Source organism: Streptomyces chlorus, assembly GCF_042655885.1.
GTDB lineage: Bacteria > Actinomycetota > Actinomycetes > Streptomycetales > Streptomycetaceae > Streptomyces > Streptomyces chlorus.
Genome location: NZ_JBHSOA010000100.1, coordinates 1 through 57,488, shown reverse-complemented (window position 1 = coordinate 57,488; position 57,488 = coordinate 1). Strand labels below are relative to the sequence as shown.

Sequence of the window (57,488 nt, the reverse complement as noted above, 5' to 3'; positions counted from 1 at the left end):
GGCACCGATGTGGTACCGCGAAAAAACTTTCGCGAACCCGCGTAATGCTCCCGGACCTTCCCTCTCTCTCCTGTGACGACCCCTTGCTGGCCCCTGTACGAGAGTTCACGAGAGAGAGGACCTGCGCCATGGGCATCGTGGTGGAGCGCGAAGTGGAACTGCGGCTCATCCTGTCGCCGGAGCGGGACGTCCCGGTGTCGGCCCGGCTCGGCTACCGCGCCGACGACCCCTACGCCGTGCACCTCACCTTTCACATCGACTCCGGGCAGCCGGTGCACTGGACGTTCGCCCGCGAACTGCTGATCGAAGGTGTGTTCCGGCCGTGCGGGCACGGCGATGTGCGGGTGTGGCCGTCGAAGGCGGAGGGGCGCGGCGTCGTCCTGGTGGCGCTGCGCTCGCCCGAGGGGGACGCCCTGCTGGAGGCACCGGCGGCGCAGGTGTCGTCGTGGCTGGAGCGGACGCTGCGGGTGGTGCCGCCGGGCAGCGAGAGCGAGCGGCTCGGGCTGGACGACGGACTGACCGAGCTGCTCGCCCCGTGACGGCGCGGGGTGCGCGGGAGGGCGTCGGGTCAGAAGAGCTTGCCCGGGTTCAGGAGGTTCAGCGGGTCGAAGACCTGTTTGACGGCCCGCTGCATCTCCACGCCCACCGGGCCGATCTCGCGGGCCAGCCATTCCTTCTTCAGTACGCCGACGCCGTGCTCGCCGGTGATGGTGCCGCCGAGTTCCAGGCCGAGGGCCATGATCTCGTCGAAGGACTCGCGGGCCCGGCGCGACTCGTCGGGGTCCTGGGCGTCGAAGCAGACGGTCGGGTGGGTGTTGCCGTCGCCCGCGTGGGCGACGACACCGATGGTGAGCCGGTACTTCTCGGCGATCCGCTCGACGCCGTCGATGAGTTCGCCGAGCCGGGAGCGGGGCACGCACACGTCGTCGATCATCGTGGTGCCCTTGACCGCCTCCAGGGCGACCAGGGACAGGCGCCTGGCCTGGAGCAGCAGTTCGGACTCGGCGGCGTCCTCGGCCGGTACGACCTGGGTGGCGCCGGCCGCCTCGCACAGCGCGCCGAGGGCGGTGAGGTCGGCGGCGGGGTCGGTGGTGTCGAACGCGGCGAGCAGCAGGGCCTCGGTGCTCTCCGGGAGTCCCATCCGGGCCATGTCGTTGACGGCCTTGACCGTCGTACGGTCCATCAGCTCGAGGAGTGAGGGGACGTGCCCGCCGGCCATGATGCGGCACACGGCGTCGCAGGCGGCGGCGCCGGAGGCGAACTCGGCGGCCAGCACCAGCTGCTCGGGCGGTTGGGGCCGCAGGGCGAGGATCGCGCGCACGACGACGCCGAGGGATCCCTCGGAGCCGACGAACAGGCGGGTCAGGTCGTATCCGGCGACGCCCTTGGCGGTGCGGCGGCCGGTGGACATCAGGCGGCCGTCGGCGAGGACCACGTCGAGGCCGAGCACGTACTCGGCGGTGACGCCGTACTTCACGCAGCACAGCCCGCCGGAGGCGGTGCCGATGTTGCCGCCGATGGTGCAGGTCTCCCAGCTGGAGGGGTCGGGCGGGTAGGAGAGGCCGTGTTCGCCGACGGCGTGGGAGAGGGTGGCGTTGACGACGCCGGGTTCGACGACGGCGACCCGGTCGACGGGGTTGATCTCCAGGATGGCGTCCATCCTGGTCAGGGAGAGCACGATGCATCCGTCGGTCGCGTTGGCGGCACCGGACAGGCCGGTGCGGGCGCCCTGCGGGACGACGGGGACGCGCAGGGCGGTGGCGGTGCGCATGACGTGCTGCACCTGTTCGACCGTGCGGGGCAGGACGACCACCGCCGGGGTGCCGGCCGGGCAGAAGCTCGCCATGTCGTTGGCGTAGGAGGCCGTGATGTCGGAGTCGGTGAGCACGGCCTCGGGGGGCAGGCCGTCGAGCAGCCGGCCGACGAGGGGGCCGACCGCCACCGTGTCTTCATCGCGTCGCGCTTCGATACGGCTCACGATCACAGCGTGACACCCGGGGCCATCGGTGTGAACCCCCCGTACGTCACCTGGTCGTAAGCCGTCGTGAACCGGGGTGTGGTTCGTCGTATCGGCGGATGATGTGACGCACAGTGTGCGCCATGGACGACAAGCCACAGGAGACCGGGGGCGGGGACGAGACCCGTCGGCAGGACGAGATCCGCGGGCGGGTGGGCCGCGGGCGCCGGATGCGGTTCGGTTCGGCCGCCGCCGGGTGTGCCGTGCTCGGCGGGGTGCTGGTGCTGCTGCCGTGGGGGCACCGGGCGGACGGGCCACCGGAGCCGGCACCCGGGGCGCGGGCGCAGGCAGTGGTGGCCGGGGCGCGGGCGCAGGCGGCGGTGGCCGGTGGGGTGCCGGCGTCGCTGCCCGATCTGGAAGTGCTGGTCGAGGAGCGGGAGCGGCATCTGAAGGAGCATCCGAAGGACGCGGAGTCCTGGGCGGTGCTCGGGGCGGCCCGGCTGGAGCAGGGGCGGCGGCTGGCGGACCCCGCGCGGTACTCGCGGGCCGAGCAGGCGCTGCGCACCTCGCTGAAGGTGCGGCCACGGGGCAATGCCGAGGCGCTGCGCGGGCTGGCGGCGCTGGCGAACGCGCGCCGCGACCATCCCGCCGCCCTCGAGTGGGGCGAGCGGGCACTGAAGCTGGAGCCGAAGCGGTGGACGACGTACCCCCCGCTGGTCGAGGCGTACGCCGGACTCGGTGACGGCGAGGCGGCGGGGAAGATGCTGGACCGGCTGAAGGCGTTGCGGTCGGATCCGGCCGTGATGGCGCGGGCGGCGGCCGTGTACCGGGACAAGGGCAGGCAGGAGGACGCGGCGGCCCAGCTCGCCGACGCCGCCGCGGCGGCCGGGGAACCGGCCGAGCGGGCGTCGTACCTGGAACAGGCCGGGCAGCTGGCCTGGGAGCGCGGCGACCGGGAGGACGCCCTGCGGCACTTCCAGGAGGCGGTGCGCATCGACCCGGACCAGCGAGCGGCGCAGGTGGGGCAGGGCAGGGCGCTGGTCGCGCTCGGCCGGACCACGGAGGCGCTCAGCGCCTACCGGGCGGCGCTGGCCCGGCAGCCGCTGCCGGAGTACGCGCTGGAATTGGGCGAGCTGTACGAGTCCCTGGGGCTGCGGCAGGCCGCCCGGGTCCACTACGACCTGCTGCGCTCCCTGGTACGCGAGGCCGCCGCCCACGGGGTCGGCGGGGATCTGGTGCTCGGCCGGTTCGAGGCGGACCACGGGGACCCTCGGGCCGCGGTGCGGCGGCTGCGGACGGAGTGGGAGCGGCAGCCGTCGACGGCGGTGGCCGACGCGCTGGGCTGGGCGCTGCACCGGTCGGGGCGGTCCGAGGAGGCGCTGGAGTTCGCGGTGCGGGCGACGGAGGAGACGCACGGCGGCGGGGTGCGCAGCGCGCTGCACGCCTTTCACCGGGGCATGATCGAGCTCGAGCTGGGGCGAGGGGGGTCCCCCCTGCTCGTGGGGGTCCCCCCTGTTCGAGCGGAGCCGGGAACTCGGGGGAGAAGCCGAGAGCTTGGGGGAGGGCCCGCGCGGCGGCATCTGCGGGAGGCCCTGCGGATCAACCCGTACTTCTCCCCGCTGCGGGTGCCTCAGGCGAAGGCGGCACTGGAACGGCTGGGCGAGCCACCGGTCGGGGACGGGCCGCCGGACTGGTCATGAGGAGAGCCGGAGGGGGCCGGATACAGGACGGCCACAGCGAGAACCGGACGCGGGACAGCCGCGGCGAGAACCGGACGCGGGGTGGTGCCCGCGTCCGGACCTAGCCGGCATCGGTCTCGCCGTCACCCGGTCACAGGTTGCCGCGGCGTTCCTGCTCCCGTTCGATGGCCTCGAAGAGGGCCTTGAAGTTGCCCTTGCCGAAGCCCATGGAGCCGTGCCGCTCGATGATCTCGAAGAACACGGTCGGCCGGTCCTGGACCGGCTTGGTGAAGATCTGCAGCAGGTAGCCGTCCTCGTCCCGGTCGACGAGGATCTTCAGCTCGCGCAGGGTGTCGACCGGCACCCGGGTGTCGCCGGCCCACTCGCCGAGGGTGTCGTAGTACGAGTCCGGGGTGTCCAGGAACCGCACACCGGCCGCGCGCATCTGGCGGACCGTCTGCACGATGTCGTTGGTGTTGAGCGCGATGTGCTGGACGCCGGCGCCGCCGTAGAACTCCAGGTACTCGTCGATCTGGGACTTCTTCTTGGCGACGGCGGGCTCGTTGATCGGGAACTTGACCTTGAGGGTGCCGTCGGCGACCACCTTCGACATCAGCGCGCTGTACTCGGTGGCGATGTCATCGCCCACGAACTCCTTCATGTTCGTGAAGCCCATGACCTTGTTGTAGAACGCGACCCACTCGTTCATCCGGCCGAGCTCGACGTTGCCGACGCAGTGGTCGATGGCCTGGAAGAACCGCTGGGAGGGTGGTTCCACGATCGGCTCGGCGGCGACGAAGCCGGGCAGGTAGGGCCCGTCGTAGCCGGTGCGCTCGACGAGGGTGTGCCGGGTCTCGCCGTACGTGGCGATCGCGGCGAGGACGACGGTGCCGTGCTCGTCCTTCAGCTCGTACGGCTGGGCGAGCGGGCGGGCGCCGTGCTCGACGGCGTAGGCGAACGCGGCGCGCGCGTCCGGGACCTCGAGGGCGAGGTCGACGACGCCGTCGCCGTGGGCGGCCACGTGCTCGGCGAGGAAGGCGCCCTGTTCGGTGGACTGCTTGATCACCGAGGTGAGGACGAACCGGGCGGAGCCGCTCTCCAGGACGTAGCTCGCGGTCTCACGGCTGCCGTTCTCCGGTCCGGAGTAGGCGACCAGCTTCATGCCGAAGGCGGTGGAGTAGTAGTGCGCCGCCTGCTTGGCGTTGCCCACGGCGAAGACGACCGCGTCCATTCCCTTGACCGGGAAGGGATCGGCCTGCCGGGCGGTCGTGTCGGGAGTGTGGTGTGTGGTCTGCGTCATAGGTGCAGGGTGATCCAGCTCTGCAAGGTGCGCAATAGTTCGCTCGTTCACTGGGCATGGTGTCCAGTGACCTGCCGTGATCAGCGGACTGTCTGTACAGGATGACCAGAAGCGGAGGCCGGCATGGCGATCGATCGGCTGGACGGCCGGATCATCCTGCTCCTCGCACGGGAGCCGCGGATCGGGGTACTGGAGATGTCCCGGCGGCTGGGAGTGGCGCGGGGGACGGTGCAGGCGCGGCTGGACCGGCTTCAGTCGAACGGAGTCATCCGCGGCTTCGGCCCCCAGGTGGATCCGGCGGCCCTCGGCTACCCGGTCACGGCGTTCGCGACGCTGGAGATCCGGCAGGGTCAAGGGGCGGATGTCCGGGCGCACTTGGCGACCGTTCCGGAGGTCCTGGAACTGCACACCACGACCGGCAGCGGGGACATGCTGTGCCGGCTCGTGGCCCGCTCCAACGCCGATCTCCAACGGGTGATCGACCGTGTCGTCGGTTTTGATGGCATCGTCCGGGCCGCCACGGCGATCGTGATGGAGAACCCCGTTCCGCTGCGGATCATCCCGCTGGTGGAGCAGGCCGCGCTCCTCGAACCGCCGGGCAGGGACCCGGACGGACCGGACTGAGCCGGACCGACCGGACGGGCGTGGCCGAGCTGGGGTGAGCGGACGTGAACTTCTGGGAGTACCTGGGCAACCGCCACCAGCAGCTGCTCATCGACACGTACCAGCACGCGAGCGTGGTCTTCCAGTGCATGGTGGCGGCGACCGCGATCGGCGTGCTGATCGGGGTGGCGACGTACCGCAGCGACTGGGCGGGCAGCTTGGCCACGACCACCACCTCGACCCTGCTGACCATCCCGTCGCTGGCCATGATCGGTCTGCTGATCCCGATCGTGGGGCTCGGGGTGCCGCCGACGGTGATCGCGCTGACGCTGTACGGGCTGCTGCCGATCGTGCGGAACTCGATCGTCGGCCTGCGCGGGGTCGACCCCGCGCTGGTGGACGCGGCCACCGGCATCGGCATGTCGCGGGTGGCCCGGCTGGCCCGGGTGGAGCTGCCGCTGGCCTGGCCACCGATCCTCACCGGGATCCGGGTCTCCACGCAGATGCTGATGGGCATCGCCGCCATCGCCGCGTACGCCTCCGGCCCCGGCCTCGGCAACCTGATCTTCCGCGGGATCGCCTCGCTGGGCAGCAGCAACGCGCTCAACCAGGTGCTCGCGGGCACCCTCCTGATCATCCTCCTCGCGCTGTTGTTCGACGCCGGGTACGTCCTGATCGGGCGGCTGACCATCTCCAGGGGGATCCGTGCCTGAGTCACCCGCTTCGGGGACGCCCGGCGCACTCGCCGCACCCGACGACGCCACCGAATCCGCCGGAACCACCGGCGCGACCATCGAGCTGGAGAGCCTCACCAAGCGGTATCCGGGCAGTCCGCAGCCGGCCGTCGACAACGTCAGCATGGAGATCAGGGCGGGCGAGACGGTCATCCTCGTCGGCCCGTCCGGCTGCGGGAAGTCGACCACACTGAAGATGATCAACCGGTTGATCGAGCCGAGCGGCGGCCGGATCCGCATCGGCGACGAGGACGTCACCGACATGGACCCGGTGAAGCTGCGCCGCCAGGTCGGGTACGCGATCCAGTCCAGCGGGCTGTTCCCGCACATGACGGTGGCCCAGAACATCGCGCTGGTGCCGAAGATGCTGCGCTGGCCGGCGGCCCGGGTGCGGGCGCGGGTGGAGGAGATGCTGGACCTGGTCGGCCTGGACCCGGGCGAGTTCCACGGCCGCTATCCGCGCCGCCTCTCCGGCGGGCAGCAGCAGCGGGTGGGCGTGGCGCGGGCGCTGGCGGCGGACCCGCCGGTGCTGCTGATGGACGAGCCGTTCGGGGCGGTGGACCCCATCACCCGCGACCATCTCCAGGACGAGCTGATCCGGCTGCAGCACGAACTGCACAAGACGATCGTCTTCGTCACCCACGACTTCGACGAGGCGATCAAGCTCGGCGACCGGATCGCGGTACTGCGCGAGCGCTCGCACATCGCCCAGTTCGACACCCCGGAGGCGATCCTCACCAACCCGGCGGACGACTTCGTCTCGGGTTTCGTCGGCGCCGGGGCCGCGCTGAAGCGGCTGAACCTCACCCGCGTACGGGACGTGGGGATCACCGACTATCCGACGGTGACCGTCGACGACCCGCTCCAGGAGATCTTCAACCTGCTCCGCTCCAGCGGCTCCAACGAGATCCTGCTGCTCGACCGGCGCCGCCGCCCCTACAAGTGGCTCCGGCGCGGCGACCTGATGCGGGCCAAGGGCTCGCTGGCCCGCGCGGGCACCCTCGTGCACGACACGGTGACCCGGGACGCCACCCTGCGGGACGCGCTGGAGGCGGTGCTCACCGACAGCGCGGGACGGGTCGCGGTCACCGGCGGGCGCGGCGCGTACGAGGGCGTCGTCGACGTGGAGACGCTGATGAACTCCGTGCACGAACTGCTGGAGGCCGACCGGCTGGAGGCGATGGAGGCCCAGCACGAACTGGAGGGGCAGCGGGCCGGCCTGACGCACGCCGAACAGGAGGGCGTGGGCGAGGAGGGGGACCGGTGAGCTCCTCCCCGCAGCGGCGGCCCCCCGGCGAGCACGAGGCCAAAGGGCTCGCCTTCCGCGACGACGGCGAGGGCCGGGACAAGGACGACGGCGGGGACGGGCCCACGAGCGGACCGGCCGGGTCCGCGTCCCCGGTGGCGAACGCGTCCCGGGTGACGTGGCAGAAGCTGACGTTCCTGCCCGTGGTACTGATCGCCCTGCTGCTCGCGACCTGGCTGTGGTTCACCCAGGCCGACCTGGACGCGCTGTCCCGGAACGCGCTCTCCGACGGGCAGGTGTCCAAGGCGCTGTGGCAGCACATCGAACTGACCGTGATCTCGACCTTCTTCGTGCTGATCATCGCGATCCCGCTGGGGATCCTGCTGACCAGACCGGCCTTGCGCAGGGCCGCCCCGGTCGTGATGGCGTTCGCCAACATGGGCCAGGCGACGCCCGCGATCGGTCTGCTCGCGCTGCTGGTGATCTGGCTCGGCATCGGCCGCAGGGCCGCCCTCATCGGCATCATCGCCTACGCCGTGCTGCCGGTGCTCTCCAACACCATCGCGGGCCTGCGGGCCAACGACCCGACCCTGCTGGAGGCGGCGCGCGGCATCGGCATGTCCCCGCTGGGCGTACTGGCCCGCGTGGAACTGCCCCTGGCCGTCCCGCTCATCCTCGCCGGGGTGCGTACGGCCCTGGTCCTGAACGTCGGCACGGCCACCCTGGCGACCTTCGGCGGGGGCGGCGGTCTGGGCGTCCTGATCACCACCGGGATCACCAGCCAGCGGATGCCGGTGCTGGTGCTGGGCGCGATCCTCACGGTCGCCCTGGCCCTGCTGGTGGACTGGCTGGCCTCGCTGGCCGAACTGCTGCTGCGGCCGCGGGGGCTGGAGGCGGGCACATGAGGCGGCGCGGGTGTCTGCTGCTCGCCGGCGTGCTGCTGACGGGGGTCTCCTCCTGCGGGCTGACCAGCGGCTCCCCCATGGTCGACGCCGTGGAACCGGGTTCGATCGGGCGGGGGAAGCCGCTCGAGGGCGCGAACCTCACTGTCACCTCCAAGGAGTTCACCGAGCAGCTGATCCTGGGCGCGATCATGGGCATCGCCTTCCAGGCGGCCGGCGCCCAGGTGATCGACCGCACCGGCATCCAGGGCTCCATCGGCGCCCGGGAGGCGGTCGTCAAGGGGAACGCGGACGCCTCGTACGAGTACACCGGCACGGCGTGGATCACGTACCAGGGCAACAGCAAGCCCCTCCCCGACCCGCGCAAGCAGTGGGAGGCGGTGCGCGAGGCCGACCTGAGGAACGGGGTGACCTGGCTGGAGCCGTCGGCGCTGAACAACACCTACGCCCTGGCCATGAACCAGGCGAACTACAGGAAGTACGGCACGCGGACGCTGTCGGAGGTGGCCGCGCTGGCGAAGTCCGACCCGTCGGCGGTGACCCTGTGCGTGGAGGGCGAGTTCGCCAACCGGACGGACGGGCTGCGGGGCATGGAGAAGGCGTACGGCATGAACGTGGCCGCGGGGAACATCACGCAGATGGACACCGGGATCATCTACACCCAGACGGCCAAGGGCGCCTGCACCTACGGCGAGGTCTTCACCACCGACGGCCGGATCAAGTCCATGAACCTGGTGGTGATGAAGGACGACAGGAAGTTCTTCCCCAACTACAACGCGGCGCCGATGGTCAACACCGGTGCCCTGAAGAAGTGGCCGGCGATTCCCGAGGTCCTCGACCCGGTCACCGCGAAGCTGGACAACGAGGTGGCGCGGACCCTGAACGCCAAGGTGGACGTGGACGGCGAGGACCCCCACCAGGTGGCGCTGGACTGGATGGTGAACGAGGGGTTCGTCAGGAAACGCTGAGCCGGCGGACCGCGGTCAGCAGCTCGGGACCTTGCCCGCGCCCTTCTCCAGATCGACCAGGGCGTCGACGGTGCCCTCGAGGGTGGTGACCGGGATCAGGCGCAGGCCGTCGGGGAGTTCCGCCCGCGCCTCGGCGCACTCGGCCTCGGGGACCAGGAAGACGGTGGCGCCGTCCCGCCGGGCGGCCTGCGTCTTCAGCGGCACTCCGCCCACGGCGCCGACCCTGCCTTCGGCGTCGATCGTCCCCGTACCGGCGATGATCCGGCCGCCGGTGAGGTCGCCGCCGCTGTCGTCGCCGTTCAGCTTGTCGACGATGCCGAGGGAGAAGAGCAGGCCGGCGCTGGGGCCGCCGACGTCGGCGAGCTTCAGCTCGACCTTGACGCCCTTGCCGTCCAGGTCCAGGTAGCCCAGTGCGGCCCGGGTCGCCTCGTCCTGCGACTGGCGCATCTGCTTCTCGTTGTACCGCTCGATCTCCTTGACGTCGCCCCCGCTGGGGTAGACCGAGTCGCGGGGCATGACCGCCTGATCGGTGCCGAACCAGGCGTCGAGAACGTCCGGGAGGCTCACCCGGGTGTCGGGGGAGGTCGCCTCGATCGTCGTCATCCGCAGCTGACCGGTGGTCTCGCGGGTCTTCGCGCCGGAAATGGTGATGACCTGCGTGCCCCGGTTCTTGCCGAGCACGTCGGCCGTCAGCCCCGGCTGCGCCACCGAGAACGGCAGCGGCGCGAACACCGCCGTGGCCAGCAGGGCGACGACGGGAGCGGCACAGACGGCGAGGACCCGGGGGCGCGTGAGGCGAGAGAGCACGGGATCAATCTAACGTGAACCCTCCCCCCAGTTGGAGCAGGGGGATTCCTGGCTCAGGAAGCCCCACAGGTCAGCGACCTGCGAGGCCTTACTCCCTCAACACCAGCCGGGACGGAACCTGCCCGGTTCGTCGAGCAAAGCTCGGGTGTGCCGTCCTGGTTCTCGATCGACACGGTGTGCGCGCTTGGTTCTCGCAACGCACGGTATGCGCTTCACCCGATCACGTGGGCACCTTCGGCGCGATGTCTCCGCGACCGCCGGCTCAGCGCCCCCGGCCGTCAGCGCAGCGCCTCCGCGACCTCGCGGGCCGCGTCCATGACGCGGGGGCCGACCCGTTCGGGGACCACGTCGGCCAGCATCACCACGCCGACGCTGCCCTCGACGCCGGTGACCCCGATCAGGGGCGCCGCCGCTCCGCACGCGCCGGCTTCCAGTTCGCCGTGGGTGAGGGTGTATCCGGGGTCGCGCGGCCGCTGCCGGGCCGAGATGATCGCCCTGCCGGCGGCGCCCCGTTCCAGCGGATGCCGGAACCCGGCCCGGTAGGCCACGTGGTAGTCCGTCCACGACGGTTCCACCACGGCGACGGCCAGCGCTTCGGCCCCGTCCACCAGCGTCAGGTGCGCGGTCGCGCCGATGTCCTCCGCCAGCGACCGCAGGGCCGGCATCGCGGCCTCGCGTACGAGCGGGTGCACCTGGCGGCCCAGCCGCAGCACCCCGAGTCCGACCCGAGCCCGTCCGCCGAGGTCACGGCGTACGAGCGCGTGCTGTTCCAGTGTGGCGAGCAACCGGTACACAACGGTCCGGTTCACGCCCAGTCTGTGGGAAAGCTCGGTGACGGTCAGACCGTGGTCCGTGTCGGCCAGCAGTTTGAGGACCCGTAGTCCCCGGTCGAGCGTCTGAGAGGTCTCCGCGGTCACGACGCCCACTCCTTCGTGGTCAGGTCGGCGGCCCTCTCACGGCGTATGCGTCACCGAGTCCCGTCGGCGACGCGCTTCAGAGGCCGCCGATCGGCCGGCGGCCCGGCTGTGTCCCGGGCGCAGTCGCTTCACGGCTGCGCTCCGCGGCGGCGCTGCCACGGGGCGTGTGCGTAGCGGGACAGTAGCGAGCCGGTCCGGTCAGCGGAAGGCTCCGTCCAGAATCCGGGCACCTCTGCCCACAAAGTGACACTGTTTGCCCATACATGAACGGATCCTGGCGTCTTTCGTTTGGATCAAGCCGGACCAGGGAGCGGGGCTCGGGTGCAGGGCTCGGGTGCAGGTCGGGCTCACCGCATGCGGGTGGCCCACTCCTGCACCTTGGCGATCCGCTGGCGCAGCTGGCCCGGTGTCGCCTCGGCGGCGGGCGGGCCGCCGCAGACGCGGCGCAGCTCGGTGTGGATGACGCCGTGCGGTTTGCCGCTCTGGTGGACGTAGGCGCCGACCATGTTGTTGAGCTGCCGGCGCAGTTCCATCATCTCCTTGTGGGAGACCACGGGGCGCCGCTCGGCGGGCAGTTCGAGCAGGTCGGCCTCGGTGTCCGGCTTCTTGCGGCTGTGCGCGATCTGCCGGGCCTGCCGCTTCTGCAGCAGCAGCTCCACCTGGTCGGGTTCGAGGAGCCCCGGGATGCCCAGGTAGTCCTGCTCCTCCTCGCTGCCGGGGTGGGCCTGCATGCCGAAGTCGGCGCCGTTGTAGGTGACCCGGTCGAAGACGGCGTCGGACTCCAGCGCCTCGAAGGGCAGCATCTCCTCGCCGGTGTCCTCGTCCTGCTCCCGGTTCGCCTCGTCCATCTCCTGCTCGGACTCGGCGTACGGGTCCTCCTCGCCCTCCTTCTTGGGCTTGTCGAGGACGTGGTCGCGCTCGCGCTCCATCTCGCCCGCGAAGGTGAGCAGGTCGGGCACGGTCGGCAGGAACACGGAGGCGGTCTCGCCGCGCCGCCTCGACCGTACGAAACGGCCGACGGCCTGGGCGAAGAACAGCGGGGTGGAGATGGTGGTGGCGTACACGCCGACGGCGAGGCGCGGGACGTCGACGCCCTCGGACACCATGCGGACGGCGACCATCCACCGGTCGTCACTCCCGCTGAACTCGTCGATGCGTTTCGAGGCGCCGGTGTCGTCGGACAGGACGACGGTGGCCTTGCTGCCGGTGATCTCGCGGATCAGCTTGGCGTAGGCGCGGGCGGAGTCCTGGTCGGTGGCGATGACGAGGGCCCCGGCGTCCGGGACGGACTTCCTGACCTCGGTCAGCCGCTGGTCCGCGGCGCGCAGCACGGACGGCATCCACTCGCCGCGCGGGTCGAGGGCGGTGCGCCAGGCCTGGCTGATCGCGTCCTTGGTCATGGGTTCGCCGAGGCGGGCCGCGATCTCGTCGCCGGCCTTGGTGCGCCAGCGCATGTTGCCGCTGTAGGCGAGGAAGATGACGGGGCGGACGACGCCGTCGGCGAGCGCGGAGCCGTACCCGTAGGTGTAGTCGGCGGCCGACCGGCGGATGCCGTCGTTGCCCTCCTCGTACGTCACGAACGGGATGGGGTTGGTGTCGGACCGGAACGGCGTACCGGTCAGCGTGAGCCTGCGGGTGGCCGGCTCGAACGCCTCCAGGCAGGCCTCGCCCCAGGACTTGCTGTCACCGGCGTGGTGGATCTCGTCGAGGATGACGAGGGTCTTGCGCTGCTCGGACCGGTTGCGGTGCAGCATGGGGCGCACGCCGACACCGGCGTAGGTGACGGCGACCCCGTGGTAGTCCTTGCCGACCGGGCCCGCGCTGTACTCGGGGTCCAGCTTGATCCCGACCCGCGCGGCGGCCTCGGCCCACTGCTTCTTCAGATGCTCGGTGGGCGCGACGACGGTCACCTGCTGCACGACGTGGTGGTGCAGCAGCCAGGAGGCCAGCGTCAGCGCGAAGGTGGTCTTGCCGGCGCCGGGGGTGGCGACCGCCAGGAAGTCGCGCGGCTGCGTCTGGAGGTACCTCTCCATCGCCCCCTGCTGCCAGGCCCGGAGCTTGCCGGCGGTGCCCCAGGGGGCACGGCCGGGAAAGGCCGGGGACAGGTGGTGCGAGGCGGAAGCGGCGGTGGTAGTCACGGTCTCCGTTGTGGGGACGGGGGCGGGTTCGGGCGGCTCGGCCGCGCCGGGAACCCGGCCGCAGGGGCGGCCGGCCGCACCCGGCGGTCGGCGTACGGCAACCGGGCCACCCTATCCGCGCCCCGGTCCGGACGGTGCCCGGGCCGGACGGCGGCACTCGGGGGTGGGACCGACGTCACAGCCTCCGCAACTGCCCCGCGATGCTTCCCACAGCCGCCTCGTCACCCACACCCCCGCCAGTGCCACCGCCGCCATCGGCAGGAACACCGCGACGAAGGCGGCCGGGTGGGAGCCGGTGGCGTCCGTGGTCCCGTGGGTGACCGTGCCGCCGCCGAGGGCGGCGAAGGCCGCTCCCCCGGCGGCCAGCAGGAGGACGTTGGAGAGGCCGTCGGAGATCTGGAGGGCGGCGGAGTTGGTGCCCGCCTCCTCGGGTGCGGAGAGCTGGAGCAGCAGGACGCTGGTGGAGGAGATCACCAGGCCCATCCCGAGGCAGCCGAACGCCCAGGCGACGGCCAGGGTCCAGGCGGGGACCGTCTCGATCAGCACGCTCGGGGCCGCCGCGATGGCCCCCGCCACCAGGAGCATCCCGAGGGTCGTCAGCCGCTCCCGGTGCGGTTCCAGGTGGGGCCGCGACTGGATCCAGGAGCCCAGCGCCCAGGTGACGCCGCCCGCCGCGAGGGAGAACCCGGCGAGAGTCGGGCTGAGACCGCGCTGGGTGACCAGCATCAGCGGGACGAAGGACTCGGCGGCGATGAAGGATCCCGCGGCGACGCCGCGCAGCAACACCACCGAGGGCAGACCGCGCGCCGCCCGCCAGGTGCCGCGCGGGAGCAGCCCCAGCACCGCGGGCACCAGCAGCGCCACGCCCGCCGCGCCGGGCAGCAGGGAGATCCAGCGCAGGTCCTGGGCGGCGTACTGGAGCAGCGCGGCGCCGAAGGAGATCGCGAGGGCGAGGCGGATGCGGCGGCCGCCGAAGGAGGCCGGTGCGTCCGCGCCGTCACCCGCCGGGCCGGACGCCCGGCGGCGTATCTGCGGGAGGGCGAGGGCGAGGGGGAACGCGACGAGGACCGGGATGCCGAGGAACACCCACCGCCAGCCGATGTGTTCGGTCACCGCTCCGGAAGCGAGCGGGCCGACGATCGACGGCACCACCCAGCTCGCCGCGAACGCGGCCATGATCGCCGGACGCAGCCGCTCCGGGTAGGCCCGGCCGACGACGACGTACAGCGCGACGATCACCATCCCGCCGCCGAGGCCCTGCACGGCCCGTCCCAGGATGAACAGCCACATCGAGCCCGCCGTCCCGCCCAGCAGCAGCCCCGCGGCGAAGGCGGCGATGCCCGTGGTCAGCGGCGCGAGCGGCCCGCGCCGGTCCGACCACTGGCCGGAGAGCACCATCGCGAACAGGCTGGTCGTGAAGAACGCCGAGAACGCGAACGCGTACAGCGACACCCCGTCCAGCTCGCGCGCCGCGACCGGCATGGCCGTGCCCACCGCCGTCGCCTCGAAGGCGATCAGCAGCACCACGGAGACGATGCCGATGCTCAGCGCCCGGTAGGGGCCGCTCAGCACGCCCTCGTCCCGCTCGCCGCCGGGGGCGGGCGGCATGGTCACAGCGGTGGGCCCGGGTGGGGCGCCGGAGGTCTTGGCGACAGCCGTGTCGCGCGGGTTCGGGGCGGCCATGGGCGCCAGAGTAAGGGCCACAGGACGCTTTGACGCCTGTCGGGGGTCGGACCGGCACCGGGACCTTGGTCGTACTCCCCCGGCCGCCCGCCCCGGCGTTCATGAACGGCGTGTGGCAGTCCCGTTGCACCGCACCGGAATACCTTGAGCGCCACGCCGCCCCGCCGTACGGTCGGCGTACCGAGTTCGCGGCGGCGGGGTGGCGAAGACCACACCTCGCCCCCGGTCTTGGCCGTGTGCCCGAGTGGCTCAGGGATTCGCCTGCAAAGCGAATTACGCGGGTTCGATTCCCGCCACGGCCTCCCCTGCGGGCGGGGTGCTCTCAGAGCACCCCGCCCGCCTCGTCCTGGAACAGCTCCGTCCAGTAGTGCCAGTCGGCGTCGGTCGTGGCGCCCGTCGGGTCGACGGAGGACAGGACCTGGATCATCGTCATGGCCAGCTGGTCGTACGTCTCGCTGGTCAGGGCGTGGCCCGACTCCTCGTCGATGGCGTGCTCGCGGTGCAGCAGCCAGAGGGTGAAGGCGAGGGTCGAGATGTCAGTGTTCAGCGGGTACAGAACGGATTCCGGCTCGCTGAAGTTCAGGACCGCGCCGGTGGCGCCGTCGACGACCAGGCTGTTGTCCTCGACCAGATGGCCGAGGCGGATGAGCCGGTCGGCGTGGGCGGGAAGACGGCCGGCCGGGAACGCGCCGGGGTCGTCGCCGCAGTCGTCGTCGTGGTACTCGGCGAGGGTCCGCAGCGGCAGGTCGGTGTCCAGCTGGAACAGGAAGCCGTCCTCGGGCAGGCCCGTCTCGCGCAGGAAGCGGCGAGTCGGCTCGTGCGTCAGCGTCGCGGGGAAGTCGAACTCCTCGAAACGGACCACGCCCCGCCGGCCGAACTCCTGGTCGAGCAGGCGGACCGGGAGGTCCAGGGCGAGCCCCGAGGCCGTACCCGGACCAGCCACCAGGGTCAGCGGGCGGATCAGCGCGGCCATCCGCCACAGCGGTGCCGGCTCGCCGTCCGCCCCCTCCTCGAACACGGCGAGCAGCTGCCGCGAGGCCTCCGCCACCGCCTTCGTGCCCCAGCGGCCCGCGTAGGCGGCGAACTGGCCGCGCAATCCCGCCAGTTCATCCGTCGCGGCGGCGAACCGCACCAGGGTCGGCAGCGACGGGGCGAGCGGACGACGGTCCATCAGGTCGGGCCGGTCGTGGAAGAAGTACGTCGTCGACACCTCGCCGGTGGCGCCGTCGAGCAGGACCGACTCCGACTTTGGGCCCGCAGGGCCGAGCAGTCCGCCGATGACCACCTGCTCCCGCAGCTCCGCGGAGAGCCCCTCGCCCGGGTCACCGGTCGAGCCGGCGACCGTGCGCAGGCCCTCGCCCCGCAACTGCGCGAAGCTGAACAGGCCGCTGTCGCAGGGCAGTCCGGGGCCGGTCAGCCAGCGGCGCGTGGGCGCGTGCGTGATGAACGGATCGAGGTCGTCCTCGGTCAGGGTGATCGCTGCCGCAATAACCGTGGCATTCATGGCATCCGTGGCAGCGGTGTCGGTCGTGCTCATGGCTCCCCCGTGCATACGTGTGCTCAGTCCCGTGTCCCGTGCTTCGCCGCTCCGGACTGCACCGCCCCGCCCGGACAGGACGGACCCCGGCCCTCCGAACCCGGCAGCCGTCCCCACCACTCGGAACACTACGCGCCGCCACTGACAACGCCCCGGATCAGGAGCGGGCGGGCGACCGGCCGGGATACGGATACGGACGCCCCCAGCGCATAAGACGCTCAAGTACCCCCCGTGCGTTGCCTTCACACGAGAATCAACGTGAACATTCTCCGGCCGCCCGGCCTCGCCGGCCGGTGCCGGCCACTGACGTCGGCCCCACGTCACAGCGGGTCCTGACCCGACGTCGGCCACCGGACGTCAGGCCCACGTCAGCAGCAGGCACGTCCCGACCGGACGTCAACCGGCGGACGACACGGCGGATGCCGGCCGACGGACGACAGCCGACGGATGCCAGTCGGCGGACGACAGCCGACGGATGCCAGTCGGCGAATGTCAGTCGGCGGATCTGACCAGCCGGTCCCGGCCGCTGGTCACCACCGCGGCCTGCGGGCGGATCGGCAGACGGTTGACCGGGCGGCCGGTGGCCGCGCGGACGGCGGCGGCGATGGCCGCCGGCGAGGTCACCACCGGCACCGCGCTGACCGCCTTCGCGCCGAACGGCGCGACCACGTCCCGCTCCTCGACCAGCTTCACGATCTCGATGTCGGGCGCGTCCAGGGCGGTCGGCAGGGCGTAGCCGGTGAGGTCGGGGTGCCGGACCAGACCGCGCGGCGTGCGCAGGTTCTCGGTGAGCGCGGCGCCCACGCCCTGGGTCACGCCCGCCTCGATCCGGGCGGCCAGCTGGGCCGGGTTCAGCACCCGCCCCACGTCCTGGGCGACGGCCAGTTCCACGACCCGTACGGAGCCGATCTCGATGTCGACGTCGACCACCGCGCGGATCGCGCAGAAGGACATTCCGACGTAGGCGTCGCCCTGGCCGGCTTCGTCCAGGGGCTCCGTGGGATGCGGACGGCACTGGGCGGTGGCCCACAGTTCCTTGCCCTCCAGGGCCTCGGCGACGGGCGTCGACAGCACGCCGTCGTACGAGGTGATCCGGCCGTCGGTGATCTGGAGCAGCTCGGTGGACATGCCGAACTTGTGGGCCAGGGGCGCCAGGAGCTGGGTGCGGACCATCTTCGCCGCGCGTTCCACCGCACCGCCCGACACCCAGGTGTGCCGGCCGCGGCAGCCGGCGCCCGCGGCGGGCTGGTCGGTGTCCACGGGTGCCACGCGCACCTCGTCGACGCCGAGGACCTCCTGGACGATCTGCCGGGCCAGCGTGGTGAAGCCCTGGCCGGTCTCGACGGCCGCGCACAGTACCGTCGCCACCCCGTCCTGGACCTTCACGGTGGCCGTGGACACCTCGTCCGCGCCCTCGCCGCCGAGCATGTGCACCATGCCCAGGCCGTAGCCCACCCCACGGCGTACCGCGCCTGGTTCGCCCGCGCCCTCGGGGCCGCCGGGCAGCAGCCACTCGTCCTCGGGGGTGTCCTTGGGCAGCGGCGGCAGCGGGTGGTCCCGCACCGCCTCGAGGAGTTCGGCGACCGGGGCGGGGCAGGTCACGGTCTGGCCGGTGGGCAGGATGTCGCCGGTCGCCATGACGTTACGCATGCGCAGGTCGGCCGGGTCGAGGCCGAGCTTCTTGGCGAGCTTGTCCATCTGCGCCTCGTAGGCGGCGCACACCTGCAGGGCGCCCTCGCCGCGCACATGGCCGGAGGGCGGGTTGTTGGTGCGGACCGCCCAGCCCTCGATGAAGGCGTTCGGGACGACGTAGGGGCCGCAGGCGAAGGCGACGGCGGCGGCCAGCGCGTCCGACGACGTGTTGGCGTAGGCGCCCGCGTCGAGCAGGATCTGCGCCTCGACCTTCACCAGCTTGCCCTCGGCGTCGGCGTGGTGGCGGTAGCGCAGCAGGGTGGGGTGCCGGTGGACGTGGCCGAGGAAGGACTCCTCGCGCGTGGCGGTGAGTTTGACCGGGCAGCCGGTCTTCAGCGCCAGCAGGCCGAGCGGCAACTGGAAGCTCTGGTCCTCGCGGTCGGCGGTCGCGCCGGGCACCCCGGTGACGACGATCTTCACACGGTCGGGTTCCAGGCCGAACGCGGCGGCGGCCGCGTCCCGGTCGCCGTGCGGGTCGGTGGAGGCCAGGTACAGCTCGACCCCGCCGTCCGGACGGGGGACGGCGAGTCCGGCCTCGGCGCCGATGGGGGCGGGGTCCTGGCGGCCGATGCGGTACAGGCCCTCGACGACGAGGTCACCGGCCGCGTCCGGGTCACCGTGCCGCAGCGGGATGTGCCGGATCAGGTTGCCGTCGGGGTGCAGCGGCTCGGCCTCGAAGGCCTGTTCGGGGTCGATCACCGGGTCGAGCACCTCGTACTCGACGATGACGGCGGCGGCGGCCATCCGCGCGGTGTCCGGGTGGTCGGCGGCGACGGCGGCGATGGCCTCGCCGTGGTGGCGTACGACGTCGGAGGCGAAGACCGGGCGGTCGGACCGGCCGCGCTCGTACACCGGGGTGCCGGGGACGTCCTCGTGGGTGACGACGGCGTGCACGCCGGGCATCTCGCGCGCGTGGGTGGTGTCGATGGACGCGATCCGCGCGTGCGGGTGCGGGGAGCGCAGCACGGCCGCCCACAGCAGGCCCTCGGCCCACAGGTCGGCGGCGTACGGGAAGGTGCCCTCGGTCTTGGCTCGGGTGTCGGCGGCCGGCAGGGAGACACCGAGTCCGCGCGGGGGCGGTTCCGTCCCGGCGGTGTCCTCCGTGGCCTGTGCGGCCTGCGCGGTGGTGGCCTCGTTGCTCATGCCTGGCCTCCGTCCCGGCCGTAAAGCCGGTCATGCGGTCCGGGGTCCGGGAAGGCGGCGGGGCCGACGCCGCCGGCGCCCGGTCCTGCCTGGTGCGGGATGCGGAACTCGCCCGTTTCGCTGCCGAAGCCCCGGCCCGTGCCCCGGTCGTCGCCCTGGTCGGCGTGGTCGGCCTCGGCGAAGGCCTCGCGTTCGGCGACGACCTCCTGGACGGCCTCCACCACGCCCCGGTAGCCGGAGCAGCGGCACAGGTTGCCGCACAGGGCCTGGCGGGTCTCCAGCCGGGTGGGCGCCGGGTTGCCCTCCAGCAGGTCGTGCACGGTCATCGCCATGCCCGGTACGCAGAAGCCGCACTGCACCGCGCCGCACCGCGCGAGCGCGCGCTGCACGTCCGACGGCCGGCCGTCCTGGGCGAGGCCCTCGACGGTACGGACCTCGCTGCCGGCCGCGGTGACGGCCGGGACCAGGCAGGACGCGACGAGCCGGCCGTCGACCTGCACGTTGCAGGCCCCGCACTCGCCCTGTGAGCAGCCGTCCTTGGCGCCGGCGAGGCCGAGGCGCTCGCGCAGCACGTAGAGCAGCGACTCGCCGATCCAGGCGTCGGTGACGGGCCGGTCGGTGCCGTTGACGCGCAGCACGTAGGAGGCGAGGGGGTGGTCGTCGTGCGCGGCACCGGACAGCGGCTCGTGCCCGGGTGACGTGCCGTCGGGTGCGTCCGGGCCGATGCCGGTCCCGGTCCCGGTCCCGGTCCCGGTGCCGGCACCTGCGGGTTCCGGTCCGACGGGTCCGTCCGGGGTCGCCTCGGCGTGGTCCCTCGCGCCCTCCGGGGCTGCTATGCCTTCCGGTGCTCCCGGGCCCTCCGGGGCGTCGTGCGGGCCCTGGGGCCGCTGGGAGCCCCTGGCGGCCCCCGGAGCCTTCCCGGGCCCGCCTACGGGCCGTGCGGCGCCCTCCGGGCCCGGCTGCGGGTGCTCGCGGAGCTCCGGGACGGACCGACCGCCGGCCGCCCCCGGGAAGGTCCCGGTGCCGGACCGCCAGTGGGGCTCGGCGGGGGGCGGCTGCGGCACGCCTCGCGACAGGGGCGGGGAGTCGTGGCCGGGGGCGGGCCGTCCGTCGGGCCGCTCCCGGACGGGGCCGGCGGTGCCCGCCCGACCGTGCGCGGGGGCTCCCTGACCGTGGTCCGCGCGCCAGTCGGGTTCCGGGCCGCCCTGCTCCCGGCCCTGCTCCCGGCCCTGCTCCCGGCCGGGAGCGGAGCCGGGGTGATCCGGGTCCACGCCCGGCACGCCCGGTCCCCACGGCTGCCCGATGGCCTGCGTGGCCCAGGGTGCGGGGGCGCCGCCCGGGAGGGTGGGGGGCGGGGTGACCGGCGGGGTGGCCCCCCACTGCTCGGCCAGCGCGGAGGTGGTGAACTCGCCGGACTCGTCCGGGAGATCGCCGCCCGCGACGGGGATCGACCACTGGCCGGTCACGTCGGCACCCGGTGCCGGTTCGCCGGCGCCGGGCGTGTCCTCGACGTGCCACTGCCCGGAGGCCCCGGGGTCGTACGTGAACCGGTCCTGGCCGCCGTGCTGCTGCGCCGCGTACGCCCCGGGGGCCTCCCCGGGCCGGCCTGCCTGCGGGTCGTGCCACTGGACGCCGTCGACGGGGACGCCCGGCGCTCCGGTGCCCGGCACCGCCCAGCTGCCGGTGACCGCGGGGCCGGTGCCCGCGGTGGTGGCGGGGGTGACCGTGATGGGCGGCGGCACATAGCCGTGGCCGGGCGCGGCGAGCGGGCTCTCCATCGAGTCCAGCAGGGCGTCGATGCCCCCCTCGGGGAGCTTCACGAAGGCCGTGGCGCCGTCGTCGTAGTCCCCCTGGGGCAACGGGTCCCAGCGGCTGCCGCCGTTGTGGGACGTGCCGGACGTGCCCTCTCCGTGCTGGTCGTCGGTCACGACAGCGCCCTCCCCAGTGCTCGTCGGGCCAGTGCGGCGACGGTGCGCCGCAGGTGCAGTACCGCGGGCGGCAGCGACGGGACGGAGCCGTCCTCGTCGGGGGCCGGATCGGGGATGCAGGCTGCGGCGACGTACTCCCCGAACGCGTTCAGCGCCTCCGGCACGAGCGCGCGGTTGTTGTCCCAGTCGATGAGCTGGGCGACCCACTGCTCGGCCTCCAGGGGCCGCAGCGCCATCGGCGCTATGGCGCCCACCGCGCAGCGGACACCGCGCCGGGCGGGGTCCAGCACCAGGGCGACGGAGGCGAGCGCGCGGCCGGGGCCGGTACGGCCGGTGGCCTTCAGGAAGACCTGCGGGGCGTGCAGCAGCGGCACGCGCACGTAGCCGATGAGTTCACCGGCACGCAGCATGTCCATCCCGGCCAGCAGGTGCGACACCGGGATCTCCCGGCGGGCTCCGCCCTGGCCCGCGATGATCAGCGTCGCCTCGAGCGCGGCCAGCACGGGCAGCGAGTCACCGGTCGGGGCGGCGGAGGCGATGTTGCCGCCCAGGGTGCCCGCGTTGCGGATGTGCGGCGGTCCCGCGGCACGCGCGGAGGCGGCGAGCGCCGGGATGAGGGCGGCGAAGTCGGGGCGGCCCATACGGGCGTGGGTGAGGCCGGCGCCGAGCAGCGCGTGGCCGTCCTGGTACTGCCAGCCGCGGATCTCGCTGATCTTGCCGAGGCCGACCAGCGCCGTCGGCCTGAGCTGCCCGGAGTTGACGGCGGCCATCAGATCGGTGCCGCCCGCGACGGGCACGGCGGCGGGCGTGACGGTCAGCGCCGCCACGGCCTCGTCCAGTGTCGTGGGCAGCGTCACGGCCTGCGCCGCCTGCGGTGCGTGCGTGCTCAAAACCGGCTGCCCCTTCCCGCGGCCCCACGTGGTCCCACCTGTTGCAGCCGTACGGTACGACCTGACAGGGCGGACGTGGCAACTCTGGCACATCTTCGCGAGCACCGAAGACAGGGGTCCGCTAGGAGGCGTTCACCCACCTCACACCCCACTTGGCCCGTTTTCGCACGCTATCGTCCGCGTGCTCGAATTGGCACCGTTCGATGATTCTTGCGACTTTTTTTGGGTGACCTGGTTCGGGATGGGGCGGACTTCTGCGCATGACCGGTTCCGGACGCGGCACGCGCCACCGGTTCGGTGGGCGCCACCGGTTCGGCAGGCGTTACCGGTTCGGCAGGCGTTACCGGTTCGGGGGTGTGCCGTCGATGGGGCGGCCCAGCACGCCGGGGCGCCGCTGCCAGGGCAGCGGGCCGGTGGGCGGGCGGTAGGCGACGCCCAGGGCGTCGAGTCGCCGGTAGTGGGCGGCCATCCGGCGCTCGAAGCCCGCGAAGTCCCGTTCCGCGGGGGCGGGCAGCGTGCTCCAGGCGACCTCGGCGAGGGCGGCGAGCCGGGGAAAGACCTGGTAGTCCACCCTCGCCTGGTTCTCCGTCACCTCGGACCAGGCGTTGGCCTGGGTGCCGAGCACCCGCCCGGCGTCCTCGGGCGTCAGCTCCGCCGGCACGGGTTCGAACCGGTAGACGTCCTCCAGGGTGCGCACGTACCCGATCGGTACCGGCTCCTCGGGGCCCCCGTCCTGGCGGTGGTCCAGGTACACGTACTGCTCGGGGCACATGACCACGTCGTGCCCCGCGCGGGCGGCGGCGACCCCGCCGGCGTAGCCGCGCCAGGAGGACACGGCGGCGCCCGGGGCCAGGCCGCCCTGGAGGATCTCGTCCCAGCCGATCAGCCGGCGGCCCCGTTCGGCGAGCCAGCCGGCGAAGTGCCCGATGAACCAGGACTGGAGGGCGTCCTCGTCGGCCAGTCCGAGATCGGCGATCCGTTTCTGCGCGATGCCCGACGCACGCCACTGGTTCTTCGGGCATTCGTCGCCGCCGATGTGCACGAACGACGAGAACGACGAATACGCCGGGGCGCCCGTGGCCTCGGCGGGAAAAAGTTCCAGGACTTCCTCGAGCACTCCTTCGTAGAAGCGCAGGGTGGTGTCGGTGGGGGCGAGTACGTTCGGATTGATCCCCCAGGTGTCCCAGACGGTCAGCGAGGAGGTGTCGACGACATCGGTGTTGCCGAGTTCCGGATACGCGGCGATGGCGGCCTGCGAGTGGCCGGGCACGTCGATTTCGGGGACGACGGCGATATGCCGTTCGGCCGCGTAGGCGACGATCTCCCGGATGTCGTCCTGGGTGTAGTGGCCGCCGTGCGGCGTGTCGTTCCACAGGGGTGAGGCGCGGTGGCCGAGTTTCGTCCGGGCGCGCCAGGAACCGACCTCCGTCAGCCGCGGGTACCGCTCGATCTCGATGCGCCAGCCCTGGTCGTCCGTCAGGTGGAAGTGCAGGACATTGAGTTTGTGCGCGGCCATCAGATCGAGATAGCGCAGCACGCCTTCCTTGGGCATGAAGTGCCGGGCGACGTCGAGCATGAGGCCGCGCCAGCGGAAGCGGGGGGCGTCCTCGATCGTGACGTGCGGCACGGCCCAGACCCGGTCGCGGCCGAGTGGAGCCCTGCGGTACGCGTCGGGGCCGAGGAGCTGCCGCAGTGTCTGGGCACCCCGGAAGACACCGGCCGCGCTGCCTCCCTCGATCAGGACGCCGGTCCAGTCGCTGACGAGGCGGTACTCCTCGGGGCCCAGCCCGGGGTCGAGCTGGAGCCCGATACCGTCGCCGTCGGTGTCGTCGAGCTCCCGTCCCTCGCGCAACGGCAGGCCGGTGGCCTGCCGGAGCACGGTGCTCAGCCAGTGACCGACGCCCTCCGTCGCGGTGCCGGCGTAGAGCCGGGAGTGCGCCGTCAGCCGTACCTCGCCGGAGCCGGCGACGACGCTGCGGGGCGCGGGGATCAGTTCCGTCGGTGATGTCATGTCAGTCCTTCACCGCGCCGCCCAGTCCGGAGACCAGGCGTCGCTGTACGAGTACGAAGAAGACCAGCACCGGAATCGTCATCACCGTGGACGCCGCCATCACGCCGCCCCAGTCGGGATCGTCCGGCTTGTAGAAGACCAGTAGGGCCATCGGCAGCGTCGACTGCGAGATGTCGCTGATGATGAAGGACTTGGCGAACAGGAAGTCGTTCCAGGTGGAGATGAAGGAAAACACGCTGGTGGCCACAAGCCCCGGCAGAACGAGCGGAAAAAGGATCTGCCACAGGAACCGCGCGCGGCTCGCGCCGTCGATGTAGGCGGCCTCCTCCAGCGCCTCGGGAACGGCTTTCACGAACCCCCGCAGCATCCAGATCGCGAACGGCAGCGAGAACGCGATGTGCGGCAGGATCAGCGACCACAGCGTGTTCAGCTGGCCCGCGTCCCGCATGAGGAAGAACAGCGGGATCGTCAGCGCCTCCACGGGCACCATCTGGGCCACCAGAAACATGATCAGCAGGGTGGTCCGCATACGGAACCGGAATCGCGTCACGGCGGTCGCCGCGAGGAAGGCGATCAGCGCGGAGGCGAGCACCACGGCGACCGCGACGACCACGCTGTTGAGGAAGTACCGGCCGAATTCCTCTTGTCCGAACACCCGTCGGAAGGAATCCAGGGTGGGGGTCAGGGTCCACGGCCGCGGCCGGTCCGACTCGATCTCGCCGGCCGGTTTGAAGGCGCTCAGCACCATCCAGTACAGCGGGAAGGCCACCACCGCCGCGACCGCCAGCGCGGTCGCCTCGGCCGCGAGCCGCCACGGACGCCGTACGAACCTGCGCACAGAATTCACCTGGCGCACCCCGTCCTGGCTCACGAGAGTCACAGTTCCTCCCCCTGGCGGCGCAGCAGCCGCAGGTACACCAGCGTGACGGCGAGCAGGATCAGCAGCATCACCACGCCGATCGCGGCGCCCAGGCTGTACTGCGAGGACGCGAACGCCTTCTGGTACGCGTAGACGTTGAGGACCAGGTTCTGGCCGGCGATGCCGCCCCCGCCCGTCATGACGTAGATCTGGGTGAAGACCTTGAAGTCCCAGATCACCGACTGGATGGTGACGACGACCAGGATCGGCCGGAGCATCGGGGCGAGCACCGAGCGCCAGACGCGCCACTGCGAGGCGCCGTCCAGGGCGGCGGCCTCCAGCACCTCGGTGGGCACGGCCCGGATGCCGGCGTAGACGGTGACCATCACGAACGGGAAGGAGCACCAGACGACTTCGAGCAGGACGAGGAAGAAGGCGCTGTATCTCCCGTACGTCCATGAATGGTCGCCGAGGCCCAGCACCCGGTTCACCGGGCCGAAGTCGGCGTCGAAGAGGAGCAGCCACACCGTGGAGCCGGTGACGGCCGGGGTCGCCCAGGCGCCGAGCGCAGCCAGCATCAGCGCGAGCCGGGGCACGGCACGCACCCGGGTGAGCAGCACGGCGAGCGCGCAGCCCACGGCCAGGGTGGAGACCACACAGGCCGCCGCGAACAGGACGGTGGTGAGCAGCACCTGCCAGAACCGCTCGTCGGCGAAGAGTTCGGTGTAGTTGCCCAGGCCCTGGAAGGTGGTCGGTTCGCCGCCGCTGACCTGTGCCTGGGTGTAGTGGAAGAGCGAGATCAGGCCGAGTTGGTGGACGGGGTAGGCGAGCAGCCCGCCGAGGACGACGAGGGCGGGGGCGAGATAGAGCCAGGGGGTGAGGCCGGCCCCGCGGCCCCGGGTACCTCGGGGCGTGTGGGGGGCGGTGGCCGTGCGGAGCGCGGGACGCTTCCGCACGGCCACCGTGTCCTGTGCGGGCACTGGTTCAGCCCACCGAGCCGAACGCCTCGTTCATCTTCTTCGCCGCGCTCCCGGACGCGGCCGCCACGTCCTTCTTGCCGCTGACGACCTCCTGGAACATGGTCGGCAGCACCAGCGAGGCGTCGATCTGCGCCCAGGCGGGCGAGGCCGGCACGAACTGGGTGTCGGCGGCGAGGGTCTTGACGAACGGCTTCAGGAACGGTTCCTTGGCGGCCACCTGCTGCCGCACGTCCGAGAAGGTCGGCAGGAAGCCCATCGCGTCGAACAGTTCGCCCTGCGCCTTCTTCGAGGCGAGCCGCCGCATCAGGTCGACGGCGAGGGTGCGGTGCGAGGTCGACTTCAGGACACCGAGGTTGTTCCCGCCCGCGAAGGCGGGGGCGATGGACCCGGACTTCACGCCCGGCAGCGGTACGACGGCGTACTTGCCCTTCACCGTCCCGGCCTCGATCGCCGCGTGGCTGAAGTCGCCGCCGATCGCCATGGCGGCCTTGCCCGAGGCGAAGGCGCTCACCGTGTCGTTGCCGCCCATGCCGGCGCACTTGGCGGCCGGGCAGTTGTCGTCTCCGAAGAGGGAGGTGTACGCCTCGATGCCCTTGCGGGCGGCGGGGGTGTCGATCGCGGAGGCGTACGAGCCTCCCTTGCCGGTGGCGAGTTCACCGCCGTGGGCCCAGATGAAGGGCATCGCGCCGTAGGTGTAGGCGCCGCCGACGGCGATGCCGTACAGGTCCGGCTTCGCGGCGTGGATCTCCCGCGCGGTGGAGATCAGTTCGGTCTGCGAGGTGGGGGGTTCGAGCCCGAGTTCGTCGAAGACGTCCGTGCGGTAGTAGAGGGCGCGGACGCCCACGAAGTACGGCGTCCCGTAGACCTTGCCGTCGACGGTGACCGACTGCCGGGCGGTCGGGTCGGTGTCCTTGGCCTCGTCCCAGGCGCCGAACTCCTCGGTGACGTCGGCGAGTCCGCCGTCCTTCACATAGCCGGCGGTGTCGGTGTTGCCGTACTCGACGAGGTCGGGCGCGGACTTCGGATCGTTGAAGGCGGCCTTGATGCGCTCGGCGCGGGTCTCGACCGGGATGTACTCGACGGTGACCTCGGTGCCGTCGTGCGCCTTCTCGAATCCGGCGACGACGGACTCGACGGCCTTTTCCTTGGGTGCGTTGTTGACCTCCTGGAAGAGCCAGACACGTAAGGTCCCGGTCTTCTCGTCCTTGTCGGAGGAGGAGTCCCCCGAAGTCTGGGGCGCGCAGGCGGCGGTGGCGATGACGGCCGCGAGGGCGACCAGACGGACGGACAACTTCATGGACTGCATCCTCCGATGAGGCGTTGCACCATGTGCAACGCCGGTTTCGCTGTGCACAACAACACCGGAGGTTAGGTACTAGGTGAACCGGCCCACAAGAGGTCTCGACCACTCTGTGACCGGCTGACGCACTCCACGCAACGCGCGGGCATCACAAAGGCCCCCCGGGCACGCACAACGCGCCCGGGGGCCGGAGCCCGGCGCGGCTACTTGCCGCCCTTGCCCTTGCCGCCCTTGCCCTTGTCGTCGTCGCCGCCGCTCATGGACTCGTAGATCTCCTTGCACATGGGGCAGACGGGGTACTTCTTCGGGTCGCGGCCCGGCACCCACACCTTGCCGCACAGCGCCACGACGGGCGTGCCGTCGAGAGCGCTCGCCATGATCTTGTCCTTCTGGACGTAGTGGGCGTAGCGCTCGTGGTCGCCGTCGCCGTGGGAGGTCTGCGGCGTCGGCTCTACCAGGGTCCCCGTACCAGTCCCGCGCTCGGGCTCAAGAGTGCTCATGAAATAAGGGTACTGAAGCTCACCCGCATCAGTTGAGCGAAGGGTCGTCCGGATAGGTGGCCACCATCGCCAGCTCGCTGCGCTGGCGGCGCAGCACCTCGCGCCAGAGCCGCTCCGGCACCGGGTACGAGATGTCGCCGGGCTCCGACTCCACGACGTACCAGGCGCCTTCCACCAGCTCGTCCTCCAGCTGGCCGGGGCCCCACCCCGCGTATCCGGCGAAGATGCGCAGCGAGCCGAGGGCGGCGGCGAGCAGCTCCGGCGGTGCCTCCAGGTCGACCAGTCCGATCGCCCCGTACACCTGGCGCCAGCCCAGCGGGGCGGCCCCGCCACCCGTCCCGCCGGGGACGACGGCGACGCCGAGGGCCGAGTCCAGCGACACCGGGCCGCCCTGGAAGACGACCCCGGGTTCGCCGGCCAGGTCCGCCCAGCCCTCCAGGATGTCCTCCACGCCCACCGGGGTCGGGCGGTTGAGCACGACACCGAGGGAGCCCTCCTCGTCGTGGTCGAGGAGGAGCACGACCGCGCGGTCGAAGTTCGGGTCCGCCAGGGCGGGCGTGGCCACGAGCAGCCGCCCTGTGAGCGAGGACACCTCGGTCATGCCAGACATGATTCCGTATCTTCCTCTTCCGTGGGGAGGCAATCGGAGTACGGGGGTGAACGCGGCCGGTCGGCCGCGAGCGACCTGGTGAGGCGCCGGTAGGGACGGGCCGGATCGGACCGCGGGCGCCCCGCGGGCGCCCCGCGGGCGTACGGAAGCACCCCCGGCGCACGGTGACGGCGGTGACCCCGAGTGGCCGGAGGGGAACTGCTCGTGTTGCGGTGGACGCGGGGACGGGACCGAGCCGTGCACGGGCTGACGGAACGGGCGTGGGGGGCGACTACCCTTGCCCTTCTGGCCCCTGCCCCCTCCACGGAACGCGAGATTCATGACCGTCAACGGCGCTGAAGACGTCCTGCTTGTCCACGGCGGAACCCCTCTGGAGGGGGAGATCCGTGTCCGCGGTGCGAAGAACCTCGTGCCGAAGGCCATGGTCGCCGCCTTGCTGGGCAGTGAGCCGAGCCGGCTGGGCAACGTTCCGGACATCCGTGACGTGCGGGTCGTACGAGGGCTGCTGCAGCTGCACGGGGTGACGGTCCGTCCCGGCGACGAGCCCGGTGAACTGGTGCTCGACCCCACGCGGGTGGAGAGCGCCAACGTCGCCGACATCGATGCCCACGCGGGTTCGTCCCGCATCCCGATCCTGTTCTGCGGCCCGCTGCTGCACCGGCTCGGGCACGCGTTCATCCCGGGTCTGGGCGGCTGCGACATCGGCGGCCGGCCGATCGACTTCCACTTCGACGTGCTGCGCCAGTTCGGCGCGACGATCGAGAAGCGTGCGGACGGCCAGTACCTGGAGGCCCCGCAGCGGCTGCGCGGTACGAAGATCAAGCTGCCGTACCCGTCCGTCGGCACGACGGAGCAGGTACTGCTGACGGCGGTCCTCGCGGAGGGCGTCACCGAGCTGTCCAACGCGGCGGTGGAGCCGGAGATCGAGGACCTGATCTGCGTCCTGCAGAAAATGGGCGCGATCATCGCGATGGACACCGACCGGACCATCCGCATCACCGGTGTGGACACGCTCGGCGGCTACAACCACCGCGCCCTTCCCGACCGCCTGGAGGCCGCCTCCTGGGCGTCCGCGGCGCTGGCCACCGAGGGCAACATCTACGTCCGCGGCGCCCAGCAGCGCTCGATGATGACGTTCCTGAACACCTACCGGAAGGTGGGCGGCGCCTTCGAGATCGACGACAAGGGCATCCGGTTCTGGCACCCGGGCGGCCAGCTCAAGTCGATCGCGCTGGAGACGGACGTCCACCCGGGCTTCCAGACCGACTGGCAGCAGCCGCTGGTGGTCGCCCTGACCCAGGCGACGGGGCTGTCGATCGTCCATGAGACGGTCTACGAGTCCCGGCTCGGCTTCACCTCGGCGCTCAACCAGATGGGTGCGCACATCCAGCTCTACCGCGAGTGCCTGGGCGGCTCCCACTGCCGCTTCGGCCAGCGCAACTTCCTCCACTCGGCGGTCGTCTCGGGCCCGACCCGGCTCCAGGGCGCCGACCTGGTCATCCCCGACCTGCGTGGCGGCTTCTCCTACCTGATCGCCGCCCTCGCCGCCCAGGGCACGTCCCGCGTCCACGGCATCGGCCTGATCAACCGCGGCTACGAGAACTTCATGGACAAGCTGGTGGAGCTGGGGGCGAAGGTCGAGCTTCCCGGCAAGGCCCTGGGCTGACGGACGGACGGGACCTGACGACCCCGGCACCGGCAGCACCCGCCCGGCCGGGGGTCCGGGGGTCGTCCCCCGGGCAGACACAGCATGGACAAGCTGGTGGAGCTGGGGGCGAAGGTCGAGCTTCCCGGCAAGGCCCTGGGCTGACCGGAAACAGCCTTGCCAAAGGGGCGGCCACCCGATCGGGTGGCCGCCCCTTTGGCGTCACTATGCGTCGTACGCCGTCCCGGGACGTACGAACGGCAGGATTACTTGCCCTTTGCGGCTTCCTTGAGCTTCGAGCCCGCGGAGACCTTCACGCTGTAGCCGGCCGGGATCTGGATCGGCTCACCGGTCTGCGGGTTGCGCGCGGTGCGAGCGGCACGGTGGGTGCGCTCGAAGGTCAGGAAACCGGGGATGGTGACCTTCTCGTCCCCCTTGGAGACGATGTCGCCGACGATGTCGGCGAACGCGGCCAGCACGGCGTCGGCGTCCTTGCGGGTCACCTCGGCGCGGTCGGCCAGCGCGGCCACCAGCTCACTGCGGTTCATGTTGTTACTCCCGTGTTCTTCTTGCCGTTGAGGCGTGCCACGCGGCGGGGCCGCGCTTGGGGCACGACCAAGCCGATGCTGCCAGGGTCCTCGGTGAGTCCCCCGGACCCGGGTACTTACTCGGGCCCGCACGCCCCTGGAGGTGCTGCCCCCTGAACGTGGTCCCGGTGGAGCATCCTGCCTCTACCTGCGGCGGTAACGCCAATCCGGCACCCGCAGGAGCGGCCATACCACCCATGGAGTCACCCGTGGGAGTCACCTGGGGGGACTCCCACGGCCCGACCGACGGTGACGCTGCGTCCGCTGCCGGCAGCGGACCGCGGATACCGGGGGTCCGAGTCACGGCCGCCACCCTAAAGGGCGGCCGTATGTCACGGGTTCCACGACGCGCCGAGCGCACGCCTACCGTGGTGATGGTCACAGCCGCGGCGGCCCTGGGGCCTCTCGCTAGACGGCCGTGTCCGGGGTCTGCGTGCTCTTCGCGGCTTCCCGTACGGCGCCGGCGACCGCGCCCGCGACCTTGTCGTTGAACACGCTCGGGATGATGTAGTTCGGGTTCAGCTCGTCCTCGGTGACCACGTCGGCCAGGGCCTGCGCGGCGGCGAGCATCATCTGGGTGTTGACGGCACGGGACTGGGCGTCCAGCAGGCCGCGGAACACGCCCGGGAACACCAGCACGTTGTTGATCTGGTTCGGGAAGTCGGAGCGGCCGGTGGCCACCACGGCCGCAGTCTGGCGGGCGACGCCCGGGTCCACCTCGGGGTCGGGGTTCGCGAGCGCGAAGACGATCGCGTCGTCGGCCATCGCGGCGATGTCGTCGCCGTCGAGGACGTTCGGGGCGGAGACACCGATGAAGACGTCCGCGCCGCGCACGGCCTCCTTCAGCGTGCCGGTCAGGTTCTCCGGGTTGGTGTGGTCGCCGATCCAGCACAGCGGGGAGTCGGCGGGGGCGTCCACCAGATCCGCGCGGCCCGCGTGCACCACACCGTGGATGTCGGCCACGACGGCGTTCTTCACACCGGCCGCGATGAGCAGCTTGAGGATGGCCGTGCCGGCCGCGCCGGCGCCGGACATGACGACCCGGACGTTCTCGATCGCCTTGCCGGTGACCCGCAGCGCGTTGGTCAGGGCCGCGAGGACGACGATCGCGGTGCCGTGCTGGTCGTCGTGGAAGACGGGGATGTCCAGGGCCTCGCGCAGCCGGGCCTCGATCTCGAAGCAGCGCGGCGCGGAGATGTCCTCCAGGTTGATGCCGGCGAAGCCCGGGGCGATCGCCTTGACGACCTCGACGATCGCGTCGGTGTCCTGCGTGTCGAGACAGAGCGGCCAGGCGTCGATGCCGGCGAACCGCTTGAACAGGGCCGCCTTGCCCTCCATCACGGGCAGGGCCGCCTTCGGGCCGATGTTCCCCAGGCCCAGCACGGCGGAACCGTCCGTCACGACCGCAACGGAGTTGCGCTTGATGGTGAGGCGGCGGGCGTCCTCGGGGTTCTCGGCGATGGCCATGCAGACGCGGGCCACACCCGGCGTGTAGATCATGGAGAGGTCGTCACGGTTGCGGATGGGGTGCTTGGACGCCATCTCGATCTTGCCGCCGAGGTGCATCAGGAACGTACGGTCCGAGACCTTGCCCAGGTTGACACCCTCGATACCGCGGAGCTTCTCCACGATCTCGTCGGCGTGCCCGGTGGAGGTGGCCGCGATGGTGACGTCGATACGGAGCTTCTCGTGGCCGGACGCGGTGACGTCGAGGCCGGTGACCGTACCGCCGGAGGACTCCACGGCGGTGGTGAGCTGAGAGACGGAGGTTCCGCTCGCCGGCACCTCCAGCCGGATGGTCATCGAGTAGGAGACGCTGGGCGCCGTTGCCATGGCCGACTTCCTCTGCTTTCACCGTGTAGCTGCTTTGTGCTGTCCGATCGTCGCACCTACCGCCGAGTACGTGGTAGCCGCATCCGATTGCGAACGTTTTGGTCACGGCGGAAGCGGGTAACTGCGAAAACTTCCGGAAAGACTGTTCCACCATACGAGAAGTCGAGGGTTGTCCGTAAGTCAACACGAGAGGCCCACGCCACCCGGAAGTGACATGGGCCTCTCGGTCGTTCAGTGACACCGACCCGCCATGCTCGCCTCGCGGCAAGTGGTCGCTCGTAGCGACGAAGGTTGGGCCCGGGGGCTTGGATCGGGCCGGTGTCACTTGCCAGGCTAACAAACGGATGCCGTAGGACCATTCCCGCGGCCGGGTCATGTGCCGATTGACCCCGATTGATCGGCGGATCAGTCCCGCAACAGGTCCGGGACGCCGGACGGGTCCGGCTCGTCGCGTTCGGCCGAGACGACGGTGAGCTGCTGGGTGGCACGGGTCAGGGCGACATACAGGACGCGCAGGCCGGCCGGGGACTCGTCGGCGATCTCGGCCGGGGAGACCACGATCGTCGCGTCGTACTCCAGGCCCTTCGCCTCCAGGCTGCCGAGGGCCACCGCCCGGTCGCCGAGCCCGTCCAGCCAGCGCCGCGCCTCCTCGCGGCGCTGCATGGCGACGACCACACCGACCGTGCCGTCCACCCGCTCCAGCAGCCGGGCCGTCTCCGCGCGCACGGTCTCGGCGAGCGACGCCCCCGCACCGTTCGCCTGCACCGGCACCGGCACCGGTACCTGGCCCTGCCCCCTGCCCGTGGTCACGAAGCGCGGTTCGACGCCGGTGGAGCGCACCGCCCTCGGCGACACGGAGCCGGGCATGGCGAGCGCGAGCACCTTGGCGGCGAGGTCGGCGATCTCGGCCGGGTTGCGGTAGTTCACGGTGAGCTCGAAGCGGCGGCGGGGCCTGCTGCCGAGGGCCTCGTCGCGGGCCTGGGCGGCCTCGTCGGGGTCGGACCAGGACGACTGGGCGGGGTCGCCGACGACCGTCCAGGTGGCGTGCCGGCCGCGCCGGCCGATCATGCGCCACTGCATGGGGGTGAGGTCCTGGGCCTCGTCGACGATGACATGGGCGTACTCGGTGCGTTCCTGGGCGAGGCGTTCGGCCCGCTCGCGCTGCGACTCCTCGCGCACCGGCATCAGTTCCTCCAGCCCGGTGAGCTGGTCCAGCGGGTCGAGTTCACGCCTGCGCCGGGGTCGGGCGGGGGCGCCGAGAACGGCCTGGAGTTCGTCGAGCAGCGCGATGTCGTGCACCGATCGGCCGTGCCGCCGCAGCGAGCGGGCGACCTTGCGGACCTCGCCCGGGTTGAGGACGTGCCGGGCCCAGCGGCCGAGGCGCCGCTCGTCGGCCATGGCGTCCAGTACGGCGGCCGGGGTCAGCTCGGGCCACCAGGCGTCGAAGAAGGCGAGGAAGTCGTCCTCGGTGGAGACATCGTCGTCGAAGGAGGAACGCAGCTCGGCGGCCAGCTCCGGGTCGGTGTGCCGGCCGCCCGCGCCGGAGCGCTCCCACAGGGCGTCCAGGAGCAGCTTGCGGGCGCGGGGGCGCAGCAGGTTCACCGGGGCGGTGCCGCCGAGGGCGGTGTGGCGGACGGTCGACAGCTCGTCGGCGTCCAGTTCGAGCCGCCGACCGAAGGCGACGACGCGCAGCCGGGTCGGCGTGCCGGCGCTCTCCAGGGCGCCGCGCGCGGCCTTCCGGATCACCCTGAGCATGCGGTACGAGCCCTTGGCGCGGGCCACCGCCGGGGCGTCGTACAGGGTGGCCTCCGCGCCGTCGACCAGGGAGCCGATGGCGCGGATGGCGACCTGGCCCTCCTCGCCGAGGGAGGGCAGGACGCCCTCGGTGTAGGCGACCAGGAGCGGGGTGGGCGAGACGATCAGGATGCCGCCCGCGTACCGGCGCCGGTCCTGGTAGAGCAGGTAGGCCGCGCGGTGCAGGGCGACGGCGGTCTTGCCGGTGCCGGGGCCGCCCTCGACGTAGGTCACGGAGGCGGCGGGGGCGCGGATCACCAGGTCCTGCTCGGCCTGGATGGAGGCGACGATGTCCCGCATGCTGTGCGTCCGGGCCTGGCCGAGCGCGGCCATCAGCGCGCCGTCGCCGATGACGGGCAGCTCGCGGCCGTCCAGGGAGGCCGTCAGCTCGGGGCGCATCAGGTCGTCCTCGACGCCGAGGACCCTGCGGCCCTTGGAGCGGATGACGCGCCGGCGCACCACCCGGCCCGGGTCGACCGGGGTGGACCGGTAGAACGGGGCGGCGGCGGGCGCCCGCCAGTCGATGACCAGCGGGGTGTAGTTCTCGTCGAGGACGCCGATACGGCCGATGTGCAGCGTCTCGGCGATGTCGGCGGTGTGGTCGGGGCGGACGGCGCCCTCGGCGGGCTCGACGGCGGTGTAGGCGCCGTCGGACCCCTTCTTGCCGTCCTTGCCGAGGAGCAGATCGATCCGGCCGAAGAGGAAGTCCTCGAACTCGTTGTTCAGCCGGTTGAGGTGGACGCCGGCCCGGAAGACCTGGGCGTCCCGTTCGGCGAGCGCGCCGGGCGTGCCGACCTGGCCGCGCCGGGCGGCGTCGTGCATGAGGAACTCGGCCTCGTGGATTTTTTCCTCGAGCCGTCGGTACACCTGGTCGAGGTGTTCCTGTTCGCCGCTGATCTCCCGGTCGCGAACGGAATCGTGAACCGGATCGACCGCGGTTTCCTGCTGAGCCTGAGCGGCCACCGGGCCCCCTTCTGACGTACTGGGCAGCCGTCAACCGTACGCGAAGGGGGCCCGTCAGGCTACGCGTCGATTTCGACGAGCTTCTCGCCGTCGAAGGTCACGATCTCGAAGCTGTCGATCTCGCTGGTGTCCATCGAGGCGCCGCCCTGCACGTGGAGCGGCTTCTTGGCCTTGTCCGTCTTGGCGTCCGGCAGGCCGTAGCCCGGTTCCGGGACGGTCCAGGAGGTCGCGGTCTCCCGCTCGCCGTTCTTGCCGACGACGATCAGCGCGCACTTCTCGAAACCCTTGACGTTGGAGATCTGCGCGGCCAGTCCGACGCCCCACTCCTTCTCCTGGAACGCCACGGTCACGGAGACCTTGGTGACCGGGTCGGTGGCCGTGAGCTTGTCGGGGATCTGGTCGAAGACGTCCTTCGCCGGGTCGGCGGAGAGGGTGCGGTTGGTGCCGCTGCCCCCGCTGTCGCTGTCGCCCCCGCCGTTCGCCGCGACGGCGACGAAGGGGCCGCTGACGATCAGGGCGCCCGCGGCGGCGACCATGTAGAAGTTGCGGCGGCGCTTCCTGGCGCGGCGCTCGGCGACCTCGTCGACCAGCTTCTCCACCACGCGCGGCGCCGGCTTGGCCGACAGCGACTCGCCGAGCGACGGTGTGCCGGTGCCGGGCAGGTCCGCGAGGGCGGCCAGCATCGGTTCCATACCGGCGAGTTCGTCGAGCTGCTGGGCGCACCACTCGCAGCCGGCGAGGTGCGACTCGAACGTGGTGGCCTCGGCATCGTCGAGGATGCCGAGGGCGTAGGCACCGACGGTCTCGTGCTCGTTCGGCACCGGTGATCCCTGCATGGCACCAGACATACCCGTACCGCCCGTTCCGAATCCCCCGTACACGCTCATCACGCCGTCACCCCCCGCTCCTCCAGTGCCAGCTTCATCGAACGCAGGGCGTAGAACACCCTGGAGCGCACCGTGCCGCTGGGTATCCCGAGGGTCTCGGCCGCCTCGTTCACGGTACGTCCCTTGAAATACGTCTCGACGAGGACCTCCCGGTGGGCAGGGGTCAGGTCGTCGAGTGCGTCCGACAGCGTCATCAGCCACAGCGCCTTGTCGATCTCGTCCTCCGCGGGGATGACCTCCAGCGGCGACGGATCGACCTCCTGCGGCCGGGCCTGCCGGCTGCGGTGGCCGTCGATGACGATGCGCCGGGCGACCGTCACCAGCCAGGGGCGTACCGATCCGGTCGCCCGATTGAGCTGACCGGCGTTCTTCCAGGCACGGATGAGCGTCTCCTGCACGACGTCCTCGGCTCGCTGCCGGTCTCCGGCGACCAGCCGCAGGACGTAGGCGAGCAAAGGTCCGGCGTGCTCTCGATACAGCGCACGCATCAACTCCTCGTCAGGTTCGTTCGACGAGTACGACGAGGACGAAGACATGCGATGTCGGGCCCTCGCTCCACGTTCATTGGCCACGGCCGCATCCTTGCGCACGCCCACCTCCGGTGTCCCGGGGATCCCCCCGTCGGTCGCTCGACAACCGGTACGGACGCGGTGCGCCGGGTGTTCAACGTGAGGCGCCGGTTTTCTGGGGGACGAGGTGAAGACCGGGACATGGGAGCACATTCCCCCCGCCTCTTCTTCACATTTCCACCACAGACAGATTGAGAGGCCGGGCTGCCCGTGCCGCGCGGTGGGCAAACGGGGTGTTAGCGAAGTCACTTCACGGCCCGGGAGGCAGGAAACGGCAGGAGAGGAACCTAAGCCGCATACGGGACAGTCGAGTTGAGGGCGCCTGCGAGGTGAGGCCGGGTCAGGTGCGGGTGAGGGCGGCGGCCCTGCGGCGGTGGCGTGCCACGCGTTCGCGGTTTCCGCAGACCTCGCTGGAGCACCAGCGCCTGCGGCGGCCCCGTGAGGTGTCCAGGTACACGATCGGGCAGTTGTCGCCCTCGCACTGCCGCAGGCACGCGCGCGCGAGCGGGTCGGTGAGCAGGTCCACGGCGTCCCGGGCGATCGCCGCGAGCAGCGCGGCGCGGCCGGGCGGCGCCTCCAGCCGCCGCACCAGCGTCCCGTCGTCCCCGGGGACCGCGCGCGGCGCCGGGGGCGCGGCGTGGGCGATCTCGTTGACGCGGGCGAGCGCGAGGTCGTACGCGGCGCTGCCGGGCGCCGGCCGGCCGTGCACCAGACGGGCGAGGTGGCCGCGCAGTTCACGGAAGGCGGCCGGCCAGGCGCTGTCGGCGTGGGTCAGCGGGGTGCCGGCCGGGACGAGTCCGGAGCCGGTGATCCAGGCGCTCAGCACGTCGACGGAGCCGAGCCGTTCCTCGGGATGCGTGGTCGCGAGGAGATCCAGACAGATCCGCCCGGTGTCGAACCGCAGCTCGTGGGGCGCCGTGACCGTACCCAGTGCCATGTGCCTGTCACCGCCTAGGGTTCACCCCGGTCGCGTGGGGGCCGGTGCGATGCGAGTGAGGAATCTGTTCCGGGAATCCGCTCCCTCTACAGTGCCTGCCCGCTCCTCCACCCGGAACCCCTTGGGCACCCACCCCGGTCCCGGAACGGACCTCGTCCCCGTGCTGCCCGCGTCCCGGGACGGCCCTGACCCCAGCACAGAGCCTTCGTCCCAGGGCCCGATGCGGGTCCCGGCCGAGGCCGCTCCACGTCCCGATCCGAGCCCCGCCCCGGTATGCCCCACCCGGCCTCGCGCGCCGCGCCGGCCGGTCCGTTCAGGCGTCCCCGTACTCCGCGTCCGCCTGCGGGTCCAGGGCGAGGCGGTAGCCGCGTTTGACGACCGTCTGGATCAGCCCGGTCGCGCCGAGGGCGGCGCGCAGGCGTGCCATCGCGGTCTCCACCGCGTGTTCGTCGCGGCCGGTGCCCGGCAGCGCGCGCAGCAGGTCCGCGCGGGCGACGACCCGGCCGGGGCGGCGGGCCAGCGCCCGCAGCAGCGACATGCCCGCGGGCGGTACGGGGCGCAGCTCGCCGTCCACCACGACGGCGTGCCCGCGGATCTCCACCCGGTGCCCGGCGACCGGCAGCGAGCGGGCCCGGCCGGGCAGTTCCCGGCAGAGCAGCTGGACGAGGGGGCCGAGCCGGAAGCGCTCCGGCTGGACGGTGTCGATGCCCCGGGCCTGCAACGGCAGCGCGGTGACCGGGCCGACGCAGGCGGGCAGGACGTCGTGTCCGAGGGCGGCGAGGACGTCGTCGAGCAGGCCGCGCTCACCGGCGCGGGACAGCAGGGACGCGGCGGCGGGCGCGCTGGTGAAGGTGACCGCGTCCAGGGTCCGGGCGACGACGGCGTCCAGCAGCCGGTCGACGGGGGCGATGTCCTCCGGCGGCATCCACCGGTAGACGGGCACCCCCACCACGTCCGCTCCCGCGGCCCGCAGCGACTCCACGAACCCGGGCAGCGGTTCGCCGTGCAGCTGGAGGGCGATCCGCAGCCCGTCGACGCCCTCCTCCAGGAGCCGGTCGAGGACCTCGGCCATCGACTCCGACGACGGCGACCACTCCTCCGTCAGCCCGGCGGCCCGGATCGCACCCTTGACCTTCGGTCCGCGGGCCAGGATCCGCGCCCCGCGCAGCCGCGCCAGCAGATCGTCGCCGAGCCCCCAGCCGTCGGCGGCCTCGACCCAGCCGCGGAAGCCGATCGCCGTCGTGGCGACCGCGATGTCCGGGGCCTGTCCGATGATCTCCTTGGTGGCGGCCAACAGCTCGCTGTCGTCGGCGAGCCGCACGATCCGCAGCGCGGGGGCGTGCAGGACGGCACCGCCGCGCCGCTGGATCAGCGCGCCCAGCTCGTCGGCCCGGCGCGCGGCGGTCACGCCCACGGTGAAGCCCGCGAGCGGCCCGTGGCCGGGGCTCTGCTCCGGAGGCGGCTCCGTGGACCGGTCGGGTTTCTGCTGTTCGTCATGCATGGTTCTCGTCCCGCTCTCGTCCCGCGCTCGAGTCGGTGTGCTGCATTCGGTGGGTGCTGCGTTCGGTGGGTGCTGCGTTCGGCGTGCTGCCTGAGGCACGGCTCGTCCGCACCCGCCCCTCGGCCGCCTTGTTCGCTTCCGCAACACGGGCAGTTTTCCACGGGAGGGCGCCGACGCGGTAGCGCGGCCGGAGCCCTTGACCGGCCCCGGCCGTCACCCGGCGCTCCGCCGCCCGCCCACCTCGAACCACAGCAGCTTCCCCGCGCTCCGCCCCAGCGCGCCGTCACCGAGCGCCCATCCGCCACCGTCCAACTGGACACCCACCACGGGGGCTGCGGATTTCTGGACGCGGAGGCACAGTTGACCAAGTACCGCGCCGTACTGGACCACATGACGTCCTGCGCGCTCGGCCCTGCCGAGTCACGCGACTTCATCCACAACCTCATCCGAGAAGCCTGAGAAGGAACGCCGTGCAGACCATCCGTTGGCAGAAGTCCACTTACAGCGGGGACAGCTCGAACTGCGTCGAGATAGCCACCGCCCCGACCACCATCCTCGTACGCGACTCGAAGGACATAGCCGGACCACGGCTCGGCCTCTCCCCTGCCGCATGGGCCGCCTTCATCACGTACGCCGACAGGATCGGGGAATCGAAGTCCGGCGCTTGAGCCTCCGGTGCTTTTCCGGTGGCCGTGGGACCGCCCCCGACGTCAGCCCCGGTGGGCGGCGCGGCGTCCAGCCCCCTTGTCGGCGGAGCGCTTCGCGCCGTTCGGCCACAGGCGTGGGCTCCGCTTCGCCGCGAGGTCCTCGACCCAGCCGACCGCGAGCACCATCAGGCCGATGAGAGGCCAGATCAGGGCGAACATCCAGAGCGTGTACGTGCTGTCGAGGGCGCCCATCGCACGCTCGCTCTGCATGAACGGGAGCCGGTACAGCAGGTCGACGATCGGGACCGTCGCCATGATCAGCATGTTGTGCCACAGGTAGATGGTGACCGCCCGGTTGTTGGAGAGGGTCACCAGCTTGTCCCACTGCGCCAGGCGTCCCGGGAGTTCCCGCCAGGACGGGGAGTACTGGAGCAGGATCACGACGAAGCCGAACGACCAGGCGGCCTGGGCCAGCGGAATGTCGTTGAGGTCCCAGCCGTCGGGGCCCAGGTGGTTCGACGCCCACCACAGGCCGAAGGCCATCACCAGCGACGCGCAGGAGACCGAGACGTACCGCGGGATCTGCTTCAGCATGCCGTCGTTGTGGGCGAAGCCCAGCACCCAGCAACTGCCGTAGACCGCGAAGTCGGTGACCGCGTTGCCGGTTTCGCCAGGGATCGTCACCAGGCCCGTGCCGACGATCGCCGTCAGGCCCAGCGGGGCGAGCAGGGTCGGCCAGGGGGCCCGGCGGAACGCCCACAGCAGCAGCGGCGACGCGATCACGAACCACAGGTAGGCGCGCAGGTACCACAGCGGGCCCGCGGCCTGCACCGCCCAGGTCTCGTCCAGCAGGCCCGACGCGGAGCCGAGCTGCCAGGGGTAGGGCGGGGCCCCGATCGGGACGATGTAGTTGAACAGCCCGACCAGGCCCCAGGTGTCACCCTGGTCCGGGTCCTTCGCAGGGTTCCAGCCCTGCGCGAACATCAGCGCCAGCACGACCACGCCGAACGCCCACATGGGCGGCAGGAGACGGCGGACCCGGCTGCGGATCACGCTCGCCGCCGGACGCTTCAGCGAACGCGCCATCAGCGAACCGGCCAGCGCGAACATCACGCCCATCGACGGGAACAACACCGTCATCCAGGCCCAGCCGAACAGGTGGTAGACCACGACGCGGACCAGGGCGATGGAGCGCAGCAGGTCGAGGTACCGGTCACGGCCCGGTTTCCCGGGGGCGGCGGCCGGGGCGGGGTCCGGTAGGGGGGCGGGCTCGGTCGTGCGCTGCCGCGGGACGGCGGACGGCATCCCCGGGGTCCCGTTCGCGTCCCCCGTGTGCGCGGTTCCGTACGGGCCGGCCGGCTCCGGGCCCGGGCCCGTACCGGTCGTGTATCCGTGGGTCATGCCACCGGCCTCCGATCATCGCTGCTCTGCTCACGCCGGCTGGGCACGGAGCCGCCGGGCGCCTCGACGACGCCGGTGCGCCGCAGTTTCTGCCAGCGCAGGCGGCCGCCGGTGAGCGCGGTGATCCAGGACTGGAGCAGCACGACGTACATGAGCTGGCGGTAGAGGATCTGCTGCAGCGGCAGTGAGATGAGATGGGTCATGCGTTCGCGGTCGAGGCGGAAGGCGAAGGCCGCGCAGACCGCCTGGATGGCGAGGACGCCCAGCCACGCCATGATCGTCTTCTGGGTCGGGCCGAAGACGATGCCGTAGAGCAGGAAGACGTCGATCAGGGGGGCCAGCAGCGGGGCCACGATCATGAACAGGGAGACGAAGGGCAGGCCCACGCGGCCGAAGCGGCCCGAGGGTCCCTTCTCGATCACGGAGCGGCGGTGCTTCCAGATGGCCTGCATGGTGCCGTACGACCAGCGGTAGCGCTGGGACCACAGCTGCTGGACGGTCTCCGGGGCCTCGGTCCAGGCGCGGGCGTTCTCGGCGTAGACCACGCGCCAGCCGGCGCGGTGCAGCGCCATGGTGACGTCGGTGTCCTCGGCGAGCGTGTCGTCGCTCATGCCGCCGAGCGGGACCAGTGCCGAGCGGCGGAAGGCGCCGACGGCACCCGGGATGGTCGGCATGCAGCCGAGGATGTCGTACATGCGGCGGTCCAGGTTGAAGCCCATCACGTACTCGATGTGCTGCCAGGCGCCGATGAGGCTGTCCTTGTTGCCGACCTTCGCGTTGCCCGCCACGGCTCCCACCTTCGGGTCGCCGAAGGGCTGGACGAGTTCGCGGACGGTGGACGGCTCGAAGACCGTGTCGCCGTCCATCATCACGACGATGTCGTACCGGGCGTTGGCCAGGCCCCGGTTGAGCGCGGCCGGTTTCCCCGCGTTGAGCTGGCGGATCACCCGGACATTGGGCAGGCCCATGGCCTCGACGATGCGGGCCGTGCCGTCACTGGAACCGTCGTCGATGACCAGGACCTCGACCGGGTGGTCGCTGTCCATCAGGGAACGGACGGTGTTCTCGATGCACTTGGCCTCGTTGTAGGCGGGCACCAGCACGGTCACCGGTTCGGTGATGGGTGGACCCCAGCCGAAGCCCCGTCGGCGGACCCGGCGGGCGTGGACGCCGGAGAGGAGGAGCATCAGCACGAAGCGGGCGATGACCAGGGTGCCGATGATCGCCAGGCCCACCGCCAGGCCGCTGGTGATCTTCTCCGAGGCCTGGACCAGGAAGACCCACGCCTTGCCCTTCCAGAGCTCGGGTCCGGTCACCGGGCTCATCGCGCTGGGCGCGTCCAGGGCCTCGGTGAGGTTGTCGAACTCGTAGCCGTCCTTCTTCAGGTCGGGCAGGATCCTGTCCAGCGCCGCGACGGTCTGGCTGCGGTCACCGCCGGAGTCGTGCATCAGGACGATGGCGCCCTCGCCGTTCTTCGGCGTGGCACGGCGGATGATCTCGTCGACGCCGGGCCGCTTCCAGTCCTCGCTGTCGGTGTTGTTGACGACGGTGATGTAACCGAGGCTGCCGATGTACTCGGTGACCGGCCAGGACTTGTTGTCCATGGCGGCGGAGAAGGAGGAGTACGGCGGGCGGAAGAGCGAGGTGCGCACCCCGGCCGCGCCGGTGATCGCCAGCTGGTTCTGCGACAGCTCCCAGTCGATGCGCTTCTTGGACTGGAGGGAGAGGTCGGGGTGGTTGAAGGTGTGCAGGCCGAGTTCGTGGCCCTCGTCGACCATGCGCTGGACGAGGTCCGGGTGGCGGGAGGCCATGGTGCCGGTGACGAAGAAGACGGCGTGCGCGTCGTGCTTCTTCAGCACGTCCAGCACGCGCGGGGTCCAGACCGGGTCCGGGCCGTCGTCGAAGGTGAGGACCATCCGGCGGTCGGGCACGCTCAGGCTCTCGGTGCGGCCGCCACGGGCGTCGATGACCGGGCCGCCCCCGAGAATCTTCTCCGGCACCTTGTCGGTGGGGGCGGGTGCCTGGACGCGGTGGTCGGCGAGGATCTCGTTGTGCGTGTAGCCGCGCAGCATGAGCATCGCCGCCAGGGCGACGAGGACGAGCAGCGGAAGCAGCAGACGCAAGGGCAGACGGCGACGCCGGGAGCCGCCTCGGGCTCTGGTCGCGGGCCCGGGGCGGCGGGAGTGGGATGCCATCAGAGAACGTGCTCCGGGAACGGTACGGCGGGGGCGGTGGACGGGTCCGGCTGTGCGACGGGGTTTTCGGCGGCCACGGCCGGCGGTTCGGCGGGCGCCTGCGCGACGTTGTCGACGCCGGCGGGTTCCTCGCCACCGGGGTCTTCCCCGGCGGGCGGCGTGGTCGGAACGGTGCCGGTGCCGCCGGACGGGGTCGTCGGGGCGGCGGGCTCCGAGGTGGCCGGGGGGTCGGCCGGGGCGGTCGTCGTGGGGCCGCCGACGCCGGTGCCCGGCCCGGGGGTGGCCCGGGTCGGCGTCGACGACGGGCCGGTGGTCTCGCCGGACTCGGCCTCGGGGACGGTCACGCCGCCCACGGGGAGGCTGGCGCCGGGCGAGGGAAGGGTGTCGACCTCACCGGCGGTCGGCTCGGCGCCCGGGGTCAGGTCGGTACCGGAGCCGGGCGACGCGTCCGGCTCGGCGGGCTGCGGCGAGGTCTCGACCTTCCCGGCGGGCTGCTCCTCCTCCTGGCCCGGTACGGGGACCCAGGGGGCGTTGGAGTTGCCGGACAGCAGCGTGGCGACGATCACGATGGCGTACCCGGCGCAGGCCAGGCCGACGGCCAGGCCGATCCGGCGGTAGAGGCGGCTGCGGCGGCCGGACTCATCGACGAACACGGGTCCGTCGGCGACGTCGGGGCCACCGACGCGGTGCTTGCCCGGCGTTGCGCGCAGCACGCCGTCGCCGAACTGCACGGCGTCGAGCTGGACCGTCACCTCGTGCGGGTCGTGGGTGTGCTCGGTGGTGTCGGCGTCCGCGGCTGCGCCTGCGGCGGGGACGGGCTTGGTGGGCGCGGGGACGGGCAGAGTGGACGCGGCCGCGACGGGGGCGAACGCGGTCGTCCCGGCGCCCTCCTGCCAGGGGTCGCGCAGGGGGCTGCGGGGCGGCCGGGGAGTCCCGGGGGACTGGGCGGAGAGGCGTGCGGTGAAGCCGGTGGAGGGGGGCGTGGGGGTGGTACGGGGCTTGATCCGGAGGACCCTGGTCTCCTCGGGGTCCTCGGGGCCCTCGGAAGCCACCGGGGGCGTCGGGGTGGCCCTCTCCGCCCTGTCCGCCTTCTCCGGCCCACGCTGTGCGGGCATCCTGCTCGTGCCGCCCGGTGCCGGCACCTTGCTCGTGCCGCCCGGCGGGGGCGTTGTGCTCATCGTGGCCTTCGTGTCATCCGGAGCGACCCGGTCATCCAGGTCGGCCCGGTCATTCAGGTCGGCCCGGTCGTCCGGGCCAACCGCACGGGGTGCGGTCCTCGCCGCGGTGACGTCGTTCGCCTCGGCGGTGCGGCCGGGTACGCCCCGCGAGAACCACGTTCCGTGGTCGGCGGCAAAGCTGCCGGAGGCAGGCCGTTCGTCCTCGACCAGGTCGACTTCATCCTCGGTCTCGGACCATTCAGGTTGGGCGTCTTCTCGCCACTGTTCCACGCGCACGCTTCTTCCCCCCACGGGACTGTTCCGGGTGCGCGTACGGCCTGAGCACTCGCCGCCGGAAGTGGGCCCCCACCCTCTCCGAGCGCCCCATCTATCACACCGCGCTCGAGCATCGAATGTAGCGCACGCGGAGGTTCTGTGTTCGCCGGGAGGGGATTCGTATCAATTGCGAGACATCAGGGAGAACTCATGACATCAAGATCACTGTCCGAAACCCATCCGTTCGTGGGCCGCAGCAACCAGCCTTCCTCGGCGGCGATATCGGCCGCAGCTCTGCGAAGTCCTTCCAGAGCGGGGTGAATCAGGCCTTTTCGCCACACCAGTGACACAGGGGACAGCGGAACGGGGTCGACCAGCGGGCGCAGCACCATCGAGGGCAGCGGCGGGAAGTCCACCACGGTGAGGACCGGATTCCCCGTGCGGGCCATGATCCGCTGGAACTCCTCGTCCCCGACGGCCAGGGGCGCGGGCGACGCGACGTCGATGCCCCGCCCCTCGAACAACAGTCCCGCGAGGTCGGTCCACTCCGGTGTGCGCGGATTGCCCGCCCCGGCGTAGATCTCCTCGCCGGCCAGCGCGTCGAGCGGTACCTCCGCCAGGGCGGCCAGCCGGTGCCCCTCGGGAAGGATCACCGCCATCGGCTCGTACCGTACGGGCTGCTGGTCGAGCCCGGCCTTCAGCGCCGCGGGGAGCCCGGCGAACCGCCCGAACGACGCGTCGAGCCGCCCCGCGACCAACTCGCCCGCGGCCCAGGTCAGTCCGCTCTCGTAGCGGGCCATCAGCTCGTGGCCGGGGGTGAGTTCGCGGGCCCGGTGCAGGACCCGGCGCCCGGTGGCCAGCCCCGGGGAGTTGAGGTCCACCAGCAGCGGCCGGGTCTGTCCGGCGGCGGCGAGCAGGTCGTCCTGCGCCGCCAGGGCCCGGCGGGCGTACGGCAGCAGGCGTTCGCCGTCGGGGGTGAGCGTCACCTGGCGGGTGGTCCGGACGAACAGCTCGCTGCCCAGCTCCCGTTCCAGTCGCCGTACGTCGCGGCTGAGTGCCTGCTGGGCGATGTAGAGGCGCAGCGCGGCGCGGGTGAAGTGCAGCTCCTCGGCGACGGTGACGAAGGCGCGCAGGAGGCGGGGGTCGAGGTGGGCGGGGGCGGGCACCCCGTGAACCTACAACGCGGGTGCGTGAATCGGTACCGGGAAGGTGTTGGACCGGTGCCGCGGGCACGGGCGACGGTGAGTGCATGCCGCAACCGACCTTCCACAGGCGCCCTCCGGCCTCCCGGAACACCCCTCTGTTCACCGTCACCGCCGACACCCTGGTCGTCGTCGACTTCTCCCCGCGCGGGCGGACGAACGGCGACCGCGGCCGGGCGAAGGGCCCGTACCGCCGCCTCTTCGCACTGCCCGGTGCCCGCGCGTTCACGGCCTGGAATCTTCTCGCCCGGCTGCCGATGGGCATGTTCAGCGTGAGCGCGGTCATGATGATCGCCGTGACGCGGGGTTCGTACGCCCTCGCCGGCGCGGTCGTGGCGACCGGACTCGCGGTGACCGCGGTGGTCGCCCCGTGGATCGCGCGGCTGGTCGACCGGCACGGGCAGGCCCGCATCGCCCTGCCTGCCACGGTGTTCGCCGTGCTCGGCCTGCTCGCACTACTGCTCTGCGTGCGCCACGGTGCCCCGGACTGGACCCTGTTCGCCGCCTGCGCCGCCACCGCCACGACACCGAACACCGGCGGGATGTCCCGAGCCCGCTGGGCGTACCTGCTGAGCTCCCGCACCGGGGAATCGGGGGACGACCCGAAGGCCGCCGCCGAGGCCCTGCACACCGCGAACTCCTTCGAGCAGGCCGCGGACGAGCTCTGCTACATGCTCGGCCCGGTGCTCGCGGCCTTCCTGTGCACAGCGTTCTTCCCGGAGGCGGGCACGCTGGTGGGGGCGGTACTGCTGCTGACGGGCGTGACACTGTTCACCGCCCAGCGCTCCACCGAGCCGCCGGCCGGACGCCACGCGCCGGGCGACCGGGCTCCCTTCCTGGCGCCCGGGATGCGCCCGCTGCTCGTCGTCTGCCTGGCGACCGGCGCGGTGTTCGGCGCGATGGAGGTCGTCACGATCGCGTTCGCGGACGCCCAGGGGCACCGCCCGGCGGCCGGCGCGGTGCTCGCCCTCCAGGCGGCCGGCTCCTTCGCGGCAGGGCTCGCGTACGGGGCGATGCGCCCGGCGGGGTCCGCAGGATCCCGGCTGCCGTGGTGCCTGGCCGCCATGACCGCGCTGATGGTGCTGCCGCTGCTCGCGGCGTCCCTCAACGGCTCGCTCCTGCTACTGGCGGGCGCGCTCCTGCTGGCCGGGATGGCCACGGCGCCGACGATGGTCACGGCGATCACACTGGTCCAGCAGTGCACTCCCGAGGGCCGACTGAACGAGGGCATGACCCTCGCGGTGACCGGCCTGCTCGGCGGGATCGCCTGCGGCAGCGCGGCGGGCGGCTGGACGGTCGAGCACGTCTCGGCCGCGGCCGGGTACGGGGTTCCGGTGACGGCGGCCGCGACGGCTCTGCTGACCACCCTCGTCCTGCTCGGCCCGTGGAGCCCTCGCCCGCTGCGGGCACCGAGCCCGGCCCGCCCGGGCGGCTGAGACCGGCGGCTCCCCCTCCCCCGGATCACCTGCTGTTCAACCCGTTCCTGGTCAGCGAGCAGGAGTGAGTACTGGACCCATTCCTGGTCACTGCGGACATCCCGAACGCTTCGACCCCGTTTTGCCCCTGTCCGCGGTTCGGCGTGTCGAACCGCTCCAGCGATTCCCGCGCGTCCCATTGACGGCCCCACGGCTCGCACATACCTTCACCCGTCGAAGCGCTTCGACGATACTCCCGGTTGTCAGTGCAGGACCCCCGATAAGGACCCCCGATGGTGAAGATCACGGATGTGGCCCGGCGCGCCGGGGTCTCCCCCAGCACGGTGTCGTACGCGCTCAGCGGCAAGCGGCCGATCTCCGACGAGACCCGGCGCCGGGTCCAGGCCGCCGTCCGTGAGCTGGGCTACCGCACGCACGCCCGTGCCCGTGGCGCGGCCGGGGGCAGATCGGGGGTGCTGGCACTGGCGGTGCCGATGCGCTCCGGCGTCCATGTGCCGGTGGTGACGCAGTTCGCGGTGTCGGTGGTCACCGCCGCCCGCGCCCACGGCCACGATGTGCTGCTGCTCACCCAGGGGGAGGGTGAGAAGGGCATCGGACGGGTCGCGGAGACGGGGCTGGCGGACGCGCTGGTGGTGATGGACGTACAACTCCAGGACCCCCGGCTGCCGTTACTGCGCTCGCTGCCCCTGCCGTCCGTGCTGATCGGCGTCCCGGCCGAGCCGGACGGGCTGACCTGTGTGGACCTGGACTTCGGCGCGGCGGGCGAACTGTGCGTGGACCATCTGGCGCGGCTCGGGCACCGGACGGTGGCGTTGGTCGGCTCGCCGCCGGAGGTGTACGTCCGGCGGACGGCGTTCGCGCGCCGGCTCGTGCAGGGGTTCACAGCCTCCGCCGTGTACCCGTGCGGGACGGACCGTGACGCGGCCCGCGCGATGGCCGAGCGGCTGCTGCGCGAGCAGCCCGCGCTGACCGGGGTGGTGGTGCACAACGAGCCCCTGCTCGACCCGCTGATCGACGCCTTCGAGGAGCTCGGAATGCGCATCCCCGAGGACCTCTCCTTCACCGCCGTCTGTCCGACGCCGGTCGCCGCCTCGGCCCGTATCCCGCTCACCTCGGTCACCGTGCCGTCCGCCGAACTGGGCACCCGCGCGGTGCACCTTTTGATACGGAAGCTGTCCGGCGCCCCCGTACCGCAGGCCACACTGCTGCCGCCCCGCCTGACCGAGCGCGCCAGCACGGGCCCGCGCCCGGCCTGACCCGCCCGGCCCGCGGGCCGCTCAGCCGAGCCCCCAAGTCGCCGCCTTCGCCTGGGTGGCCGCATGACACAGGCCCCGCCGCTGATGCGACGGGGCCTGTGCCCACATGGGGGTAAGTGGAGATGGCGGGAATCGAACCCGCGTCCAACGGTGCGGAATCAGGGCTTCTCCGTGTGCAGTCCGCTGTGCTTTTCTCAGCCCCGGAGATCACGCGGACAAGTCTCCGACGGGCTCAGTCACTGTTAGATTTCCCTCTTCACCCCGTGACCGGGATCAAGGTTTAGTCCCCTAAATGATGCCAGGATCCGGGTCGGGAACACCCCCGGGCTGACACTCCCTCTAGTAGGAGAGCCGCTGCTCGCTACCTGAAGATCAGGCAGCGAGGGCGAGCTCGCCCTGGGAGATGGATCGCTTGGAATTGGCGATTATTTTTTCGGCCTGTGGTTTACGAGATCATGGCCGCTTCCTCGACACGCTTCCCCTGCTTCGACAGCCGCTGTCGAAACCGATCATCCCCATGTTTTTTTCTCAAGGTGCGCACCCGCTGTGAGGTGCTGTCGCCATCGTACGTGACCGACGCGGGTCGGTGCCAGCGTATTCCCGCGCGACGGCTCCGAGGGCTCCGGGACGGGCCGGGAGCCGCTCGGACAGGCCCTACGCCTGCTGCTTGCGGCGGACCGCCGAGACCGCCCGGTCGGTCTCCCGCCGGTCCTGCTTCTCGCGGAGCGTCTGGCGCTTGTCGTACTCCTTCTTTCCCTTCGCCAGCGCGATCTCCACCTTCGCGCGGCCGTCCTTGAAGTACAGGGCGAGCGGCACGATGGTGTGCCCCGACTCCTGGGACTTGGACTCCAGCTTGTCGATCTCCGCGCGGTGCAGCAGCAGCTTGCGCTTGCGCCGCGCGCTGTGGTTGGTCCAGGTGCCCTGGCTGTACTCGGGGACGTGCACGTTGTGCAGCCACGCCTCGTTGCCGTCCAGCTGGACGAAGCCGTCCGCCAGCGACGCCCTGCCCTGGCGCAACGACTTCACCTCGGTCCCGGTGAGAACCAGGCCGGCCTCGTAGGTGTCGATGATGAGGTAGTCGTGCCGCGCCTTCTTGTTCTGCGCGATCAGCTTGCGCCCTTTTTCCTTAGCCATAGTGCAGCCCATTTTGGCACTACGGAGGGGGTCGGCGAAAAGCCGATTTCGGGAGCGGGGCGGCGGGGGGGGGTGCAGCGGGCCGGCGGGGACCGCGGCGGGCGGCTCTGCGCCGGGCGCGCGGTCCGGGCCGTGCTACCGGCCGAGTCCGGTCAGGACCGTGCCCGCCTGCTGAAGTGCCTGTTCCTCGGCCTCCAGGTCGGGGGTGATGCCCCGGCCGTCGACGCCCCGGCCGGACGGGGTGCGGTAGTGGCCCACGGTCAGTTCGGCGACCGAGCCGCCGGGCAGCCGGCTGGGCATCTGCACCGAGCCCTTGCCGAAGGTGCGGGAGCCCACGACGACCGCCCGTCCGCGGTCCTGGAGGGCGCCGGTGAGCAGTTCGGCCGCGCTCATCGTCCCGCCGTCGACGAGCGCGACCAGGGGTCTGACGGTGTCGCCGCCGGGCTCGGCGTGCAGGGCGCGCTGCTCGCCCTCGACGTCGTACGTGGCGACCAGGCCGCCGTCGAGGAAGGCGGAGGCCGCGGTGACCGCCTCGGCGACCAGGCCGCCGGAGTTGCCACGCAGGTCGAGGACGATGCCCGTGCCGGCCGGGGCCTGGCGCACGGCGGCCCGGACCTCGTCGCCGGAGCCCTTGGTGAAGGCGGCGACCTTGACGACGGTGATCTTGCCGGGGAGTTCGTCGGCGGTGACGGTGTCGCGGGAGAGCCGGACCCGGCGCAGGGTCTCGCTCCAGGTGCGCGTGCCGCGCTGCAGGCCGAGGCGGACGGTGGTGCCGGCGGATTCGTCGGTGTCGTCACCGCGCAGTAAGGAGACGACCTCGGTGACGGGCCGCCCGTCGACCGTCGCGCCGTCGACGCTGCGCAGCCGGTCGCCCGCGCGGATACCGGCGTCGGCGGCAGGGGTGTCGCTGCCCACCTTGGTCACCTCGATGCGGCCGGACCGTTCCCGGGCCCACAGGCCCACACCGGTGTACCGGCCGTCGAGGGCGTCCACGAACTCCTCGTACTCGCCTGGGGAGTAGACGGCGCCCCACCGGTCCCCGCTGCGGCTGACGGCGCGCTGCGCGGCCTCCACGGGGGACGTGCCGGCGGCCATGGCCGCCTTCGCCGCCTCGGCGACCTCGGCATGGCGGCCGACGGGGGCGGCCGCCTGGGTACTGCCCGCGGTGGGCTTCCGGTCGGCCGGCCCGGGCAGGTTGCCGGTGACCGCGCCGGCTACGAGCACGCCGGTGAACACCAAGGTCAGGGCGCCCCCTCGGCGGATCCGACGGGGTTCGCGGAACAGGGCACGACCTGACATGCCGGTGAGTCTAGGACAACGCGAAGGGGCGCACGGCCGGTTGACCGTACGCCCCTCTTGGCAAGAGTCACACCTTCAGGTACTTGCGCAGCGCGAAGAAAGCGGCCAGGGCCGGCATCAGCAGACTGGTGGCGAGAATCAGCGGAAGCTTCGTCAGCACCGCGTCCCAGCCGATGAAGTTGATCAGGTTCAGCTTCTCCGACAGCGCCAGTCCGTCGTCGATGATGAAGTACCGGCCGACCAGCAGGAATCCGCAGGCGAGGGTGCCGCCGATGAGTCCGGCGACCGCGGCCTCGGCGATGAACGGCGCCTGGATGTAGAAGCCCGAGGCACCGACCAGCCGCATGATCCCGGTCTCGCGCCGCCGGCTGAACGCCGATACGCGCACCGTGTTGACGATCAGCATGAGGGCGACGACCAGCATGAGCGCCATCACCGCGCGGGCGGCCCAGTTCATGCCGTTCAGCAGCCCGAAGAGGTTGTCCAGGATGCCCTTCTGGTCCTGCACGGACTGCACCCCGTCACGCCCGTCGAAGGCGGTCGCGACGACCTGGTACTTCTCCGGGTCCTTGAGCTTGATCCGGTACGACTCCTGCAGCTGGTCCGGCGTGAGGGAGCTGGCCAGCGGGGAGTCGCCGAACTGCTCCTTGTAGTGCTTGTACGCCGTGTCCTGGGACTCGTAGGTGACCGAGTCGACGACCGACATCTTCTCCAGGTCGTCCTTGATCTGCCCCTTCTGGTCCTCGGTCACCGCCCCCTTGGCACAGTTGGGGTCGGACGCGGCGTCGCTCTTGTTGCACAGGAAGACGGAGACGTTGACCTTGTCGTACCAGTAGCCCTTCATGCTGGTGACCTGGTCGCTCAGCAGGAGCGAGGCACCGAACAGGGCGAGCGACAGGGCGACGGAGACGACGACGGCGAAGGTCATCGTCAGATTGCGGCGGAGACCGACACCGATCTCCGACAGAACGAACTGGGCGCGCATGGCGTGGGGTTAAGCCTTTCCGTTCCTCGTCAGTGCTGGTAGCCGTAGACGCCGCGTGCCTGGTCGCGGACGAGGCGGCCCTTCTCCAGCTCGATGACGCGCTTGCGCATCTGGTCCACGATGTTCTGGTCGTGCGTCGCCATCACCACGGTGGTGCCCGTCCGGTTGATCCGGTCGAGCAGCTTCATGATGCCCACCGAGGTCTGCGGGTCGAGGTTGCCGGTGGGTTCGTCGCAGATGAGCAGCTTGGGCCGGTTGACGAAGGCCCGCGCGATGGCGACGCGCTGCTGCTCACCGCCGGAGAGCTCGCCGGGCCTCCGGTCCTCCTTGCCGGCGAGCCCGACGAGGTCGAGCACCTGCGGCACGGACTTGCGGATCTCGCCGCGGGACCTGCCGATGACCTCCTGCGCGAAGGCGACGTTCTCGGCGACGGTCTTGTTGGGCAGCAGGCGGAAGTCCTGGAACACCGTCCCCAGCTGGCGCCGGACCTGCGGCACCTTCCAGTTGGAGACGCGCGCGAGGTCCTTGCCCAGGACGTGCACCTGCCCGTGGCTGGCCCGCTCCTCGCGGAGGATCAGCCGCAGGAAGGTGGACTTGCCGGAGCCCGAGGACCCCACGAGGAACACGAACTCGCCCTTCTCGACCTCCAGGGAGACATCCCGGAGGGCTGGACGGTTCTGTTTGGGGTAGGCCTTGGAGACGTTGTCGAATCGGATCACGGGTGCACCACGGGTCGCCGGGGGTAGATGTGCGTGACCTTACGCGAAGCGGAAGGCCGCTCGCAGTCACCGGCCCGGGTTGCGTGACACTTGCGCGCTATATGCCGGATGTGCGGGGCAGGATACGGGGGGCCGCGCCGATGGTCGCGGAACCTGGCACAGTGGTAGGGGGAACGTTCGCGTCGTCGTGGGCGTTGTACTGACCGAAACCGGTGCGAGGAGGGCGAGCGCATGACGTATGACCGGCTGGTGTGCGCCAACTGCGCCGCACCCGTGAGCGAGGGTCGGTGCCCGGTGTGCCGCGCGAACCGTGAGCGGCTGCAGCAGGTGAACTTCTTCGCGGGGCTGAACCCGACGGCGCTGATCGCGCTGCTGGTGGTGCTGGTCGCGGCGGTGGCACTGCTCGCCCACCAGACCGTCTGACGGCGCGGAGCAGCAGCCGGACCCACGGGGCACCCGGGCCACAGGGTCCGTACGGCACGGTTCCCGCACGGAACGGACAGGGACAGGGACGCCCGAGGGGCCCGAAGCATATTCGCCGCTCCGGGCCCCTCGGCCTGCCTCCTGCCGCGCGTACGGTACGTACGCGCGTCGTCACCGTCAGGCGGCAGCTGCTCCACGGTTGCCCATGAGGCGCGGCAGCACGCGGAAGCCGATGCCACCGGCGATCATCGTGGCGGCGCCGATCACCAGGAAGGTCATCTCGGCGGCACCGGTCTCGGCGAGCTCCTTGCCGTTGCCCTGGGCCGACGGGGCGGGCGCGTCGCCCGTGTCGGTGAGGGCCGAGGAGCCCTCCTCCTGGGCGGAGGCGCCGGCACCGCCGGCCGGGTCGGCAGCGTTGCCGCCGCCGCCGCCGTTGCCTCCACCCGGGGTGGTCGGGGTCTCGGTGGGCTCCTCCGGGTCGGCGGGCACCGTCGGGTCCGGCTCGGTGGGGTCCGGCACCGTCGGGTCCGGCACCGTCGGGTCCGGCACCGTCGGGTCCGGCTCCGTCGGGATAGTGGGCTCTTCGGTGGGGTCCGGCTCCGTCGGGATGGTGGGCTCTTCGGCCGGGTCCTCGTCGTCGAGTTCCAGATTGACACCGACATTGGCGCCCTCGTCCCCGACACCGGCGCTCACGCCTATGTCGAGGGCGGAGGCCGCGCCGGCGGCGGTCAGCGAGGCGCCGGCCGCGATCACGGCACCGGCCGCGATCCGTGCGACACGGATGCGCGTCTTCTTGGTCATGTGGTTGCTACCCCCAGTAGCTCATCGTCAGTGAGGCGGCGCCCGGGGCCGTGATCAACAGGGGGCCGACTGCGATGGCAAGCCCCCCGGTTCACATGCGCCCCGGAGATACGCATGCCGAGCCTCACCTTTCCCACTTTTCAAATGAACGTCAAGGCCGTTGCGTACGCGATGTCCACGTAAGCACGCTTTGCCGGGAGTTGAAGCTGTGATGGTGACGCAAAAGCCCGACATCCCCGGCACGCAAAAGGCAACTGCCGCCACTGGGGCGGCAGTTGCCTTGTCGACAAAGCGCTGTTCGCGCGCGGGGTTACTTCTCCTGCTGCTTGCGCCAGCGAATTCCGGCCTCCAGGAAGCCGTCGATCTCACCGTTGAACACGGCCTCGGGGTTGCCGACCTCCTGCTCCGTGCGCAGGTCCTTGACCATCTGGTAGGGGTGCAGCACGTACGAACGCATCTGGTTGCCCCAGGAGTTGCCGCCGTCGCCCTTGAGGGCGTTCATCTTGGCCTGCTCCTCCTGGCGGCGCCGCTCCAGCAGCTTGGCCTGGAGGACGTTCATCGCGGTGGCCTTGTTCTGGATCTGCGAGCGTTCGTTCTGGCAGGAGACCACGATGCCGGTGGGGATGTGGGTGAGCCGCACCGCGGAGTCGGTGGTGTTCACGCCCTGGCCGCCGGGCCCGGACGACCGGTACACGTCCACCCGCAGCTCGGACTCGTCGATCTCGATGTGGTCGGTCTGCTCGACGACGGGCAGCACCTCGACGCCCGCGAACGAGGTCTGGCGCCGGCCCTGGTTGTCGAAGGGCGAGATGCGCACCAGCCGGTGGGTGCCCTGCTCGACCGAGAGGGTGCCGTAGGCGTAGGGCACCTGCACCGCGAAGGTGGTCGACTTGATGCCGGCCTCCTCCGCGTACGACGTCTCGTAGATCTCCGTCTTGTAGCCGTGCTGCTCGGCCCAGCGCAGGTACATCCGCTGAAGCTTCTCCGCGAAGTCGGCGGCGTCGACGCCACCGGCCTCCGCGCGGATGTTGACGAGCGCCTCACGCGCGTCGTACTCGCCGGACAGGAGGGTACGGACCTCCATCTCGTCGAGCGCCTTGCGGACGTTGACCAGCTCGGACTCGGCCTCGGCGCGGGTGTCCGGGTCGTCCTCCTCCTCGGCCATCTCGAAGAGCACGGCGAGATCGTCGATCCGCCCGCGCAGCGTCTCCGCCTTCCTGACCTCGGCCTGGAGGTGGGAGAGCTTGCTGGTGATCTTCTGCGCCGCATCCGGGTCGTCCCACAGGGACGGAGCGGCCGCCTGCTCCTCGAGCACGGCGACGTCTGCCCTCAGCTTGTCGAGGTCCAGAACGGCCTCGATCGACTCCATGGTCGAGGAGAGGGACTTGAGCTCTTCGGAAACATCGACGACTGCCACACCCCCAGCGTAACGGCTCGCCCGGGCATACCACGCCGGACGCCCGTTCGCAGGGCCTGTCGCGGGCATCGGGGCAGGTCAGAGCTGCGGGGCGTGGCTGGGGTCAGGGGGTGGCTGGGGTCAGGGGGTGGCGGGGGCCGAGTTGTTCGAGTCGCGCGGGTCCGCCCCCGGCTCGTCGTCCGAGGCGGCCAGCCAGGCACCCGTGCCGACGGCGGCCAGCAGCGTCACCGCCAGCGCGGCCAGGGTCAGCCGGCGCCGGCGGGCGAGCGCGCGGTTGCGGGCCGAACCGGGGCGGCGGGCGCCGCTCGCACGGGGCGCGCGGGCCGTGCCACGGGCGCCTCCGGCCAGCTCGTCGGGGGTCGGCACGCGCATCGAGGTGTGGGTGTCCCGGTTGGAGTCGGCCGGTCTCGCGCCCGGTACCAACGGGACCGCGCCACGCCGCCGCGCGGGCCCCCCGGCGGCCGGCGCCGGTCCGGAGGGCCGGGTGTCCTCGCCCGCCCGCTCCACCGGCTCGGTGTCCGGTTCGTCCACGTCCAGCGGCGGCATCCCCGCCAGCAGGGGCAGCAGCTCCCGCAGCCGCGCCGCGAGCTCCGAGGCCCGCAACCGCGAGGCCGGCGCCTTGGCCAGGCACTGCACCAGCAGCTGCCACAGCTCGTCGGGGATGCCGGGGAGCGGGACGACCGACTCGGTGACATGGCGGCGCAGCACCGCTCCCGGGTGTCCGCCGCCGAACGGCGTGAAGCCGGCGAGCAGCTCGTACAGGACCGTGGCGAGCGCGTAGATGTCGACCGACGCGCGCGGCGGCAGGCCCTCCACGATCTCCGGCGCCAGGTAGTCGGGTGTCCCGATGATCTTCGTGGCGCGGGTGCGGCGCGGGGTGTCGATGAGCTTGGCCACGCCGAAGTCCGTCAGCAGGGCGCGGTGCGAGCCGCCGGGGCCGAGCGGGCCCTGCATGTCCAGCAGGACGTTCTCCGGCTTGACGTCCCGGTGTATGACCCCCGCGGCGTGCGCCGCCGCCAGGCCGTCCGCGACGTCGGCGACGATCGCCACGGCGGCCTCCGGGGCGAGCCTGCGCTCGCGGTCGAGGCGGGTGCGCAGATCCGTACCGCGGACCAGGTCCATGACCAGCGCGAGATCGTTGCCGTCGACCACCAGGTCGCGCACCGAGACGATGTGCGGGTGCTCCAGACCGAGCAGCGCCGTCCGCTCCTGCACGAAGCGTCCGACGAGCTCCTGGTCCGAGGAGAGGTCCTCGCGCAGCAGCTTGACGGCGACGGGCCCGTCCGGCCCCTCACCGAGCCACACCGTGCCGGCGCTGCCCCGTCCGAGTATCTGGTGGGCGGTGTACCGGCTGCCGATCTTCCGTGCCAAGACTGCTCCTACCGACGCGTGTTGCCGCCAAAGCTACGCGCCCCGGAAGCCAACCTTCACCGGGGATCCGGAAATCACCCGCCGGGTGTCGACAAATCAGCAAACCAGCCGGACGCGCCCCGGACCGTGGGGAGCTCCGAGGCCTCGGAGCTCCCCACGGTCCGGGGCCGCCGCACTACTGCGGCAGGTCGGACCCGGACCCGCCCAGGTCCTGGAACCAGTCCACCGTGCTGTTGAACCAGTCGGTGAGCTGCTCCCAGTAGCCCTTGCCGCTGCCGATCCAGCCCTGCAGCGGGCTCAGCTCCCAGATCAGCCAGCTCGCGACGAACAGGATGACGATCGTGAACAAGCAGCCCTTCAGGCAGCCGAGGCCGGGGATGCGCATCGGGTTGGCGCCGCGCTGCCGGGGCTCGCGCGCGGGGCGTCGCGGCTCCGGCGGCGGGGTGTACCGCTGCGGCTCCGGCTGCCGCGGCCGTTGGGACCGTTGGGGCCGCTGCTGCGGGGGCGGGGCGTACTGCTGAGGCTGCTGCGCCTGCGCCTGCTGGTACGGCTGCGGCCGGCCGTAGTCGGGGCCGGGCTGGGGCTGCGGGCGGCGCTGCGGGGGCTGCTGCGAGGGCTGCTGCCGGGCGACCTGCCGCTGGGGGCGGCGGCGCAGCGGGTCCTCGCCCG

General features: G+C 71.8%; 46 protein-coding genes, 1 tRNA gene, 1 other RNA gene and 1 pseudogene. 13 read left to right on the top strand and 36 right to left on the bottom strand.

From position 1 onward, the window contains the following. Window positions 1–128 precede the first annotated feature (128 nt). Window positions 129–539, top strand: coding sequence for an SsgA family sporulation/cell division regulator (locus ACFPZI_RS32605; protein WP_381370780.1), 411 nt, complete (start codon window positions 129–131; stop codon window positions 537–539). A 29-nt stretch (window positions 540–568) separates the two neighbouring features. Here ACFPZI_RS32605 and ACFPZI_RS32600 read toward each other — a convergent pair whose 3' ends face one another. After that, window positions 569–1,984, bottom strand: a complete 1,416-nt coding sequence (locus ACFPZI_RS32600) for an FAD-binding oxidoreductase (protein ID WP_381370779.1) — start codon at window positions 1,982–1,984, stop codon at window positions 569–571. Window positions 1,985–2,100: 116 nt separating this feature from the next. Here ACFPZI_RS32600 and ACFPZI_RS32595 point away from each other — a divergent pair, with 116 nt between their 5' ends. Further along, window positions 2,101–3,657, top strand: a complete 1,557-nt coding sequence (locus ACFPZI_RS32595) for a tetratricopeptide repeat protein (RefSeq protein WP_381370778.1) — start codon at window positions 2,101–2,103, stop codon at window positions 3,655–3,657. 130 nt (window positions 3,658–3,787) lie between these two features. Here the strand turns inward: ACFPZI_RS32595 and hppD are convergent, their stop codons facing one another. Beyond that, a complete protein-coding gene (gene hppD, locus ACFPZI_RS32590; RefSeq protein WP_381370777.1) occupies window positions 3,788–4,936 on the bottom strand; it encodes a 4-hydroxyphenylpyruvate dioxygenase in 1,149 nt (382 codons plus the stop codon). 123 nt (window positions 4,937–5,059) lie between these two features. Between hppD and ACFPZI_RS32585 the strand changes: the two genes are divergently transcribed. From ACFPZI_RS32585 to ACFPZI_RS32565, 5 genes are all read left to right on the top strand, one after another. After that, window positions 5,060–5,560, top strand: a complete 501-nt coding sequence (locus tag ACFPZI_RS32585) for an Lrp/AsnC family transcriptional regulator (protein WP_381370776.1) — start codon at window positions 5,060–5,062, stop codon at window positions 5,558–5,560. 44 nt (window positions 5,561–5,604) lie between these two features. After that, window positions 5,605–6,252 (top strand): ABC transporter permease, encoded by a 648-nt coding sequence (locus ACFPZI_RS32580; RefSeq protein ID WP_381370775.1) that lies wholly within the window; start codon window positions 5,605–5,607, stop codon window positions 6,250–6,252. A gap of 79 nt (window positions 6,253–6,331) precedes the next feature. Beyond that, on the top strand, window positions 6,332–7,540 hold the full coding sequence (locus ACFPZI_RS32575) for an ABC transporter ATP-binding protein (protein WP_381370823.1): 1,209 nt from the start codon (window positions 6,332–6,334) through the stop codon (window positions 7,538–7,540). Continuing rightward, window positions 7,537–8,424 carry an ABC transporter permease gene (locus ACFPZI_RS32570; RefSeq protein ID WP_381370774.1) on the top strand — a complete coding sequence of 296 codons (888 nt, stop codon included), beginning with the start codon at window positions 7,537–7,539 and terminating at the stop codon, window positions 8,422–8,424. Before ACFPZI_RS32575 ends, ACFPZI_RS32570 begins: the two co-directional genes overlap by 4 nt. Further along, on the top strand, window positions 8,421–9,389 hold the full coding sequence (locus ACFPZI_RS32565; RefSeq protein WP_381370773.1) for a glycine betaine ABC transporter substrate-binding protein: 969 nt from the start codon (window positions 8,421–8,423) through the stop codon (window positions 9,387–9,389). The genes ACFPZI_RS32570 and ACFPZI_RS32565 overlap by 4 nt, the downstream gene beginning before the upstream one ends. A 15-nt stretch (window positions 9,390–9,404) precedes the next feature. On the opposite strand, the gene ACFPZI_RS32560 is transcribed toward ACFPZI_RS32565, so the two are convergent. The 4 genes from ACFPZI_RS32560 to ACFPZI_RS32545 form a co-directional block, all read right to left on the bottom strand. Continuing rightward, a complete protein-coding gene (locus tag ACFPZI_RS32560) occupies window positions 9,405–10,196 on the bottom strand; it encodes a S16 family serine protease (RefSeq protein ID WP_381370772.1) in 792 nt (263 codons plus the stop codon). Window positions 10,197–10,474: 278 nt separating this feature from the next. Then, a complete protein-coding gene (locus ACFPZI_RS32555; protein WP_381370771.1) occupies window positions 10,475–11,113 on the bottom strand; it encodes an IclR family transcriptional regulator in 639 nt (212 codons plus the stop codon). A 347-nt stretch (window positions 11,114–11,460) separates the two neighbouring features. After that, window positions 11,461–13,251 carry a DEAD/DEAH box helicase gene (locus ACFPZI_RS32550; RefSeq protein WP_381370770.1) on the bottom strand — a complete coding sequence of 597 codons (1,791 nt, stop codon included), beginning with the start codon at window positions 13,249–13,251 and terminating at the stop codon, window positions 11,461–11,463. A gap of 111 nt (window positions 13,252–13,362) precedes the next feature. Beyond that, a complete protein-coding gene (locus ACFPZI_RS32545; protein WP_381370769.1) occupies window positions 13,363–14,934 on the bottom strand; it encodes an MFS transporter in 1,572 nt (523 codons plus the stop codon). A 230-nt stretch (window positions 14,935–15,164) separates the two neighbouring features. On the opposite strand from ACFPZI_RS32545, the gene ACFPZI_RS32540 reads away from it, so the two are divergent. Continuing rightward, window positions 15,165–15,236: transfer RNA gene (locus tag ACFPZI_RS32540), tRNA-Cys, on the top strand. A gap of 20 nt (window positions 15,237–15,256) precedes the next feature. Here the strand turns inward: ACFPZI_RS32540 and ACFPZI_RS32535 are convergent. The 10 genes from ACFPZI_RS32535 to ACFPZI_RS32490 all read right to left on the bottom strand — a co-directional run bounded on the left by ACFPZI_RS32535 (window position 15,257) and on the right by ACFPZI_RS32490 (window position 28,375). Further along, window positions 15,257–16,471, bottom strand: coding sequence for an SUKH-4 family immunity protein (locus tag ACFPZI_RS32535; protein WP_381370768.1), 1,215 nt, complete (start codon window positions 16,469–16,471; stop codon window positions 15,257–15,259). 492 nt (window positions 16,472–16,963) lie between these two features. Next, on the bottom strand, window positions 16,964–19,306 hold the full coding sequence (locus tag ACFPZI_RS32530) for a xanthine dehydrogenase family protein molybdopterin-binding subunit (RefSeq protein WP_381370767.1): 2,343 nt from the start codon (window positions 19,304–19,306) through the stop codon (window positions 16,964–16,966). After that, window positions 19,303–21,234, bottom strand: coding sequence for a 2Fe-2S iron-sulfur cluster-binding protein (locus tag ACFPZI_RS32525; protein WP_381370766.1), 1,932 nt, complete (start codon window positions 21,232–21,234; stop codon window positions 19,303–19,305). The genes ACFPZI_RS32530 and ACFPZI_RS32525 overlap by 4 nt, the downstream gene beginning before the upstream one ends. Continuing rightward, window positions 21,231–22,124, bottom strand: a complete 894-nt coding sequence (locus ACFPZI_RS32520; RefSeq protein ID WP_381370765.1) for an FAD binding domain-containing protein — start codon at window positions 22,122–22,124, stop codon at window positions 21,231–21,233. Before ACFPZI_RS32520 ends, ACFPZI_RS32525 begins: the two co-directional genes overlap by 4 nt. Before the next feature lie 340 nt (window positions 22,125–22,464). Next, window positions 22,465–24,135, bottom strand: coding sequence for a beta-N-acetylhexosaminidase (locus ACFPZI_RS32515; protein WP_381370764.1), 1,671 nt, complete (start codon window positions 24,133–24,135; stop codon window positions 22,465–22,467). 1 nt (window position 24,136) lies between these two features. Beyond that, window positions 24,137–24,982 carry a carbohydrate ABC transporter permease gene (locus ACFPZI_RS32510; RefSeq protein WP_381370822.1) on the bottom strand — a complete coding sequence of 282 codons (846 nt, stop codon included), beginning with the start codon at window positions 24,980–24,982 and terminating at the stop codon, window positions 24,137–24,139. Window positions 24,983–25,011: 29 nt separating this feature from the next. After that, a complete protein-coding gene (locus tag ACFPZI_RS32505) occupies window positions 25,012–25,974 on the bottom strand; it encodes a carbohydrate ABC transporter permease (protein WP_381370763.1) in 963 nt (320 codons plus the stop codon). A gap of 4 nt (window positions 25,975–25,978) precedes the next feature. Next, the gene (locus tag ACFPZI_RS32500) at window positions 25,979–27,271 is read right to left on the bottom strand and encodes an extracellular solute-binding protein (protein WP_381370762.1); all 1,293 of its coding nucleotides are present in this window, start codon (window positions 27,269–27,271) and stop codon (window positions 25,979–25,981) included. Between the two features lie 206 nt (window positions 27,272–27,477). Next, window positions 27,478–27,774: a DUF3039 domain-containing protein gene (locus tag ACFPZI_RS32495; RefSeq protein ID WP_042173251.1), complete on the bottom strand. Its 297-nt coding sequence runs from the start codon at window positions 27,772–27,774 to the stop codon at window positions 27,478–27,480. Window positions 27,775–27,802: 28 nt separating this feature from the next. Then, on the bottom strand, window positions 27,803–28,375 hold the full coding sequence (locus tag ACFPZI_RS32490) for a YqgE/AlgH family protein (protein ID WP_381370821.1): 573 nt from the start codon (window positions 28,373–28,375) through the stop codon (window positions 27,803–27,805). 328 nt (window positions 28,376–28,703) lie between these two features. Between ACFPZI_RS32490 and murA the strand changes: the two genes are divergently transcribed. Next, window positions 28,704–30,050 (top strand): UDP-N-acetylglucosamine 1-carboxyvinyltransferase, encoded by a 1,347-nt coding sequence (murA, locus tag ACFPZI_RS32485; RefSeq protein WP_381370761.1) that lies wholly within the window; start codon window positions 28,704–28,706, stop codon window positions 30,048–30,050. A gap of 245 nt (window positions 30,051–30,295) precedes the next feature. On the opposite strand, the gene ACFPZI_RS32480 is transcribed toward murA, so the two are convergent. The 7 genes from ACFPZI_RS32480 to ACFPZI_RS32450 form a co-directional block, all read right to left on the bottom strand. Continuing rightward, on the bottom strand, window positions 30,296–30,577 hold the full coding sequence (locus ACFPZI_RS32480) for an HU family DNA-binding protein (RefSeq protein ID WP_042173245.1): 282 nt from the start codon (window positions 30,575–30,577) through the stop codon (window positions 30,296–30,298). A 447-nt stretch (window positions 30,578–31,024) separates the two neighbouring features. Further along, a complete protein-coding gene (locus ACFPZI_RS32475; RefSeq protein WP_381370760.1) occupies window positions 31,025–32,449 on the bottom strand; it encodes an NAD-dependent malic enzyme in 1,425 nt (474 codons plus the stop codon). A 405-nt stretch (window positions 32,450–32,854) separates the two neighbouring features. Beyond that, window positions 32,855–35,206, bottom strand: a complete 2,352-nt coding sequence (locus tag ACFPZI_RS32470) for a HelD family protein (protein WP_381370759.1) — start codon at window positions 35,204–35,206, stop codon at window positions 32,855–32,857. Window positions 35,207–35,265: 59 nt separating this feature from the next. Next, on the bottom strand, window positions 35,266–36,027 hold the full coding sequence (locus ACFPZI_RS32465) for an anti-sigma factor family protein (protein ID WP_381370758.1): 762 nt from the start codon (window positions 36,025–36,027) through the stop codon (window positions 35,266–35,268). A 65-nt stretch (window positions 36,028–36,092) separates the two neighbouring features. Further along, window positions 36,093–36,689 carry a sigma-70 family RNA polymerase sigma factor gene (locus ACFPZI_RS32460; protein WP_079040643.1) on the bottom strand — a complete coding sequence of 199 codons (597 nt, stop codon included), beginning with the start codon at window positions 36,687–36,689 and terminating at the stop codon, window positions 36,093–36,095. Between the two features lie 313 nt (window positions 36,690–37,002). Next, window positions 37,003–37,599, bottom strand: a complete 597-nt coding sequence (locus tag ACFPZI_RS32455) for a CGNR zinc finger domain-containing protein (RefSeq protein ID WP_381370757.1) — start codon at window positions 37,597–37,599, stop codon at window positions 37,003–37,005. 313 nt (window positions 37,600–37,912) lie between these two features. Further along, on the bottom strand, window positions 37,913–39,100 hold the full coding sequence (locus ACFPZI_RS32450) for a uroporphyrinogen-III synthase (RefSeq protein WP_381370756.1): 1,188 nt from the start codon (window positions 39,098–39,100) through the stop codon (window positions 37,913–37,915). Window positions 39,101–39,570: 470 nt separating this feature from the next. Here ACFPZI_RS32450 and ACFPZI_RS32445 point away from each other — a divergent pair, with 470 nt between their 5' ends. Beyond that, window positions 39,571–39,768, top strand: a complete 198-nt coding sequence (locus ACFPZI_RS32445) for a DUF397 domain-containing protein (RefSeq protein WP_381370755.1) — start codon at window positions 39,571–39,573, stop codon at window positions 39,766–39,768. Window positions 39,769–39,810: 42 nt separating this feature from the next. Here the strand turns inward: ACFPZI_RS32445 and ACFPZI_RS32440 are convergent, their stop codons facing one another. The 4 genes from ACFPZI_RS32440 to ACFPZI_RS32425 form a co-directional block, all read right to left on the bottom strand. Continuing rightward, the gene (locus ACFPZI_RS32440; RefSeq protein WP_381370754.1) at window positions 39,811–41,148 is read right to left on the bottom strand and encodes an acyltransferase family protein; all 1,338 of its coding nucleotides are present in this window, start codon (window positions 41,146–41,148) and stop codon (window positions 39,811–39,813) included. Next, complete coding sequence (locus tag ACFPZI_RS32435) at window positions 41,145–43,343, bottom strand: bifunctional polysaccharide deacetylase/glycosyltransferase family 2 protein (RefSeq protein ID WP_381370753.1); 2,199 nt, start codon at window positions 43,341–43,343, stop codon at window positions 41,145–41,147. Before ACFPZI_RS32435 ends, ACFPZI_RS32440 begins: the two co-directional genes overlap by 4 nt. Continuing rightward, the gene (locus ACFPZI_RS32430; protein WP_381370752.1) at window positions 43,343–44,791 is read right to left on the bottom strand and encodes a hypothetical protein; all 1,449 of its coding nucleotides are present in this window, start codon (window positions 44,789–44,791) and stop codon (window positions 43,343–43,345) included. The genes ACFPZI_RS32435 and ACFPZI_RS32430 overlap by 1 nt, the downstream gene beginning before the upstream one ends. Window positions 44,792–44,973: 182 nt before the next feature. Beyond that, entirely contained in the window at window positions 44,974–45,942 is a 969-nt protein-coding gene (locus ACFPZI_RS32425) for a LysR family transcriptional regulator (RefSeq protein ID WP_381370751.1), read from the bottom strand. 83 nt (window positions 45,943–46,025) lie between these two features. Here ACFPZI_RS32425 and ACFPZI_RS32420 point away from each other — a divergent pair, with 83 nt between their 5' ends. Together ACFPZI_RS32420 and ACFPZI_RS32415 are read left to right on the top strand one after the other, a co-directional pair. Next, window positions 46,026–47,414: an MFS transporter gene (locus tag ACFPZI_RS32420; protein WP_381370750.1), complete on the top strand. Its 1,389-nt coding sequence runs from the start codon at window positions 46,026–46,028 to the stop codon at window positions 47,412–47,414. Between the two features lie 272 nt (window positions 47,415–47,686). Further along, a complete protein-coding gene (locus ACFPZI_RS32415) occupies window positions 47,687–48,670 on the top strand; it encodes a LacI family DNA-binding transcriptional regulator (protein WP_381370749.1) in 984 nt (327 codons plus the stop codon). Window positions 48,671–48,784: 114 nt separating this feature from the next. Here ACFPZI_RS32415 and ssrA read toward each other — a convergent pair. From ssrA to ftsE, 5 genes are all read right to left on the bottom strand, one after another. Further along, window positions 48,785–49,187, bottom strand: a transfer-messenger RNA (tmRNA) gene (gene ssrA / locus ACFPZI_RS32410). A 137-nt stretch (window positions 49,188–49,324) separates the two neighbouring features. Further along, on the bottom strand, window positions 49,325–49,804 hold the full coding sequence (gene smpB, locus ACFPZI_RS32405; RefSeq protein WP_381370748.1) for an SsrA-binding protein SmpB: 480 nt from the start codon (window positions 49,802–49,804) through the stop codon (window positions 49,325–49,327). A gap of 135 nt (window positions 49,805–49,939) precedes the next feature. Further along, window positions 49,940–51,103, bottom strand: a complete 1,164-nt coding sequence (locus ACFPZI_RS32400) for a S41 family peptidase (RefSeq protein ID WP_381370747.1) — start codon at window positions 51,101–51,103, stop codon at window positions 49,940–49,942. Between the two features lie 67 nt (window positions 51,104–51,170). Then, complete coding sequence (ftsX, locus tag ACFPZI_RS32395) at window positions 51,171–52,088, bottom strand: permease-like cell division protein FtsX (RefSeq protein WP_381370746.1); 918 nt, start codon at window positions 52,086–52,088, stop codon at window positions 51,171–51,173. Between the two features lie 29 nt (window positions 52,089–52,117). Beyond that, window positions 52,118–52,807, bottom strand: coding sequence for a cell division ATP-binding protein FtsE (gene ftsE, locus ACFPZI_RS32390; RefSeq protein WP_381211902.1), 690 nt, complete (start codon window positions 52,805–52,807; stop codon window positions 52,118–52,120). Window positions 52,808–53,038: 231 nt separating this feature from the next. On the opposite strand from ftsE, the gene ACFPZI_RS32385 reads away from it, so the two are divergent. Beyond that, complete coding sequence (locus tag ACFPZI_RS32385; RefSeq protein WP_381211905.1) at window positions 53,039–53,230, top strand: hypothetical protein; 192 nt, start codon at window positions 53,039–53,041, stop codon at window positions 53,228–53,230. Window positions 53,231–53,407: 177 nt separating this feature from the next. On the opposite strand, the gene ACFPZI_RS32380 is transcribed toward ACFPZI_RS32385, so the two are convergent. The 4 genes and pseudogenes from ACFPZI_RS32380 to ACFPZI_RS32365 all read right to left on the bottom strand — a co-directional run. Continuing rightward, a complete protein-coding gene (locus tag ACFPZI_RS32380) occupies window positions 53,408–54,031 on the bottom strand; it encodes an LPXTG cell wall anchor domain-containing protein (protein ID WP_381370745.1) in 624 nt (207 codons plus the stop codon). Window positions 54,032–54,341: 310 nt separating this feature from the next. After that, window positions 54,342–55,448 carry a peptide chain release factor 2 gene (gene prfB, locus ACFPZI_RS32375; protein WP_381370744.1) on the bottom strand — a complete coding sequence of 369 codons (1,107 nt, stop codon included), beginning with the start codon at window positions 55,446–55,448 and terminating at the stop codon, window positions 54,342–54,344. A 120-nt stretch (window positions 55,449–55,568) separates the two neighbouring features. Then, a complete protein-coding gene (locus ACFPZI_RS32370; protein WP_381370743.1) occupies window positions 55,569–56,819 on the bottom strand; it encodes a serine/threonine-protein kinase in 1,251 nt (416 codons plus the stop codon). Window positions 56,820–56,994: 175 nt separating this feature from the next. Further along, window positions 56,995–57,488: pseudogene (locus ACFPZI_RS32365) on the bottom strand (serine/threonine protein kinase); the annotation flags it as partial.

Coding starts and splice junctions, on each gene's coding strand:
- ACFPZI_RS32605 (WP_381370780.1), top strand. CDS start 129: ATGGGCATCGTGGTGGAGCGCGAAGTGGAACTGCGGCTCATCCTGTCG.
- ACFPZI_RS32595 (WP_381370778.1), top strand. CDS start 2,101: ATGGACGACAAGCCACAGGAGACCGGGGGCGGGGACGAGACCCGTCGG.
- hppD (WP_381370777.1), bottom strand. CDS start 4,936: ATGACGCAGACCACACACCACACTCCCGACACGACCGCCCGGCAGGCC.
- ACFPZI_RS32585 (WP_381370776.1), top strand. CDS start 5,060: ATGGCGATCGATCGGCTGGACGGCCGGATCATCCTGCTCCTCGCACGG.
- ACFPZI_RS32565 (WP_381370773.1), top strand. CDS start 8,421: ATGAGGCGGCGCGGGTGTCTGCTGCTCGCCGGCGTGCTGCTGACGGGG.
- ACFPZI_RS32545 (WP_381370769.1), bottom strand. CDS start 14,934: ATGGCCGCCCCGAACCCGCGCGACACGGCTGTCGCCAAGACCTCCGGC.
- ACFPZI_RS32535 (WP_381370768.1), bottom strand. CDS start 16,471: ATGAGCACGACCGACACCGCTGCCACGGATGCCATGAATGCCACGGTT.
- ACFPZI_RS32530 (WP_381370767.1), bottom strand. CDS start 19,306: ATGAGCAACGAGGCCACCACCGCGCAGGCCGCACAGGCCACGGAGGAC.
- ACFPZI_RS32515 (WP_381370764.1), bottom strand. CDS start 24,135: ATGACATCACCGACGGAACTGATCCCCGCGCCCCGCAGCGTCGTCGCC.
- ACFPZI_RS32500 (WP_381370762.1), bottom strand. CDS start 27,271: ATGAAGTTGTCCGTCCGTCTGGTCGCCCTCGCGGCCGTCATCGCCACC.
- ACFPZI_RS32495 (WP_042173251.1), bottom strand. CDS start 27,774: ATGAGCACTCTTGAGCCCGAGCGCGGGACTGGTACGGGGACCCTGGTA.
- ACFPZI_RS32490 (WP_381370821.1), bottom strand. CDS start 28,375: ATGACCGAGGTGTCCTCGCTCACAGGGCGGCTGCTCGTGGCCACGCCC.
- murA (WP_381370761.1), top strand. CDS start 28,704: ATGACCGTCAACGGCGCTGAAGACGTCCTGCTTGTCCACGGCGGAACC.
- ACFPZI_RS32480 (WP_042173245.1), bottom strand. CDS start 30,577: ATGAACCGCAGTGAGCTGGTGGCCGCGCTGGCCGACCGCGCCGAGGTG.
- ACFPZI_RS32475 (WP_381370760.1), bottom strand. CDS start 32,449: ATGGCAACGGCGCCCAGCGTCTCCTACTCGATGACCATCCGGCTGGAG.
- ACFPZI_RS32455 (WP_381370757.1), bottom strand. CDS start 37,599: ATGGCACTGGGTACGGTCACGGCGCCCCACGAGCTGCGGTTCGACACC.
- ACFPZI_RS32450 (WP_381370756.1), bottom strand. CDS start 39,100: ATGCATGACGAACAGCAGAAACCCGACCGGTCCACGGAGCCGCCTCCG.
- ACFPZI_RS32440 (WP_381370754.1), bottom strand. CDS start 41,148: ATGACCCACGGATACACGACCGGTACGGGCCCGGGCCCGGAGCCGGCC.
- ACFPZI_RS32435 (WP_381370753.1), bottom strand. CDS start 43,343: ATGGCATCCCACTCCCGCCGCCCCGGGCCCGCGACCAGAGCCCGAGGC.
- ACFPZI_RS32420 (WP_381370750.1), top strand. CDS start 46,026: ATGCCGCAACCGACCTTCCACAGGCGCCCTCCGGCCTCCCGGAACACC.
- ACFPZI_RS32415 (WP_381370749.1), top strand. CDS start 47,687: ATGGTGAAGATCACGGATGTGGCCCGGCGCGCCGGGGTCTCCCCCAGC.
- smpB (WP_381370748.1), bottom strand. CDS start 49,804: ATGGCTAAGGAAAAAGGGCGCAAGCTGATCGCGCAGAACAAGAAGGCG.
- ACFPZI_RS32400 (WP_381370747.1), bottom strand. CDS start 51,103: ATGTCAGGTCGTGCCCTGTTCCGCGAACCCCGTCGGATCCGCCGAGGG.
- ftsX (WP_381370746.1), bottom strand. CDS start 52,088: ATGCGCGCCCAGTTCGTTCTGTCGGAGATCGGTGTCGGTCTCCGCCGC.
- ACFPZI_RS32385 (WP_381211905.1), top strand. CDS start 53,039: ATGACGTATGACCGGCTGGTGTGCGCCAACTGCGCCGCACCCGTGAGC.
- ACFPZI_RS32380 (WP_381370745.1), bottom strand. CDS start 54,031: ATGACCAAGAAGACGCGCATCCGTGTCGCACGGATCGCGGCCGGTGCC.